At 69.1% G+C, this 56276-nt stretch carries 53 protein-coding genes and 1 pseudogene (1 of these 54 only partly in view); 25 read left to right on the forward strand and 29 right to left on the reverse strand.

The window, feature by feature from the left end; translation table 11 throughout:
- Positions 1–1426, forward strand: the 3' portion of a protein-coding gene (locus tag AVP42_RS12835; RefSeq protein ID WP_082847245.1) for a TraM recognition domain-containing protein. Its footprint begins 356 nt before the window's first position; 1426 of the gene's 1782 nt are visible here — the last part of the coding sequence; its start codon lies beyond the left edge, outside the window; its stop codon occupies positions 1424–1426.
- Between the two features lie 209 nt (positions 1427–1635).
- Here AVP42_RS12835 and AVP42_RS16990 read toward each other — a convergent pair whose 3' ends face one another.
- Positions 1636–1764, reverse strand: coding sequence for a hypothetical protein (locus AVP42_RS16990; RefSeq protein ID WP_255361475.1), 129 nt, complete (start codon positions 1762–1764; stop codon positions 1636–1638).
- Between the two features lie 113 nt (positions 1765–1877).
- Between AVP42_RS16990 and AVP42_RS16745 the strand changes: the two genes are divergently transcribed.
- The 3 genes from AVP42_RS16745 (at position 1878) to AVP42_RS12855 (ending at position 4535) form a co-directional block, all read left to right on the forward strand.
- Positions 1878–2327, forward strand: a complete 450-nt coding sequence (locus AVP42_RS16745) for a single-stranded DNA-binding protein (RefSeq protein WP_067949622.1) — start codon at positions 1878–1880, stop codon at positions 2325–2327.
- A 715-nt stretch (positions 2328–3042) separates the two neighbouring features.
- On the forward strand, positions 3043–3312 hold the full coding sequence (locus AVP42_RS12850) for a hypothetical protein (protein ID WP_067949625.1): 270 nt from the start codon (positions 3043–3045) through the stop codon (positions 3310–3312).
- Positions 3309–4535 (forward strand): hypothetical protein, encoded by a 1227-nt coding sequence (locus tag AVP42_RS12855; protein ID WP_067949627.1) that lies wholly within the window; start codon positions 3309–3311, stop codon positions 4533–4535. The genes AVP42_RS12850 and AVP42_RS12855 overlap by 4 nt, the downstream gene beginning before the upstream one ends.
- A gap of 29 nt (positions 4536–4564) precedes the next feature.
- Here the strand turns inward: AVP42_RS12855 and AVP42_RS12860 are convergent, their stop codons facing one another.
- Genes AVP42_RS12860 through AVP42_RS16750 form a run of 3 tightly spaced genes read right to left on the reverse strand, consistent with a single transcriptional unit; the run spans position 4565 to position 9515 of the window.
- Complete coding sequence (locus AVP42_RS12860) at positions 4565–5425, reverse strand: DnaJ domain-containing protein (RefSeq protein ID WP_082847247.1); 861 nt, start codon at positions 5423–5425, stop codon at positions 4565–4567.
- Positions 5422–9051, reverse strand: a complete 3630-nt coding sequence (gene mobF / locus AVP42_RS12865; RefSeq protein WP_231878631.1) for a MobF family relaxase — start codon at positions 9049–9051, stop codon at positions 5422–5424. Before mobF ends, AVP42_RS12860 begins: the two co-directional genes overlap by 4 nt.
- A 5-nt stretch (positions 9052–9056) precedes the next feature.
- Positions 9057–9515 (reverse strand): hypothetical protein, encoded by a 459-nt coding sequence (locus tag AVP42_RS16750; protein WP_197467021.1) that lies wholly within the window; start codon positions 9513–9515, stop codon positions 9057–9059.
- A gap of 738 nt (positions 9516–10253) precedes the next feature.
- Here AVP42_RS16750 and AVP42_RS12870 point away from each other — a divergent pair.
- Positions 10254–11639, forward strand: coding sequence for an MFS transporter (locus AVP42_RS12870; protein WP_082847249.1), 1386 nt, complete (start codon positions 10254–10256; stop codon positions 11637–11639).
- A gap of 497 nt (positions 11640–12136) precedes the next feature.
- Here the strand turns inward: AVP42_RS12870 and AVP42_RS16930 are convergent, their stop codons facing one another.
- Positions 12137–12469: a hypothetical protein gene (locus tag AVP42_RS16930; protein ID WP_231878622.1), complete on the reverse strand. Its 333-nt coding sequence runs from the start codon at positions 12467–12469 to the stop codon at positions 12137–12139.
- A 90-nt stretch (positions 12470–12559) separates the two neighbouring features.
- Positions 12560–13099 (reverse strand): annotated as a pseudogene (locus tag AVP42_RS17065) (FAD-dependent oxidoreductase); the annotation flags it as partial.
- Positions 13100–13320: 221 nt separating this feature from the next.
- Here AVP42_RS17065 and AVP42_RS12880 point away from each other — a divergent pair.
- From AVP42_RS12880 to AVP42_RS12910, 7 genes are all read left to right on the forward strand, one after another.
- Entirely contained in the window at positions 13321–13530 is a 210-nt protein-coding gene (locus AVP42_RS12880; RefSeq protein WP_067949635.1) for a heavy-metal-associated domain-containing protein, read from the forward strand.
- Positions 13511–14500: a heavy-metal-associated domain-containing protein gene (locus AVP42_RS12885; protein ID WP_157356839.1), complete on the forward strand. Its 990-nt coding sequence runs from the start codon at positions 13511–13513 to the stop codon at positions 14498–14500. The genes AVP42_RS12880 and AVP42_RS12885 overlap by 20 nt, the downstream gene beginning before the upstream one ends.
- A 28-nt stretch (positions 14501–14528) precedes the next feature.
- Positions 14529–16850 (forward strand): cation-translocating P-type ATPase, encoded by a 2322-nt coding sequence (locus AVP42_RS12890; protein ID WP_067949639.1) that lies wholly within the window; start codon positions 14529–14531, stop codon positions 16848–16850.
- Between the two features lie 27 nt (positions 16851–16877).
- A complete protein-coding gene (locus AVP42_RS12895; protein WP_067949641.1) occupies positions 16878–17138 on the forward strand; it encodes a YHS domain-containing protein in 261 nt (86 codons plus the stop codon).
- Positions 17139–17318: 180 nt separating this feature from the next.
- A complete protein-coding gene (locus AVP42_RS12900; protein ID WP_067949642.1) occupies positions 17319–18755 on the forward strand; it encodes an MFS transporter in 1437 nt (478 codons plus the stop codon).
- A gap of 190 nt (positions 18756–18945) precedes the next feature.
- On the forward strand, positions 18946–19227 hold the full coding sequence (locus AVP42_RS12905) for a metal-sensitive transcriptional regulator (protein ID WP_067949643.1): 282 nt from the start codon (positions 18946–18948) through the stop codon (positions 19225–19227).
- Between the two features lie 46 nt (positions 19228–19273).
- A complete protein-coding gene (locus AVP42_RS12910) occupies positions 19274–19615 on the forward strand; it encodes a heavy-metal-associated domain-containing protein (protein WP_067949645.1) in 342 nt (113 codons plus the stop codon).
- Positions 19616–19762: 147 nt separating this feature from the next.
- Here the strand turns inward: AVP42_RS12910 and AVP42_RS12915 are convergent, their stop codons facing one another.
- The 9 genes from AVP42_RS12915 to AVP42_RS12955 form a co-directional block, all read right to left on the reverse strand.
- Positions 19763–20140, reverse strand: a complete 378-nt coding sequence (locus AVP42_RS12915; protein ID WP_067949646.1) for a hypothetical protein — start codon at positions 20138–20140, stop codon at positions 19763–19765.
- A gap of 409 nt (positions 20141–20549) precedes the next feature.
- Positions 20550–21227, reverse strand: coding sequence for a M23 family metallopeptidase (locus tag AVP42_RS12920; RefSeq protein WP_067949647.1), 678 nt, complete (start codon positions 21225–21227; stop codon positions 20550–20552).
- A gap of 373 nt (positions 21228–21600) precedes the next feature.
- Positions 21601–22092, reverse strand: coding sequence for a universal stress protein (locus tag AVP42_RS12925; RefSeq protein ID WP_231878624.1), 492 nt, complete (start codon positions 22090–22092; stop codon positions 21601–21603).
- A gap of 423 nt (positions 22093–22515) precedes the next feature.
- Complete coding sequence (locus AVP42_RS12930; protein ID WP_067949649.1) at positions 22516–25470, reverse strand: glycosyl hydrolase family 65 protein; 2955 nt, start codon at positions 25468–25470, stop codon at positions 22516–22518.
- A gap of 1 nt (position 25471) precedes the next feature.
- Positions 25472–27877, reverse strand: a complete 2406-nt coding sequence (locus tag AVP42_RS12935) for a phosphoketolase (RefSeq protein WP_067949653.1) — start codon at positions 27875–27877, stop codon at positions 25472–25474.
- 170 nt (positions 27878–28047) lie between these two features.
- A complete protein-coding gene (locus tag AVP42_RS12940; protein WP_157356840.1) occupies positions 28048–28986 on the reverse strand; it encodes a F510_1955 family glycosylhydrolase in 939 nt (312 codons plus the stop codon).
- Positions 28983–29708, reverse strand: coding sequence for a M23 family metallopeptidase (locus tag AVP42_RS12945; RefSeq protein WP_231878625.1), 726 nt, complete (start codon positions 29706–29708; stop codon positions 28983–28985). The genes AVP42_RS12940 and AVP42_RS12945 overlap by 4 nt, the downstream gene beginning before the upstream one ends.
- Before the next feature lie 248 nt (positions 29709–29956).
- Positions 29957–30559: a DUF305 domain-containing protein gene (locus AVP42_RS12950; protein WP_067949659.1), complete on the reverse strand. Its 603-nt coding sequence runs from the start codon at positions 30557–30559 to the stop codon at positions 29957–29959.
- A 79-nt stretch (positions 30560–30638) separates the two neighbouring features.
- Entirely contained in the window at positions 30639–31115 is a 477-nt protein-coding gene (locus tag AVP42_RS12955) for a hypothetical protein (RefSeq protein WP_157356841.1), read from the reverse strand.
- A gap of 201 nt (positions 31116–31316) precedes the next feature.
- Here AVP42_RS12955 and AVP42_RS12960 point away from each other — a divergent pair, with 201 nt between their 5' ends.
- On the forward strand, positions 31317–31598 hold the full coding sequence (locus AVP42_RS12960) for a metal-sensitive transcriptional regulator (RefSeq protein WP_067949830.1): 282 nt from the start codon (positions 31317–31319) through the stop codon (positions 31596–31598).
- 62 nt (positions 31599–31660) lie between these two features.
- Entirely contained in the window at positions 31661–34129 is a 2469-nt protein-coding gene (locus tag AVP42_RS12965) for a cation-translocating P-type ATPase (protein WP_067949673.1), read from the forward strand.
- A 19-nt stretch (positions 34130–34148) separates the two neighbouring features.
- Here the strand turns inward: AVP42_RS12965 and AVP42_RS12970 are convergent, their stop codons facing one another.
- The 6 genes from AVP42_RS12970 to AVP42_RS12995 all read right to left on the reverse strand — a co-directional run bounded on the left by AVP42_RS12970 (position 34149) and on the right by AVP42_RS12995 (position 38600).
- Entirely contained in the window at positions 34149–34415 is a 267-nt protein-coding gene (locus AVP42_RS12970) for an SHOCT domain-containing protein (RefSeq protein WP_197467022.1), read from the reverse strand.
- Between the two features lie 96 nt (positions 34416–34511).
- Complete coding sequence (locus tag AVP42_RS12975; protein WP_231878626.1) at positions 34512–35033, reverse strand: AAA family ATPase; 522 nt, start codon at positions 35031–35033, stop codon at positions 34512–34514.
- Positions 35034–35091: 58 nt separating this feature from the next.
- The gene (locus tag AVP42_RS12980) at positions 35092–36636 is read right to left on the reverse strand and encodes an ABC transporter permease (protein WP_067949675.1); all 1545 of its coding nucleotides are present in this window, start codon (positions 36634–36636) and stop codon (positions 35092–35094) included.
- A complete protein-coding gene (locus AVP42_RS12985; RefSeq protein WP_067949677.1) occupies positions 36633–37304 on the reverse strand; it encodes an ATP-binding cassette domain-containing protein in 672 nt (223 codons plus the stop codon). Before AVP42_RS12985 ends, AVP42_RS12980 begins: the two co-directional genes overlap by 4 nt.
- Positions 37305–37411: 107 nt before the next feature.
- Positions 37412–38065 (reverse strand): DUF305 domain-containing protein, encoded by a 654-nt coding sequence (locus AVP42_RS12990; protein ID WP_231878627.1) that lies wholly within the window; start codon positions 38063–38065, stop codon positions 37412–37414.
- 232 nt (positions 38066–38297) lie between these two features.
- Positions 38298–38600: an alkylmercury lyase gene (locus tag AVP42_RS12995; RefSeq protein ID WP_067949679.1), complete on the reverse strand. Its 303-nt coding sequence runs from the start codon at positions 38598–38600 to the stop codon at positions 38298–38300.
- Between the two features lie 56 nt (positions 38601–38656).
- Between AVP42_RS12995 and AVP42_RS13000 the strand changes: the two genes are divergently transcribed.
- Both AVP42_RS13000 and AVP42_RS16305 read left to right on the forward strand, forming a co-directional pair.
- Positions 38657–39076: a heavy metal-responsive transcriptional regulator gene (locus tag AVP42_RS13000; protein ID WP_067949681.1), complete on the forward strand. Its 420-nt coding sequence runs from the start codon at positions 38657–38659 to the stop codon at positions 39074–39076.
- 109 nt (positions 39077–39185) lie between these two features.
- Positions 39186–39650: a YdeI/OmpD-associated family protein gene (locus AVP42_RS16305; protein WP_082847252.1), complete on the forward strand. Its 465-nt coding sequence runs from the start codon at positions 39186–39188 to the stop codon at positions 39648–39650.
- 192 nt (positions 39651–39842) lie between these two features.
- Here the strand turns inward: AVP42_RS16305 and AVP42_RS13010 are convergent, their stop codons facing one another.
- From AVP42_RS13010 to AVP42_RS13020, 3 genes are all read right to left on the reverse strand, one after another.
- Positions 39843–40496 carry a metal-dependent transcriptional regulator gene (locus AVP42_RS13010; RefSeq protein WP_067949683.1) on the reverse strand — a complete coding sequence of 218 codons (654 nt, stop codon included), beginning with the start codon at positions 40494–40496 and terminating at the stop codon, positions 39843–39845.
- 73 nt (positions 40497–40569) lie between these two features.
- On the reverse strand, positions 40570–42024 hold the full coding sequence (locus tag AVP42_RS13015; protein WP_082847253.1) for an Nramp family divalent metal transporter: 1455 nt from the start codon (positions 42022–42024) through the stop codon (positions 40570–40572).
- 77 nt (positions 42025–42101) lie between these two features.
- Positions 42102–43382 carry a multicopper oxidase family protein gene (locus AVP42_RS13020; RefSeq protein WP_067949685.1) on the reverse strand — a complete coding sequence of 427 codons (1281 nt, stop codon included), beginning with the start codon at positions 43380–43382 and terminating at the stop codon, positions 42102–42104.
- A gap of 106 nt (positions 43383–43488) precedes the next feature.
- Here AVP42_RS13020 and AVP42_RS13025 point away from each other — a divergent pair, with 106 nt between their 5' ends.
- The 6 genes from AVP42_RS13025 to AVP42_RS13050 all read left to right on the forward strand — a co-directional run bounded on the left by AVP42_RS13025 (position 43489) and on the right by AVP42_RS13050 (position 48656).
- Complete coding sequence (locus tag AVP42_RS13025; RefSeq protein ID WP_067949686.1) at positions 43489–44037, forward strand: hypothetical protein; 549 nt, start codon at positions 43489–43491, stop codon at positions 44035–44037.
- A gap of 75 nt (positions 44038–44112) precedes the next feature.
- On the forward strand, positions 44113–44802 hold the full coding sequence (locus AVP42_RS13030; RefSeq protein WP_067949689.1) for a YcnI family protein: 690 nt from the start codon (positions 44113–44115) through the stop codon (positions 44800–44802).
- Positions 44802–45425, forward strand: a complete 624-nt coding sequence (locus AVP42_RS13035) for a copper resistance CopC family protein (protein ID WP_067949691.1) — start codon at positions 44802–44804, stop codon at positions 45423–45425. Before AVP42_RS13030 ends, AVP42_RS13035 begins: the two co-directional genes overlap by 1 nt.
- 136 nt (positions 45426–45561) lie before the next feature.
- Positions 45562–47559, forward strand: coding sequence for a cytochrome c oxidase assembly protein (locus AVP42_RS13040; protein ID WP_231878628.1), 1998 nt, complete (start codon positions 45562–45564; stop codon positions 47557–47559).
- Between the two features lie 84 nt (positions 47560–47643).
- Complete coding sequence (locus AVP42_RS13045) at positions 47644–48000, forward strand: helix-turn-helix transcriptional regulator (protein WP_067949693.1); 357 nt, start codon at positions 47644–47646, stop codon at positions 47998–48000.
- Positions 47997–48656, forward strand: a complete 660-nt coding sequence (locus tag AVP42_RS13050; RefSeq protein ID WP_067949694.1) for a cation transporter — start codon at positions 47997–47999, stop codon at positions 48654–48656. Before AVP42_RS13045 ends, AVP42_RS13050 begins: the two co-directional genes overlap by 4 nt.
- A gap of 144 nt (positions 48657–48800) precedes the next feature.
- Here AVP42_RS13050 and AVP42_RS13055 read toward each other — a convergent pair whose 3' ends face one another.
- The 5 genes from AVP42_RS13055 to AVP42_RS13075 form a co-directional block, all read right to left on the reverse strand.
- Positions 48801–49778 (reverse strand): cytochrome c oxidase assembly protein, encoded by a 978-nt coding sequence (locus AVP42_RS13055; RefSeq protein WP_067949843.1) that lies wholly within the window; start codon positions 49776–49778, stop codon positions 48801–48803.
- Positions 49779–49783: 5 nt separating this feature from the next.
- Entirely contained in the window at positions 49784–51286 is a 1503-nt protein-coding gene (gene lnt / locus AVP42_RS13060) for an apolipoprotein N-acyltransferase (RefSeq protein ID WP_067949696.1), read from the reverse strand.
- Between the two features lie 108 nt (positions 51287–51394).
- Entirely contained in the window at positions 51395–52096 is a 702-nt protein-coding gene (locus AVP42_RS13065) for a thioredoxin domain-containing protein (protein ID WP_067949698.1), read from the reverse strand.
- A 4-nt stretch (positions 52097–52100) separates the two neighbouring features.
- Entirely contained in the window at positions 52101–52787 is a 687-nt protein-coding gene (locus AVP42_RS13070) for a M23 family metallopeptidase (protein WP_231878629.1), read from the reverse strand.
- A gap of 309 nt (positions 52788–53096) precedes the next feature.
- Entirely contained in the window at positions 53097–53474 is a 378-nt protein-coding gene (locus tag AVP42_RS13075) for a hypothetical protein (RefSeq protein WP_067949703.1), read from the reverse strand.
- Between the two features lie 134 nt (positions 53475–53608).
- Between AVP42_RS13075 and AVP42_RS13080 the strand changes: the two genes are divergently transcribed.
- The 3 genes from AVP42_RS13080 (at position 53609) to AVP42_RS13090 (ending at position 56179) form a co-directional block, all read left to right on the forward strand.
- Complete coding sequence (locus tag AVP42_RS13080) at positions 53609–53995, forward strand: helix-turn-helix transcriptional regulator (RefSeq protein ID WP_067949705.1); 387 nt, start codon at positions 53609–53611, stop codon at positions 53993–53995.
- Positions 53992–54906, forward strand: a complete 915-nt coding sequence (locus tag AVP42_RS13085; RefSeq protein WP_067949708.1) for a cation diffusion facilitator family transporter — start codon at positions 53992–53994, stop codon at positions 54904–54906. The genes AVP42_RS13080 and AVP42_RS13085 overlap by 4 nt, the downstream gene beginning before the upstream one ends.
- A 136-nt stretch (positions 54907–55042) precedes the next feature.
- Complete coding sequence (locus AVP42_RS13090; protein WP_197467023.1) at positions 55043–56179, forward strand: NAD(P)/FAD-dependent oxidoreductase; 1137 nt, start codon at positions 55043–55045, stop codon at positions 56177–56179.
- The last annotated feature ends 97 nt before the right edge of the window (positions 56180–56276 follow it).

Below are 56276 nucleotides of genomic sequence, written 5' to 3' on the forward strand. Positions count from 1 at the left end.
TCAACTCATCGCCCGTGCGGGCACCCTCCGCCCATCCCTCGATGTGAAGGCAGCGCGCCCCGAGGACGTCGGCTACTGCATCGGCCGTTCGCATCGTCTGCCGATCTGGATGAGCGTCGAGGACTCGGCGATCCTCGTCGGCCCGTCCCGGTCGGGCAAGGGATTCAACTTCATCGTGCCCATGCTCACCAAGGCGATGGGCGCAGTCGTGACGACATCCACGCGGGCCGACAACCTCCTCCTGACGATCGAGCATCGCAAGCGGACCGGCGGGCCGGTGTTCGTCTTCGACCCGAGCGGTGTCGCAGCCGGCGCCGGGAACCAGCTGCGCTGGTCGCCGCTTGACGGAGCGGTGGACCTCGACGTCGCGATGCGACGCCTGGCATCCCTCATTCCCGGTGATGGGTTCGAGGGAGTTCAGAACGCCGGCTATTGGGAAGCGACGTCGAAGAAGATCATCCTCGCGCTGTTCCACGCGGCCGCGCTCGACGGCCGCACGATCGAGGACTTCTGGCGGTGGATGAGCGACCCGAACCTCGCCAAGACGGAAGCACTCGAGATCCTCAACAGCTCCCCCGACGCCGACCGAGCCACCGCGCGGTCGCTCAATGCCGTGCTCACCGGCAGCCCAGAGCAGCGTGGCAACGATTGGGCGGCGGCATATGCGGATGTCACATATATGGCGTCGCCGAAGGTGCGATCGTCGATGATCCCTGAGGAGGATGACGCGGCGTTCGACCCGTTCGCCTTCATCATGTCGCGCGGCACGCTCTACCTGATCGGGGACGCCGCATCGGCCGCGGCCTTCGAGCCGCTCATCGTCGCTCTGGTCGAGGAGATCTCCGCGGTCGCTCAGGGCGTCGCTGGCGCGTCGCCGGGGGCCCGGTTGGATCCTCCGGTGCAGTTCATCCTCGACGAAGCGGCAAACTTCAAGGTCCCGACGTTGCCGAAGCTCATCAGCTACAGCGGCGGGTCGGGGCTGACAGTCATCGTGGTGCTGCAGTCCATCTCGCAGGCTGAGATGGCGTGGGGACGAGAGGGTGCCCGAGCAATGTGGGGCGCGGCGAGCCTCAAGATCGTGCTTCCCGGAGGATCCGACCCATCTGATCTCAAAGATCTCGAGACGCTTGTCGGCGAGGTTGAACTCGAGCGCCGCTCGTACTCCACATCTGAGAGCGGGGTCTCACACCAATACGCGCGCGAGGAGAAGCGAGTGCTGCGGGCAAGCGAGATTCGTACCCTGCCGTTCGGCACGGCGCTCGTGTTCTTCCGGCAGCTCAAGCCCGCGATCGTGAAGCTCTCACCCTGGATCAAGCTGCCGATCGCCGAACAGCTCGAGCGAGACCGCGAGCTCGTTGCCGCACGCCTGAAGGCCGCAAGCCCGTACGCCGCGCGACTCCACGCCTGGGACAAGTCGCGAGCCTGATGTCGATGGCACCCGCGAGCCGCCCGCGGGCCGGTCTCGGGCTTGCGCGGAAGCAGCGGTATGACGCGTACATCGACTCGCCTCAGTGGTGGCAGCGCCGCGAGGAGTGGCACGCGGAGCAGCGCCGGCGATCGCCGGCCGGGACGGTATGCGCCGTGTGCGGGAACCGGTGGGATCTTCGCCGCGACGATCTCCATCACGTCGAGTACTCAAGGCTCGGCGCGGAGCGACACGAAGACCTCGTTCCGCTCCATCGCCGCGCGCACGACGAGGTTCACCATCTGCTCGATCGCCTCGGGCGGCGACGTCGGATGCCGCTTCGCCTCGCGAATTTCCATGTACTTGCGCTCCTCCGTCGAACACCGCCCTGCGCCGCGGCCGTCGCTGCGCGGCGGGTGGCATCGGAAGAGTGAGGTCCGCATCCGGTGGCCCTGGAGGGAGTCGAGGAGTCATGGCAACCACGAAGGAGAACATCCCGCTCAAGGGGCGGCTGGTCACCAATCCAGAGCGATTGGAGCACGCCAACGGTCCGAAGATCCGCTTCCGGTTCGTGGAGGAGGACTACAAGCGTGAGAACGGGCAGCTCGTCCGGGACGAGAACGGCTACCCCGTCGTGTCGAACATCGCCTTCCACGACGCCGTGGTCTGGCATGAGCCGCTCGCCGAGCGGATCGCGAGCACCCTTCGGTCCGGCGACGCCTTCGTCGCGACGGGTGACCTGAGGTTTTCGACCTACGAGGACAAGGACGGCAACACCCGTCCGTCGCATGAGTTCGCGCTCCGAGCGATCGGTGCCGACCTCGCCAGCGGGCGGGTGGTGATCGATCGTGCCCCGAAGGCTGCGACGGCGGCGGCGGAACAGCAACTCGCTCCGGAACAGACGCGTCACCTCGCACGGTGACCCATGGGCGGCCTTCGCGACACCCGGGGGCCGCCGTCGACTTCAGCCGAGAGGACAACGCGATGCAGGCTCGCGAGTTCGCGGAGCAGTCCGCGGCATCCGCCCCCGACTCGCCATCAAGCTCGCAAGTACGCCGCGGCGTCCTCCTTTCGCCGGCAAGGGCAGGGATCGTCGAGACCCACGGGAACGGATACGACTTCATAGCCGCGAACGAGCGGGCGGGATGGCGCGCCATCCCCGACTGGGGGAGGAACGGTTGGGACCTCGGCCGATGGCCTACAGCGATCGTCATGGCCTCGGACGAGCATGGGCGGCCGCGGGCACTCGTCTACCTCGAGGGCGAAGTGGAGGCACGAGAGTTCGACACCGTCGACGAGCGCACGCGGTTTCTCGATGACGTCGCCGAGGAGCTCTGGCGCACCGGGGAAGCTGACGGGCCTCGCGATGTCGCCGCGTATCCGGCCGGCGAGCTGCCGGCCGACTACCGCGGGCCAGTCCCGCGAGCGCAGGGGTCACCGGCCACGGGACCTGTCGGCCGGTCGGCGAGATCGGTGCCCTCCATGCGCGAGGCACCATCCACCGCACGTTCCTTCGGGCGGCGCTGACGCCTCCGACGTTCCGCAGCTGGGGCACCCATCCACAGATCGACCCCTCTCCGGCCGCGCACGCGACCCCGTCCATACCTTCAACCACACGACCGAAAGGACCTACCACTATGACCGCACAGGACCAGATCGATGTCGCCCTGCAGCGCACCGCGATCGCAGCATTCATCTACTACCCGCAGATCCACGTCGACCAGCCGGACTACCGGCTCGACGAGGATCTTGCCTGGTGTGTCGAACCGCTCGGCGAACTCGACCCAGCCGCTCTCGCAGCGGTCAGAGAGATCGTCGGACGGGCGATCGTCGAGCCCACCGAGTACCGCGAGGAACTCTTCTCGATCCTCTCGGGTCTGGCCGACGCAGACACCCCGGCCGAATGACTCGCCCCCTCCCGGAAGAGGAGCGCATCGCCCGGGACCGGGCGCGCAAGCAGGCATGGTGGGACGCCAACCCGAACTACCGGGCGGAACACCGTGAGAAGAACCTCGAGCGTCTCCGCGAGCAGAACCGCGAGTACATGCGCGCTCAAGCCGCCGAGAAGAAGCGGCGGGCGCGCGAAGTCGAGCGCGTCCGCGAGTGGAGCAAGCAGAATCCCGAGAAGCGCCGTGCTGCGCGCGAGCGCTACAAGGCGGCGAACCCCGAGAAGTATCGCGAGGCCCAGCGGGAGTACTACCACCGCAACAAGGAGGCGATCCGAGCTCGGCGCGATGCGGCGCGCACAGCTGAGCAAGTGCGCGCAGGCGCGCGGCGCGACTACGAGAAGCGGGATCGGTCCAAGCCTGCGAAGCCGCCGTCGCCGGAGCAACGCGAGCGGCACAAGGCTCAGGAGCGCGAAAAGAAGCGCGTCGAACGAGCCCTCGCCAGGGCCGGGCTCCCACCGCGCAGACTGCAGCGCGTCCTCGCGTTCGAGAAGCGGAACAATGCGGCTGCGGCGGACGAGTTCTTCGACCGGCGGCGAACCGTCAAGGAGGTCGCGCAGATCCGGAGGCAGGACGGGCCGACCCCCCGAGCGCTGCTCGAGGGCTTCACCGACACGAACGCTCGACTTCGGGAGCGGCTCCTGTTCCGGCGCGCCGTCGATACCCACCAGCTTGCCCACGCCGACCGGCTTCACCGAGACGTCCTCCTCGACTCACGGGCACGCGAGATTGACGGCAAGCCGCCGTACGACACGTTGCTCGAGGTCCGTCGGCGCGCCGCCAGCGAGGTCCGCGAGGCGCAGGCCCGCCAGAGCGGCGATGGCCGCCTCGTCGAGGCGCACCGGAGCGGAGCGGATCTGAGGGCCGGGAGCGTTCGTGAACTGGTGCAGGCGAACGTGAGGGCCGGATGGCGCGTCGTCCCCTCGCGCGCCGGGGTCGCGCCGCAGCAGCTCTTCTTGGTGAGCAACGAGTTCGACTCGCCACGGTTGCTCACCATCAGCCGTCACGGACCCGAGGTCCGTGAGTTCGACACCGTGGAGGCACGATCCGTTCACCTCAGGAAGTTGAATGGCGGAAGCGAGGCGTTGTCGGTCGGTCCGTCAGCGGCCGCTACTCGGAGAGGATCGACGTCACAGCCGCCGTCCGTGACGTCGCCACGCACGTCGGCAGTCCCGGGTCGGTAGGCACAGCCTGGTCACCGTACGATGTCGCCTTACCCGACTCGAACCGTCTGGGTCAGCAGGACGCCCCGATTGCGATCGACGAGCTGCCAGCATCCTGGAGCGGCCCGGCCCCAGAGGTCTTCCTCGACCCACTCTCCGGTCGCGTGATCGAGCGCGAGTACACGGGAGCGTTCGCTAGCGTGCACCGCTCGCTCGATGTAGAGGATCCCGTGGCCACCGTCCTCGGCCATGCGCACGAGTCGCGCCCACCGCCAGCGCGCGTACGTGTCCGCGACTTGCCGTGTCGTGGCGCCGCCCACGATTGTCGCGGCGCCGACAAGAAGCGCGCCGGTGATTACGAACGCGGTGGTCGCGGCATCCGTCATTTCAGTGGTCGCCGCGGACATCAGGATGGGCGTCGATGCGACTCCCGCGATGATCACCCCGAGAAGGTCTCGGCGCACCATACGCCGGCTCGGGACGAATGCCACGATGGCGCCGAGCACGAACGCCGCAAACATGAGCTGGGCGCTGGCCAGCCGAACGATGGCCGCGGCGGGCTCCGCCCCAATCGTCGCGAGTCGATTGCTCGACACGCTCATCGCGGCGGCCGACGCAACGATGAGCACACCGGGGATCAAAACAGCCAGAACGACACGGACCCAGCCTCGGGCTCGCGGGCGCCCGTCACGGCCCGCCCGTCGGTCGCACCGTTCGTCGTACGCGCGCCGCCGATCGGGATCCATGAGCACGCGACCCGCAGCAAGGACCCGGCGATGTTCGCGCCGCGTACGGCGGGAGCCGGCCAAGTCAGGATGGGTCGCGAAGGCCCGCTCGGTTGAGGCGCGCGCGACGGTTTCGGCGGATGCATGACGGTCGACGCCGAGCGACCGGTAGAGATCGCCTCTCATGGCGCCGACCGTAGCCGCGGCCCACGATGCTCATGGGATTCAGTCGGAACCTGTGGATGGGTGCCCGCCATCTCTCGACGGGCCGTTCTCGGCGAGTCATCCGTTGTCGTCTGCTCGATCCCGTTGAGCACCGCTTTCGCGAGGGCGTGGTCGGCGCGGCGCTGGTGGTTGAGGTCGTCGATGGGCCCGAGTGGGTCGGCGGCGGTCACGCCCCATTTGTCGCGGTAGGCGGCGACCGTGATGGCCGCGGACCGCCATCCTTCTCCGGATGCGTCGCCGAGTCGCTCCGTCCATGGCTCGCGATCTGAGAGCGCACGATCGAGGACGGTGTTGGCTCGCGTGACGATCGCGGCCGCGCGCTCCTCGAGCGCGCGGCGCATGTCTGCGTTGTCCGTGGTGATGCTCAGAAGCAGGCCGGCGATGTGGTCGCGGTAGCGGGCAGGCCGGGATGCCGCGGCGACCGCGAGGCGGTCAGTCAGGCGCTGATGCACCACGGCCGCGGCATCCGTCGCACCATGAAGTTGGCGCGAGCGGACGGCGACCCTCATCAGTTCACGCACGGAGAGTCCCTGCTCGTCGGCGCGGCGGATGAGGGCGACGAGGGCGTCATACCCGCCGTGGTGCTGGAGCTGGTCGTGCAGTTGTTCGCCGAGCGTGCCGGCGAGAAGTGGGCCGTAGCGTTCGCGCGCCACGTGCGCGGCGAGTGTCTCGTACTCGGCCGCGAGCTGGCGGATGCTTGACGCACGCTCGTGCTCGCGCGTGATCGTCGCCGTCGCCGAGGTCTCGGCGCCGGTCGATCGCAACACGGACTCGAGCACGTCCCGCCAGCCGCGCTCGAGCTGCCGGGTGGCGTCGGTGTCGGCGAGACCGGCGGTGACGTACGCCCGGTTCGAGTGCATGCCGCGGGTCATGCCGACGTAGAAGACCTCCCGCGAGGTGCTCTCATCGACCAGGACGTGTGCCGTGTCAACGGTGCGGCCCTGGGACCGGTGCGCGGTCGTCGCGTACGCGAGTTGGACGTGGTCGCGCAGATAGTCGACGGGCAGCGTCACGCGCGCCCGGTCGGCGTTCTCGACGACGGCTTCTCCATTGCGCCGTATCCGCACGACGACCCATTCCTGTCCGTTCCGAACCCACTCCCCCGAGCTGTCGCGCAGGGTGCGGTTGTTGTTCCGGGACACGACGCGGTCGCCGGTGTGGGCGCGCATGCGCTCCGAGATCCCGACGGATGCCTCGCCTAGCCGGCCAGCGTCACGGAGCCATTGCTGGGCGTGCTCGTTCAGCGTCCGGACCTGCGCGTTGTCGGACGCGATCAGGAGCGCATCGCGACCCTCAGCGACATCCTGCTTCCACGCCGAGAGCGCGTCGGCGAGCATCTGCTCGCTCGTGCCCGACTCGACCCTGTTATGCGCCGCGTAGGCGTCGATCGCGGTGGGGTCGCCAAGGCGGAGCAGCACGGACGCGTCACGCTCCCACGCGGCGGTGAATCGCCACACCTGGTCGATTTCGGCGGCGTCCTTTCCGCGGGAGGCGGCAATCGTTGCGAACATGCCGCCGGCATCGACGGCGCCGAGCTGCGCCCAGTCGCCGACGAGCAGCAGCTTCGCGCCCGCCCGCTCGGCCTGCGCGCAAAGCTCGTCGAGTGCGAGAGTGCCGCTCATGCCCGCCTCGTCGACGACGATCAGCTGCCCCGAGCGCATCGCGAATCGCGGGGCGGGACCGGTTGAACCGCTGATCCACATCGCGGTGTTCTCGGTCTCGATCTCGAGCGCCTCGCCGAGCACTCTCGCGGCTGATGCTGATGGGGCGAGACCGATGACGGAGTTCTGCCCGTGCTGTTGCTCCCAGAGCTCGCTGAGCTTCGCGAGGGTGGTCGTCTTCCCGGCGCCGGCCGGCCCGACGAGCACGTCGATCGCGAGCCCGGACGCGGCGATCATCGCAACGGCATCGCGCTGGTCCGATCCGAGCATCCGCCCCTGCCGGTCCGGCTCATCGAGCCGAGCCTCGAGCGCCGCGGCGTCGACTCGAAGTCCGGTCTGGCGCGATGCGGCATCAAGGAGCCGGCGTTCGGCGTCCAGCAGTCGCTGTGTCGTGAAGAGCTCGCGGGATGTGGGCGCGAACGCGGACGCGCCATCCGACTGCCGGAATTCGCGCGGCGCATGCAGCGGGTTTCGTGGGGTGACTGCGACCGCTTGGTCGATGACGCGCTGTAGGACTCGCCGGGTTGCGTCGTCGCGGTCGAGGATGCTGCGGAAGGTGATCGGCTTCAGCGCCCGGTGGATCTCGGCCATCGCGTTCGCGCGTGTCCACGTCGCGCGCGCCTCGGCGAGCGTCGCGAGCACCCGGCCGGCGACTTCCGCTACATCGAGCGCATCGGCGAGGTCATCGCCACGCGCCGACCAGCGGCCCTGTTCCGCGAGTCGGGCGGATCCCGCACGGACGACCTCGGCGACGAGCTCGTCGGGGTCAGTGATGCGAGCGGCGCGTTCCCTCCAGTCCTCGCTCAGTTGTTCGAGCGAGCGCACGGTCTTCGCAACGCGCGTGCGACGGGTCGCTTGGTTGCGCATCCGCCACACCTGGAACCGGGACGGCTCTTTTCCGGTTGCCGCCCGGTACTCCTCGATCAGGTCGTCCTTCGCCTTCGCGATCGCCGTCGATCGTTGCGAGAACTCATCGAGCAGCCGTGGCGGGATGCCGGCGATCTCCCACTTCCGGTTCCGCGCCGCGACCCCGTTCGCGTCAGCGAACAGCGCCCGCGCCTCCTGCGAATCGGACAGGCCATGGTCCTGCAGGAAGCGGGCGTAGCCGCGCTCGTCGACGGCGGCGGTCCGCTCGGTCCAGGCCACGCCGAGGCGGTTCGAGAGCGCATCCATCAGTGCCGCGTCGTATGTCTCCGAGAGGGTGACGACGTGCGGCGAGAGCGCGTGACGGGAATCGATGGTGCGCCACCGGCCGTCCGGCGTCTGCACCCGGTTCGCGATGAGCAAGTGCGTGTGCAGCTGCGGGTCGCCATCCCGCGAGTCCCAGTGATCGAACCCGGTAGCAACCGCACCGAGCACCTCGAGCTGCGCGACCCCGCCGGCGCCGACACGGGTCCGCAACGCGTCACGCTCGAGGATCGCAAGAGTCTCCTGCAGCGCCTGCTCGTGCGCGGCCTTGATCTGCTCCTGCACGGACGTCGGCGCGAGCGCCCAGAGCACGCTCACCGACTTCGGCGGGTTGAACACCAACTCGAACCCGGCGACGGATGATGGCGGCGTGTGCGCCGTCTCCTCGGCGATGATCTTGGCGACGGCGTCCTCGCGCGTCGCGTCACCGAGGGAGGTGTCGAGCTGCTTGACGCGGGCGTCCACCCGTTCCTCGAGTGTCGCGACCACGACGTACCTCCGCGCCAACGGCTCACCAGTCAGCGGATGTGCGCCAGCGCCGTACAGGTGCGACAGCTCCGCTGGCGTCACGGTTCGACCTTCGGCGACACCGAGGCTCGCGACACCGGCGCCGTACCATCGCCCGGCCGGTGTTCCCTCTGCGGCGTAGTAGTCGACGGCGTCACCACGCCCAGCCTCGACCGCGACAGATTCGTGGAAGTAGCGCCACGCATCCTCGCCTGACGCGATCTTCACCATCGAGATCACGACGCCGCCCCCTGTCGCGCCCGGTGCGCCGCGACACGGCACCGCGTCGAGCAGTACTGCTGGCCTGCGCGACCGCGCTGCATGTCGCCGCGGCAGGCGGCGTTCGCGCACGTCGTCCGGCGCGGTGACGCGACGCGCGACGCGTCATGCCAGGCACGCTTGCGACACGTCGCCGAGCAGAAGCGCTGACGCGGAATCGCCGACACGTACCGCGACAGGCAGGCCTCGCAGCGACGCACCAGCACGGATGTCGCGGCGTCACGGCGATGACGCGACTGTCGACGCCGCGCCGCGTCACGGCACGACTGCGAGCAGAACGCCGCGTGCTGCGTGCCGGCGACAAGGCGGCCGCGACACTCCCGACACCAGGACGCAAAGCGTCGATGCCCGATCCGCTGCGGCGCGTGCGCCGCGTCGCCGAGCATCGACATCGCGCGCGACAGGTGGCGCGTCACCGTCGCTGCGCCACGCCGGCCGTGGTCGCCGGCTTCGTCTCGGCCGCCTTCACCCGCTCGCTGCCATGCTCGAGTTCAAGGTCTGCGTCCGGTGCCTGTTCCATGCTCTCCCGATGGACCACGGCGCGCATTCGATGTAACGCGGTTGCGACGCAGCTGCCCTCAAGTGCCAGACGTGTACTGCTTCGACAAGCGGCAGAGTCAGCGCCTGGGGTCGGTCGAGGTCTAGGTCGGCGCCGACCTGCGGATGATCTATGTCGGCCGCGCCCGCGCTGCGTGACAGGCCGCCCGGCACGGTCAGGCTCGCTCGTGGCAACTTTCCATCTGCGAGAGTTCCAGGCACTCGCTGCTCTCAGCGTCGTGTCCGCGCGTCGTAGACGCCGAGCACGCCCGCCCAACCGTCACGCACACGTGCCAGACGACGTCCTCCTCGACTTGATCACTCATGTGGCGGTGCGGACGACGACGGGCCACAGCTCCCTCTCCCATCGGCGTCGTCGCTGCCGCGAATGAGGTGTCCGGCTTGACCGGAGCCCCGGGACCGAGACTGGCCACAATCGGCCGCGAAGCGCCGACACGCCACCCACGGCACGAGATGCGACATCCGGCTGGCGATGACCGGCCCACACCCTCGGCGACGAGAACGGCAGACTCGCTGCGAAGATTGAGTCCCCGGGAATACCCCCCAGGGGTATTGGGTTGTGTTGTGCATCGCACACCACTCAGGGAGTCGTCATCATGCGCCTGTTCCAGATCCGTGACTACCGCCACTTGTTCGGCGCCCAGGTCATCGCGCTGTTCGGCACGGGCCTGGCCACCGTGGCGCTCGGCCTGCTCGCCTACGATCTCGCTGGCCCGAGCGCCGGCGCGGTGCTCGCCACCGCCCTGACCATCAAGATGGTGCTGTACGTGGCCATCGCTCCTCTGGCGGCCGCGTACGCGGACCGCCTGCCGCGCCGGCTGTTCCTGACCTTGCTCGACGTCGTGCGAGCCGCGGTGGTGCTCGCGCTGCCCTTCGTCACGGAGGTATGGCACGTCTACGTGCTGATCGGCGTGCTGCAGTCCGCTTCGGCCGCGTTCACCCCCACGTTCCAGGCCGTCATCCCAGACATCGTCACCGACAAGGCCGCATACACGCGGGCGCTGTCGGCGTCGCAGGTGGCGTACACAATGGAGAGCCTGCTCAGTCCAGTGCTCGCGGCCATCGCCCTCGCCTTCATGAGCTTCAACGTGCTGTTCGTCGGCACCTCGGTCGGCTTCGTCATCTCGGCGATCCTCGTGCTCTCGGCACGGGTACCGAATGCCCGCCCGACCGGCCAGCCCCGGGCCTGGGACCGGGTGACCTCGGGCATCCGCACCTTCGCCGCCACTCCCCGGCTGCGCGGGGTCCTCGCGCTGAACCTCGTCGTCGCGTCGGCCGGGTCGATCGTCATTGTCAGCACGGTCAACGTCGTGCGCGACGAACTCGGCGGCGGCCAGTCCGACGTCGCATGGATGCTCGCGGCCTCCGGCAGCGGCACGCTCGTCGTCGCGTTGCTGGTCCCCCGCCTCCTCGACCGGATCGCCGAACGCACCGTCATGACCGCAGGCGCCGGCGTGCTCGTCGCAGGCGTCATCGCGGCCGTCGTCATGAGCGCAACCGGCACGGTCTCGTGGGCGTTGATGGCGTCGATCTGGACGGCGATCGGCGCAGGAACGGCCATGGTCGTCACCCCGACCGGCCGCGTGATCCGTTCCGCCACGACCCCGGCGGGGCTGCCTGCGACGTTCGCCGCCCAGTTCTCACTGTCGCACCTCGCATGGCTCCTCACCTACCCCCTCGCGGGGTGGGTCGGCACGGCCGTTGGCGTCACCACGGCTTGGTCGATCCTCGGAGTCCTGGCCGCAGCCGGCGCGGTCGCGGCACTGGCGCTCTGGCCCCGGCGCACCATGGCCCGCGGCACCGGCGCCGTCCCCGTCCCGGCACATGAAGGCCGCGGCGGCGCTCGGCGTGCACTCGACGTGGCGCTCCCGGTCGGTGTGAAATCCGGCTCGGGCGGCGCCGCTCAGTCCGTACACCGCCGCAGCACGCGTCGGGCGAGCTCGTCGCCGGCGTACTCCACTCCTGGACGAACGCGACGATGAGCAGCACCACCGCCCACCTGACGATGGGCCCGAAAGCCCGCTGCGGAGAGCTTCGCGAAGTAGCCGAGACCGCCGCCTACCGGGTCTGCTCCACGAGTAGGTGACGGTTGAGGTCACTCAGTCACTGCGGCTGGCGTGTTCATGGCGGCCCTGAAGGCGATCGAGGCGAACCGACCGAGACGGCTCTGCCGACGGCAACCTGGCGGTCGGCCGAGTCCCACGAGATGAGCCGCCACCGGTGTGCAAGAAGTATCGGACGATGGGCAAGCTGCTGCGCTGGAGGATGCCCATCGTCCCGGAAGGGTGCCCAGATCGGAAGCGAAGCCGCCGGCCCTACGGCCGACGGTGCCCTCGGCTGACTCCTGTTGGACAATGCACCGATGAGCGAGCTCGTGTCGTTCCTGGACTTCCCGTGCGACATCCGAGGTTGAGTCGCAAGAGGAGATGCGGCCTCTGCCTTCCTGATGGTGTCGTAGCTCCCGATTACGGCTTGTTCCTCATGCTGGCGTCCCGTCGGCAACGCCGTGGCGGTCGTGGCAGATCTCCGCGGCGATACTGAGCACGGTGCTGGCGGCGTCGAGTCCGGCGACCGCCGTCGTGCGGCTCCGGTGGATGCCGACGGCGACGGCCGCTCCGTCGATCGGATGGGTCCAGCGACCCGTGGGGAAGGCGACACCCGACGCCGTGAGCATCGAGCCGTGGATGCGGCTGGAGTAGCTCGAAGTGAAGCGGTACTCGCCGGGATCCGGGCCGCCGAGCACGTCATGGATGATCGAGCGGGCAGCGTGCGCGCCCTGCGCGGCCGCATCCTCCCAGTGATCGACCCGCATCGAGGCGATGCTTCCCTCGCGAGATCCGGAGAGAAGCGGCCGCCGAGCAACGGTGCCGTGGGCGACGACCGCCACGTGTGCTTCGAGGCGCTCTCCGTCCTCGAGTCCGATGACCACGGACTCGGATCCCGCGGTGACATGGCTCACCGGATGTCCGAAGCGGGTTCGGATGTGAGCGTCGTGTCGGTGGAGCAAGGCGGATGCCACGACCGGGCCGAGTTCGCGACGCAGGGGCACCGGCGAGCGGGACACGAGGGTCACGTCGGCTCCGGCTTCCGCGAGCAGCGACGCTGTCTCGGATCCGATCAGGCCGGCGCCGAGGATGACGGCGCGCCCACCGTTCGGCGGCAGCAGGGTGCGGACCCGCTCGGCGTCCTCAATCGAATGAAGGTGCGTCAGGCGCTCGATGGTGCCGGCGCGATCCCCGCCGGCCTGGGCCGAGTACCGCCGGGGAGCGCTCCCCGAGGCGAGAAGCACGGCCGCCGGCCGCATCCGATCCCCCGACCGGAATCGCACCGTTCCGTCAGCCTCGATCGCGGACACCTCCTCGCGCACCAGTTCGGTGCCCGCCGGCGCGTCGCGGGCGACCTGCTCGGGCGTCAACAGTCCGGTCAGTACGCCCTTGTTCACGAGCGTGCGGTTGGGTCGGCCCCTGTGGGTCGGTGATTGTCACCGGCCCCGGCCAACCGGAACGCACCAGCGTGTCTGCTGCGGACCATCCCGCAGCGCCGGCCCCGACGACGAGGACGTGATGCGACTTCATGAGAGCCTCCTGATCTGGAATACCCCATGGGGGTATATGGTTGGCATCATAACCCAATACCCCACCCCCGTATCGAAAGGATGAGGCGATGAGCGTGTTCGAGTACCAGGTGACCGGAATGACATGCGGGCACTGCGAACTGTCCGTGCGCGAGGAGGTCTCTGGGCTTCCCGGTGTGAAGACGGTGGACGTGTCGGCGGTGACCGGCCGCCTGGCCATCAGCTCCGATGCGGAGCTCGACGACCGAGCAGTCCTCGCGGCTGTGGAGGAGGCCGGCTATGTCGCGCAGCGCCGCTGAGATGAGCACGCCGCTCCGACTCGGGCTCTACGGAGCAGGTCTTGCCGCAGCGTTCGGCGTGGCCCTGGCGGTCGGTCCGATATTGGTACCGCCGAGCACCGTCACCGCGTGGGCCGAGCAGAGCGAACACGAAGGAGAGGAGCACGAAGTGCAGAACGAGAAGTCGGTCCCGGCCGAGGTGCCGGGGCTGTCGATCGAGGCGGACGGGTACCGGTTCGCCGACCTCGCCGCGCCGGCCGGGACAGATGAACTGGGTGAGCTGCGGTTCCGGATCCTCGGCCCCGCCGGGGAGCCGGTGACCGAGTTCGACGTCACGCACGAGAAGCAGCTGCACCTGATCGCGGTGCGCACCGATGGCAGCTCCTTCCGGCATGTGCACCCGGAACTGGACACGGACGGCACCTGGAGCATCCCCTGGACGTGGGAGGCTGCGGGCGCCCACCGGCTCTTCGCGGACTTCCGTCCCACCGGACACGACCGCACCCTGACGCTCACCAACACCGCGCAGGTGAACGGGCACGTCCACGCCGCGGAGGTCGCGGCATCCGGCGACCGCGTCGCGGAGGCCGGACCGTTCACGGTCGAGCTTGCGGGAGACCTCGAGGCGGGTATGCAGACGGAAGTCGTGTTCACGGTGCGCCGTGACGGGCGGCCGGTCATGGATATCGAGCCCTACCTCGGTGCGGCGGGCCACCTCGTCATGCTGCGAGCCGGCGACCTCGGCTACCTGCACGTGCACCCGCTCGACGAGGCCGAGACATCGGGTGCAACTCGCCTCGGACCCGACATCCGCTTCGGCGCGACGCCGCCGACCGCCGGCGGGTACTTCCTCTCCCTCGACTTCCAGGTCGACGGACGGGTGCACACGGCGTCGTTCGCCATCGACGCCGCCACCGCCGACGCCACCGCGTCTGCTGAGCCCCCGACCGGAACACACTCCGATACCGGCGCGCACGGCGCCGGGCACTGACATCCGACAACGAAGGAAGGAACGCCCGATGAACGCGAGACCCCCGCAGAATCCACCGCCATCCGGTGTCATCGAACTCGAGATCGGCGGGATGACCTGTGCCTCCTGCGCGATGCGGATCGAGCGCAAGCTCAACAAGCTGGACGGTGTCAGCGCGACGGTCAACTACGCCACTGAGAAGGCCCGCGTCGAGCTGCCGGCCGGCGTGAGCACGGCCGAGGTGATCGCCGAGGTCGAGAAAACCGGCTACACGGCGGAACTGCCCGCACCCGCGAACACGTTGCCCTCCCCCGCCGCCGGCCGTGCGGAGGACGGCGAGCTGCGGTCCCTCCGGCAGCGGCTCACCGGCTCGGTCGTGCTGTCGATCCCGGTCATCCTGATGGCGATGATCCCGGCCCTGCAGTTCCCGTACTGGCAGTGGCTGTCACTCGTTCTCGCCGCCCCGGTGATCGTCTGGGCGGCCTGGCCGTTCCACCGTGCCGCCTGGGTGAACCTGCGCCACGGGGCCGCAACCATGGACACCCTCGTCTCGGTGGGCACCTCTGCGGCCCTGCTGTGGTCGGTCTACGCGCTGTTCCTCGGAACCGCCGGGCAACCGGGCACGACCCACCCGTTCGAGCTGACCGTCGCGCCCTCCGACGGCGCCGCCAACATCTACCTGGAGGTCGCCGCCGGGGTGACCATGTTCGTCCTCGCCGGCCGGTACTTCGAGAAGCGATCCAAGCGCGCGGCCGGAGCGGCACTTCGGGCGCTGCTCGAGCTCGGCGCGAAGGACGTGGCCGTGCTCATCGACGGGCGCGAGGAGCGGATTCCCATCGATCGGCTCACCGCCGGCGACGAGTTCGTCGTGCGCCCGGGCGAGAAGATCGCCACCGACGGCGTGATCGTCGAGGGCCGCAGCGCCGTCGACCAGTCCATGCTTACCGGCGAGTCCGTGCCGGTCGAGGTGGCGGTCGGCGACGCGGTCGTCGGCGCCACCGTCAACGCGGGCGGCCGGCTCGTGGTGCGTGCCACCCGGGTCGGCTCCGACACGCAGCTCGCGCAGATGGCCAGGCTCGTCGAAGACGCCCAGTCGGGCAAGGCCCAGGTGCAACGGCTCGCCGACCGGATCTCAGGCGTGTTCGTGCCGGTCGTGCTCGCGCTCACCGTCGCCACGCTCGGCGTCTGGATCGGCGCCGGGTTCCCGGTCGAAGCCGCATTCACGGCCGCCGTCGCAGTGCTGATCATCGCCTGCCCGTGCGCACTGGGCCTTGCCACGCCGACCGCGCTCCTGGTCGGAACCGGTCGCGGCGCGCAGCTCGGCATCCTGATCAAGGGCCCCGAGGTGCTGGAGTCCACCCGGAAGGTGGACACCGTGGTGCTCGACAAGACCGGCACCGTGACCACCGGTCGGATGACGCTGCTCGCCGTGCACACGGCCGCGGGGGAGTCCGAGACCGACGTGCTCCGCATCGCCGGCGCGCTCGAGGACGCCTCGGAGCACCCGATCGCCCGCGCGATCGCCGCCGGCGTCACCGCTCGCGTCGGCGATCTCGCCGCGGTCGAGTCGTTCGAGAACGACGAGGGGCGAGGCGTGCACGGCATCGTCGAGGGACACCTCGCGGTCGTCGGCAGGGAATCGCTGCTCGACGACTGGGTCATGCCAGTGCCCGAAGACCTGCGCGCCGCCAAGCTCGCTGCGGAAGCAGCAGGCCAGACCGCGGTGCTCGTCGCGTGGGACGGCGCCGCCCGCGGCGTGCTCGTCGTCGCCGACCAGGTCAAGGACACCAGCCGTGAGGCGATCGCGGAGCTTCGCCGGCTCGGCCTCACCCCCGTGCTGCTGACCGGAGACAACGCCACCGTCGCCCGGCACGTCGCCGACGAGGTCGGCATCGACGAGGTCATCGCCGACGTGCTTCCCGCCGAGAAGGTCCGCATCGTGCGCGACCTGCAGGTGTCGGGCAAGGTCGTCGCGATGGTCGGCGACGGCGTGAACGATGCCGCCGCCCTGGCCCAGGCCGACCTCGGCCTGGCTATGGGCACCGGCACGGATGTCGCGATCGAAGCCGCTGACATCACCCTCGTCCGTGGCGACCTCCGAGCCGTGGCGGACGCCATCCGTCTGTCACGCCGGACCCTCGGGACCATCAAGGCCAACCTGTTCTGGGCGTTCGCCTACAACGTGGCCGCGATCCCACTGGCCGCCCTCGGCCTGCTGAACCCCATGCTCGCCGGCGCCGCGATGGTCTTCTCCAGCGTCTTCGTCGTCAGCAACAGCCTCCGCCTGCGCACCTTCCGCTCGCGGACCACCGGCGCCACCGGCGCCACCCCCACCGCGACCGCCCCGGCGCGGGAACTCGAACACGCGTGACGCACGCGAACTGAAAGGACACCCCACATGAGTGCACACTGCTGCAGCCCCGGCAACGTAACCGGCAACGCCCACGGCCACGCCGCGAAGCCCGCCGACGCGACCGACCTGCTCCGCGGACCCGACGCCCTCGCCGAGTGCCGGGTCATGCCCGGCAGCGTCGTGGTCAAGGCCGACGCCGAGGCGGCCGGTCTCTACCGCGACCACGACGGAGAGCGCTACTGGTTCTGCTGCGCCGCCTGCGGCCCGCTCTTCGACGCTGCCCCGGAGAAGTACGCGATGGCCTGATCGCTCGCCGCGAAGGGGTCGACGACCATTCCGTCGGCCCCTTCGACGTGCCTGCCTGCGCCGTTGATTACGGCTGAACCGACGTCGCGCGCACCAGCCCTTTGGAGGACTTGGACGGAATACCCTAGGGGGGTATATGTTATACCCCAGTGGGGTATTGCCCCGGAAGGAGATCGGATCATGTCGCAATCAACCAACGCGCCGGCGAAACGCCGCTGGCTCGGGCTCGCGCTCATCGCCGCCGCCCAATTCGTCGTCATCATGGACACGTCGATCATCGGCGTGGCCCTCCCGGACATGCAGGCAGAACTCGGCTTCACACCCGAGTCGCTGTCCTGGGTGTTCAACGCCTACGTCATCGCCTTCGGCGGCCTGCTGCTGCTCGGCGGCCGGCTCTCAGACCTCCTCGGGGCACGGAAGGTGTTCATCGCGGGATGGATCGTCCTCGCGCTCGGCTCAGTACTTGCGGGCGCCGCCTCGACCGTCGGCGTCGAGATCGCCGGCCGCGCCGTCCAAGGTGCCGGCGCGGCATTGATCGCCCCGGCTGCGCTCAGCCTGCTGATGGCACTGTTCGGCGGAACCGCCGACCTCCCCAAGGCGTTCGCCGTCTACGGCGCCGCAGCCCCCATCGGCGGAACGGCCGGAGTCTTCCTCGGCGGGGTGCTCACCGAGTACGCCAGCTGGCCGTGGGTGTTCTACATCACCGTCCCGATCGCAGTGGCGGTCATCGCCCTCGCTCCGGGAGCGCTGCCGCGCATCGCGGGCCAGCGCGGCACGGTCGACATCCTCGGTGCCGTGACCGGCACTGCAGGACTTGCGGCGCTCGTCTACGGCATCGTCCGGGCGCCGGAGGTCGGCTGGGCATCCGCCGAGACGCTCATCGCCCTCGGCGCCGGCATTGTGCTGCTCGCCCTGTTCTTCGTCGTCCAGGCGAAGTCGCGCCAGCCACTGCTGCGGCTCGGGATCTTCCGCACGCCCCAGCTCGGCGCGGCGAACCTGGCGCAGCTGTTGCTCGGGGCCGCGTGGGTGCCGATGTGGTTCTTCCTGAACCTCTACCTCCAGCAGGTCCTCGGCGCAGGCTCGTTCGCCGCGGGTGCCGCGCTCCTGCCGATGACTGCGCTCATCGTGCTCGCCATGACCACGGTCGCACCGCGCCTGCTGGCCCGGTTCGGCGCGAAGTCCCTCATCGTCGCAGGGTTCGCGTTCCTTGCAGCGGGACTCGTCTGGCTCGGCTTCGTCCGGCCCGACGGGAACTACGTCGTCGACGTGCTGCCCGCCTCACTGGTCGCCGCGTTCGGCATGGCCCTCGCGTTCGTTCCCTCGCTCGGTACCGCGATCGGTGTCGCCCGTGCCGAGGAGACCGGTGTGGCATCCGGACTCGTGAACACCAGCTACCAGATCGGCTCGGCCGTCGGGCTGGCCGCGGTGACGGCGCTCAGCTCCGTGGTCATCGGAAGCGGCACGGGGGCAGAGTCGCTGACCAGCGGGTACTCGGCGGCGTTCATCGGTGCCGCCGTGGTGGCAGCCGTCGGCGGACTCATCGCCGTTGTCACGCTCCGCGGTGCACGACCCAGCGCTTCCGTTTCGGAAGCCGAACTGGCGACGGTCGACGCCTGAGGCTCAGGATGCGAGGGGAGCGCGGGTCGTACGACCCGCGCTCCTTCCGCCCACAGTGGGAACCGCACTCGACGCTGCTCAACCTCCGCCTGTCCATCGTCGGGGGCACGGCCGTCAACCTGCTCCGAGCGCCCCAGATCACCCTTGTAGCTTGCTATACTGGTACCCCTATGGGGTATGGAGGCTTTGCATGAACGGTTACGTCGCGAATAAGGAAGACCTGCTGAACCGGCTTCGCCGCGCGGAAGGGCAGGTGCGTGGCATCCAGCGGATGGTCGACGAGGACGTCTACTGCATCGATATCCTGACCCAGGTCTCCGCTGCCACGAAAGCGCTCGAGACCGTCGCCCTCTCCTTGCTCGACGATCACCTCAGCCACTGCGTCGCCGAGGCGAGCGCGGAAGGCGGGCCGGTCGCCGAGGAGAGGCTGCGCGAGGCGAGCGCGGCGATCGCCCGCCTCGTTCGATCCTGACCGATTCCGACCGGCCACCCCGGACAACCAGCCAATAGGAGCAACTATGTGCGGTACCAGCACGACGAACGACCTCGGCCTCACCGACAAGAACAGTGGATGCGCGTGTGGCGGTCACTCCCATGAGCAGTCCGACGTCCAGGTCCACGACCAGACCGCAGGGCCGGTGATCCGCGAGCACTACCAGGTGAACGGGATGACCTGCGGCCACTGCGTTTCCAGCGTGACCGAAGTACTCTCCGGCCTCGAGGGAGTTCAGAGCGTCAGCGTTGACCTCAACGCCGGCGGCACCTCGCGGGTCATGGTGGTCAGCTCCAAGCCGATTCCCGCTGAAACGGTCCGGGCGGCGATTTCCGAAGCCGGGTACGACCTGCTGACCGCAGACTGACGATTCCGGCTTCATCCGGTCAGCCCGCCTAGGCAACCCTTGGCGTCTCGCCGCAGCTCGATGAACGCGAGCAGCGCGGGGTCGGCTCCCCCTGGACGCGGAAGAGGGCGGGAAACCCGCCCTCTTCTGCTCAATTGGACTTCTCGATCACGGGTCCACGAAGATCCAGAGGCCGCTGTCGCGATCGCTGGCGAGAACGTAGGTCATCCCATCCTCACCGACGAACGTCTCGACGCCCCAGAAGTCGTTGCCGGCCTCATCGAGGTAGCCGCCGACTTCCACGAGCTCGCATCCGCTGGTGTCGGTCACGGTCTCAGGGTCGTACGGTTCGCCGTCGCACATGATCTGGATCGCCCGGAGGCCGCCCGAGTAGTAGGCGAGATAGGCGAGCGACGGATCCTGCGGGTCGACCGCCACCTCGTGCACCGAGAGGTCGCCGTAGCCGAACGCGTAGTCCGGGTCGTGCGCCTCGTCGATGGCGAAGGTGTCGAGTTCGGTAATGGTCGCGGTGTCGTAGAGGTGCACGTAGCCCCATCCGTCGAAGATCGAACCGACCTCGATGCGCTCGCCGACCGTGCCGATCGCGATGTCCTCGGGGTAGCTCCACGGACCTTCGACGGGGTCGAGGCCGAACAGCTTGTGGAACGCCTCGTGGCGTGTCTCGTGGACGCCTGACGGTCGTCAGACGGGCACAGGATAGACCCGAGGATTGGTCGTGTCCACGGGGCGGACAGCGGCAGCAAGCGCGATGCATAAGTAGTGGCGAACACCACTTCTAGCGGGTGTCGCACCGGCCCATCATTGGCCCCGCAGGCGTCAGAAGCGCGTTAGCGTGAGTCACGAAGACCTCCGGTGGCTGATGCGAGTGCGGTGACCCACATCGTCCCGGAGGTCTTCGCTACATCACACGTTCACAACGTGCCGGGAACTACAGCTAGCCGACTCGGGCCGCCAACCAGTCGTACCCGTCGAACCGGACCCCGTCGGTGCCGTACATCTCGAGATGCAAGTGGGCGCCGGTGGACTGTCCGGTGGAACCGATCGATCCGATCTGCTCGCCCGCCGAGACGGTGTCTCCCACTTCGACCAGTCGGGATCCGTAGCTCATGTGCGCGTACAGGCTCGTGACGGTTGAGCCGTCGACCTGGTGTTCGATCTCGATCATCACGCCGTAGCCGCCGCCGGCATCCGTGGAACTGATGACGGTGCCGGCCGCGACGGCCATCACCGGCGTGCCGTCACCCGAGTTGAAGTCGACGCCGTCGTGGTCCGTCGAGCATCCGGCGCATGGTGCCGTCCGAGGGCCGAACGGGCTGCTGATGCGGTCGGGATACAGCACCGGCCACGCCACGACTGGACCGTTGAACACGGGCGCCGCCTCGAGCTCGGCTACGGCGATGGGAGCCGGGGGCGGGGGCGGGGGCGGAGCGGATTCAACGACGTACGTACCCGGGGTGATCGTCGACACCGCCGCGTCTGCGGCCACTTCGAGCGACTGAGGGTCGCCCACGATCGCTGCCGTCTGGGATGTCGCACTGGTGTCGGTGTGGCTGGTGGTGATCGCAACGGCGGGCACGCTGGTGGCGACCGCCATGCCTCCGGCGAACAGCATCGCGGAGAGCGAAAGGACGGATCGTTTCGGCCGCCGACGCCGCGGTCTCGCTGGCGGCTCCGCCATCGAGGGTCGCTGGGAGTGTGTTTCGCTCGACGGAGCGGAGGGGCCTCGAGGGCGGAGTCGGAAGGGCGTGCTGGGGGGGCCGGCCGCACGGCGGCCGCGCTGGGAGGTGCTCATTCAGTGGGGCTAACTGGGTTGGGGGCTGGGGGATCCCGGCAACCCTAGGCGGCCTCTCTGGGAGTCTCGTGTTATCGATTTGTTACCTGGGATCGAGATGGTCTGCTTCCCACGAATCGGGGTCGGGGCTGGCTGCGCGCCTCACGGCGGGACTCGTGATGGTCCCGTGCAGAAGCCGGGGCGGCTGACGGACCTACCGATCAGGCAGGTCTTCGCGTGGGCGCACAACGAGCACCGAACACGCAGCGTGCCGGGCGACCTGGGCCGAGACCGAGCCGAGCAGCAGACCGCCGAATCCGCCGAGGCCGCGTGAACCGATGACGATGAGCTCGGCGAGTACCGAGGCCTCGACCAGGACGGATGCCGGGGATCCCCTGAGCACCTCTGCAGAAACCGGGACGTCGTCGTGCGCGACCTTGCTCAGTGCGACGGACTGGGTCCGCCGGGTCGCGTCCTCGATGTGCGAGACGTCGAGCACGCCATCCATTCCGGCGATGACGGCGGGATAGTCCCACGCGGTGAGGACTCGGAGCGTTCCCCGACGCAGGCGCGCTTCCCTGACCGCCCATGCCAAGGCGTGGATCGATGGCCTGGAGCCGTCCACGCCCACGACCACCCGGAACGCTTCTGCTTCCCTCATCAGGACCTCCCGCTTGCCTGGATGCCACGCTTCCACTCCGGTCACCGAGAGGACGCGCCCTTGGTCCCGTGGCACTCCGGCGGCGACGGGCTCACGGCGCCGACTGTGGCGGGTGCTCGATGCATCCGCCCCCGCAAGGCCGGACTTCATGCCGCGTACGCGAGCACCCCGACCATCTGCGTCTCGCCGTGGTAGAGGTTGTGGCAACCTGAGCCAGCGCCCCGGGCTGTCGGCATCGAATCGGCCGCCAGCTTGCGGCGAGGCCGTACGATGGAGGCATCCTTCCGCGGCCCCCGCCCTCGTGCTGAATGGTGTGCCCGTGGAGGTGTCACATGTCTGTGTCGTTGACGATCGTGGCAGATGCGGTCTCCGCTTAGCTGCGGGGGGCTTCGATTGGCCTTGCGGTGCCTCGAGCGTCCGCCACGCGCTTGCCGATGACGCCTTAGCCGTTCACGACGTTGATGGTGTTCATGGTGTCCTCCTCTGTCTCGATTCTGGGACGGATCCCGCGGACGCGATGAGGAACTCATGACGCTCCCCGCCCTTCAGGGCGGCGGTGGCCTCGCCGACTCGGACGCGAAGCGCAGCGGCGCGACTCGGCTGAAGCGAGAGTTCGACGCATCCCGGGGTGACCTGGACGTCGACGCGATGGCCTCGATAGGCGAACTGGAAACCGGCCCGCCGCAGACGTGCGGGCAGACGTGGCGAGAAGTGCAATTCCCCCTCCGTGACCCGGAGCCCGGCGAACGAGCGCATGACGATGTCGATGGTGCCCGCCATGGCACCGAGGTGGATCCCCTCGCGGGTGGTGCCCCATTGCGTGTCGTCGAGGTCGGCGATCAGCGCCTCGCGGAACAGCTCCCAGCCCCTGTCGGCATCCAATCCCGCAAGCACCGAGGCGTGGACCACCCGACTCAGCGTGGAACCGTGACTGGTTCGCGACGAGTAGTACTCCACAGTCCGGACCACGTCTTCGTCGGTGAATCGGAATCCGAGGTGCTCGAGCTGTCCTCGCAGCCCGTCCATGCCGAGGAGGTAGACGAGCATCACGACGTCGGGCTGCTTGGCGGCTTTGTAGCGGTTGGTCGAATCGGCTTCGGCTTCGAGGATGAGATCCAGACGTCCGATGTTCCCGTAGCGGGCGCGGTAGCGGGCCCAGTCGAGCTCCGCGAGGTTCTCGTATCCGTCGAACTGGCTCAGGATGCCGTCGGCGTGTCTGGAGACGGCGAGGCGTGCACCGACATCCGCCCATTTCGCGATCTCGTCGTCGCGGACCCCGAGCCTCTCCTCGAGCTCCCCGCGGAAGTGACCCTCCAGGACGTCCAGTGCCTCGCACGTTCGAGCGCAGAGCCAGGAGACCATCACGTTGGTGTAGGTGTTGTCGCGCAGCCCGCTTCCCGGGGCGTCCGGGTAGCCGTCGTGGTACTCATCTGGTCCCATCACCCCGGAGATGTGGTACCGGCCGTCGTCGGCGTCGAACTCGGCGAGCGAGACGAAGTACCGGGTCACCTCGACCATGAGCTCCGCCCCACGCCGCGTCAGCCATTCGACGTCGCCCGTGACCTGGAAGTGCTGCCAGGCGTTCCAGGCGATCGCGAGGCCGACGTGTCGCTGGCGCCGCGAATTGTCCGGCATCCAGCGCGTCGAACGGGAGTTGTAGAGCAGCGCGGGCGTCTCCTCGCGTCCGTCGCTGCCGCTCTGCCAGGGAAACAGAGCGCCATCCCGCCCGGTTCGGCGTGCCGCCCGTCGGGCAGCGGGGAGCCGTCGCCAGCGGTAATCGAGGAGCGCTTCGGCCACCTCCGGCAGCCGCAGTCCGATCACGGGCAGGACGAACACCTCATCCCAGAAGATGTGTCCTCGGTAGCCCTCGCCGTGGAGGCCTCGGGCCGGAACGCCCGCGTCGGCTTCGGCGGTGTGCGGCGAGATGGCCTGGAGGAGGTGGAAGATGTGCAGGTTCAGGACAAGCTGGCTCAGAAGGTCGGCCTCGAGCGTCACGGCGAACCGGGCCCACAACAGCCGCCACGCAGCGCCATGCCGATCACGGAGCTCGTCGATGCGGGATGCCGCGTCGCGGACCCGGTCGACGGCCTCGTCTCCGGGCGAGGAGATCGCCGTGTCTCGCGATGTGAAGGTCGCTGCGACCTTCATGAGGGTCACGGGCTTGCCATCGCCCACCGACAGGTCGAACTCGAACTCGTGGCGCCGACCTGACGCGATGACCTTGCGTGTCGGGATAACGTCGGTCCCGCGGACGGTCATGTGCGCGGCGGTGGCGATTCGGATGCCGCTCTGCCGGGTCTCCACCTCGCACAGGAGCACGGGGCCCTCGACGCGAAACGTGGGCTCGGCGAGATGCGTCGAATCGCTGCCGACGTAGGAGGAAACGTTCGTATTCCGAACTCCCGCGTCGATGCCCGCGCGGAACGTCACCCGGCCGCTCCAGCCGATCGGCGTGACGGTCGTCTCCTGCATCGCCAAGTGCGGATCGCCCATCGAGACGACGGCGCGCTGGATCACGGAGAGCCGGCCGGCATCAGGGCCGTGGAGGATGACCCGCCTGATCGAGACGGCATCATGCAGGTGAAGATGGTGGCGCTCCTCGGATGCGGCCACGGCGCCGCTCGACCACCATGCGCCGTCCTCCATGCGCAGGTCGAGGGGCAGCCAGTTGGGTGCGTTGACGAGATGCTCCTCGGCCAGCGCACGGCCGTGGATGGTGCTCTCGAGCCGGTTGTAGATGCCCGCGAGGTAGGTGCCGGGGTAGTGGGTGCCGTCGTCCGAATGCTCCGGACGCGCACCACGCGTGCCCATCCAACCGTTGCCGAGCGTCGTCAGGGCTTCCCGATGGCCTTCGTGCGCTGGATCGAAGCCACGATAGCCGAGCACCCATGGATCGGTTCTCGAGGCACCGAGGTCGAGCTCACTTACGTCATGGACGACAAGGTCCGCGCCTGCAGCCTCGAGCTCGGCCCTCGGCTCGAACCGGTCGATGCCGACGACCAATCCGAAGCCCTCGCGCTTCGCGTCCTCGACACCGGCGACCGTGGTGTCGATGACCACGGTGCGCTCGGACGTCACACCCATCCGCCGCACCGCCTGCCGCAACGGTGAGGCGTGCGGGCCGCCGGTGGCGCGGACGTCCTCGATCGTGGTGGCATCGACGATGACGTCGACGAGGTCGGACAGGCTCGCTCGGACGAGGAGCTGATGCGCATCTCGATCCGGGGCGATCACGCCGGCAGGCAGGCCGGCGTTGCGAATCCGTTGCAGCAGCGCGACGGTTCCCGGCAGGGGCTGCAGCGAGCCATCCGGATAGATCGGAGCGACGACTGCATCGATGCCCATCAGCACCCCGTGGGTGTCTCCGAACGCCTCGTCGGCTGGGAGGAGGCGAGCCCCGGAAGCGGGTGCTGACTCGGTCATCTCAGCCTCGTGCTTCTGCCGGCTCCGTCGACGTGGAATCGCGCCAGACCCAATCCCGGATCTCGGGCAGGTCGTCCCCGTGCTCTCGGATGTACACGGTGTGCCTGATGAGGCGGTCGCGCAGCTCCTCTCGGACGTGACTGGAGACGTCCCGCAGGCTCGGAACGCGGTCGATCACGTCGAGGGCGAGGTGGAAGCGGTCGATCTCGTTGAGCACGCACATGTCGAACGGCGTCGTGGTCGTGCCCTCCTCCCGGTAGCCGTGGACGTGGAAGTTCGCGTGGTTCGCCCGGCGATAGGTGAGGCGGTGGATCAGCGACGGGTACCCGTGGTACGCGAAGACGACAGGGACGTCGGTCGTGAACAGCGCGTCGAAGTCCTCATCCGCCAGTCCATGCGGATGAGCCTGACGATCCTGCAGCCGCAGGAGGTCGACGACGTTCACCACGCGGATCCGAAGGTTCGGGAAGGCGTCACGAAGGATGGACACCGCGGCGAGCGTCTCGAGCGTGGGCACGTCACCGGCGCACGCCATGACGACATCCGGCCGCTCCCCTTCGTCATTGCTCGCCCAGTCCCAGATGCCGATCCCCTTGGTGCAGTGCTCGATCGCGGCTTCCATCGACAGGAATTGCGGCTGGGGCTGTTTGCCGGCGACGATGACGTTGACGTACTGGCGGCTGCGGAGGCAGTGGTCGGCGACCGAGAGGAGGGTGTTCGCGTCCGGGGGCAGGTAGACGCGGATGACGTCGGACTTCTTGTTGACGACGTGGTCGATGAACCCGGGGTCCTGGTGGGAGAACCCGTTGTGGTCCTGCCGCCAGACGTGGGAGGTCAGCAGGTAGTTCAGTGAAGCGATCGGGCGCCGCCAGGCGATGTCGTTGGTGGTGGTCAGCCACTTGGCGTGCTGGTTGAACATGGAGTCCACGATGTGGATGAATGCCTCGTAGCAGGAGAAGAAGCCGTGGCGTCCGGTCAGCAGGTATCCCTCGAGCCATCCCTGGCAGGTGTGCTCGGAGAGGATCTCCATGACCCGTCCGTCGGGCGCGAGGTGATCATCGCCGGGGATGATCTCGGCGTTCCACGTGCGCTCGGTGACGTCGAGGACGGCATTGAGCCGGTTGGAGTTGTTCTCGTCGGGAGCGAAGACCCGGAAGTTGTCGGCGTTGTCCGACAGCATATCCCGTAGGAACCCGCCGAGCGCACGAGTCGACTCCGCGTCAGATCCGCCGGGCGCCGATACCGGTATCGCGTATTGCCGGAAGTCCGGCATGCGGAGCTCTCGCAGCAACTGCCCGCCGTTGGCATGCGGGCTCGAGCTCATCCGGCGGGTCCCCGCAGGATGCAGGTCGGCGATCTCGGCGGCCGGCGCACCGCGCTCGTCGAAGAGTTCGTCCGGACGGTAGCTGCGAAGCCACCGCTCGAGGATCTCGCGATGCGCGTCGTTCTCGCGTGCCTCGGCGAACGGCACCTGATGGGACCGCCACGTCCCCTCGACGGGCTTGCCGTCCACTTCGGCCGGTCCGGTCCAGCCCTTCGGGGAGCGGAGCACGATCATCGGCCAACGGGGCCGTTCGGAGTGGTCCTCCTCGCGGGCGCGGCGTTTGATCTCCTCGATCTCGTCCAGGCACTCGTCGAGCGCTCGGGCGAAGTCCTGGTGCATCCGCGCCGGGTCGGAGCCCTCGACGTAGCGCGGGCTGTGCCCGTATCCGCGCAGGAGGTGGTCGAGTTCTTCCGGGGTGATCCGGGCGAGGACGGTTGGACTGGCGATCTTGTAGCCGTTGAGGTGCAGGATGGGCAGGACGGTGCCGTCGCGTCGCGGGTCGACGAACTTGTTCGAATGCCAGCTCGCTGCGAGCGGGCCGGTCTCGGCTTCGCCGTCACCCACCACCGCGGCGACGATGAGGTCGGGGTTGTCGAAGGCCGCACCATACGCGTGGGAGAGTGCGTAGCCCAGTTCGCCGCCCTCGTGGATCGAGCCGGGTGTCTCCGGGGCGACGTGGCTGGGCACGCCGCCGGGGAACGAGAACTGCCGGAACAGCTTCCGCATGCCCTCGGCGTCTTGCGTCACGTTGGGGTAGGTCTCGGTGTACGACCCTTCCAGCCAGGACGCTGCGAGTGGTCCGGGCCCGCCGTGGCCGGGACCCATCACATACATCATGTCGAGGTCGCGTTGGGTGATCGCCCGGTTCAGGTGGGCGTAGATGAAGTTGAGCCCCGGTGTGGTGCCCCAGTGGCCGAGCAGTCTCGGCTTGATGTGCTCGGGACGAAGCGGCTCCCGCAGGAGTGGGTTGTCGAGCAGGTAGATCTGTCCGGCCGACAGGTAGTTGGCGGCCCGCCACCACCGGTCGATCAGCTCGAGCCCGAGCTCATCCCGGGTGGTCGCCGTGTGATTCGAAGGCGACATGTGGTGCTCCTCTCCATGAATCCGTGCGGTCATGTCCGGGTGCTTTGCTCTACCTCGCCGCGTCACGCGGACCTCGCCTTCCCCAGAGCAGTTTCGCCGTTCATCTGCTTGCCTGCAGGGCCTGAGGTCCCGCGCGTACGTCGCCCTGGTCGGCTCAGCGTCGACACCGGTCAGCCCGCCATCGGGAGGAGCGTCGTGACGGTGTCGCCGAAGTCGTCGGTGGCGATGAGCCCGCGCTGGTCCGCGATCAGCAGCCACGGGGCGGCTCCGCCGACATAGGAGAAGGCCTCGGGAACGCCGTCGGTTCGGCCGTGTGGGGTCCAGGTCGTTCCGTCGTAGCGGTGGATGACGCCATCCGTGTCGATGCCGAGGATCTCGCCATCGTCCGTGACGGTGACCAGGTACAGCGGGGGCGCATCGGGCACCGCCGTGAAGGTGGCACCCGCGTCGTCGCTGCGGACGAGTCCTTGGGCGGTGGTGGCATACAACCGGTCGGGACGTTGAGGGTCGGCGGCGAGGTCGCGGGCTTGGATGGATGCCACGGCGCGCCATGACCCTCCAGTGTCGTCGCTGACTCGGACGGTCGCGTCGGAGGCATCGTGACCGTAGATCCTCAGCTCACCGTCGGGGAGTTCCGCCGTCTCGAGGTCATGGAAGTCGATCTGACCTCGGAGCGAGACCGGCACCCAGGTCTCGGCTCCGTCGGTGCTGGCGATCAAACCGAGGTTCGGCGGGGTGAGGTCTGGTTGATCTTCGGGATCGGGGTGTCCGGAGCCGAGCAAGAGGCCCGGGCGGGCCACGGTGAATCCCATCGTGTCCTGCGCCCTGCCGGCGACCTGGGTCGCGACTGACGGACCCAGCCCGCCGCCTGGGTAGGTTTCGGGGAGCTCGTCGGTGGGCACCACCCAGACGCCGTTGTGCGCGGACGCGTAGGTGCGTCGGCTCTCCGGGTCGTAGTCCAGCGCATGGATGTGACCGAGAACGGGGTCCTCGGTCGGGTCAGGGACCGCGGGTGGCGCACTGGTGCAGGCGCTGAGTGCGGCCACGGATGACGCCATGGCGGCCATCGTCAGCAGAGCTCGAGCGCGGGGCAGGATTCGGCGGGTCATGGGATCACCCGTTCACTCAGCCACGCGTACGGGTCGGTGGGGGTAGTGCCGTCGAGGAGGATCTCGAAGTGCAGGTGCGGGCCGGTGCTCTGGCCGGTGTTGCCGACCATGCCGAGGATGTCGCCGACATCCACGGACTGGCCCTCGCTGACGGTGACCGAGCCCGGCTGCATGTGGGCGTACACACTGGTGACGCGTTGGCCGTCGATATTGTGATCGATCGTCACGTACACGCCGAGGCCCCCGTTGTCGACGCGGGAGAGCTCACCGACGACGCCGGTCGAGATGGCCTGGATGGGCGAACCGTTCCCCGGGTTCATGTCGATGCCCTTGTGGAAGCTCGAGCAGCCGAAGCAGGGTGGGATGCGCGGGCCGAAGTCGGTGCTGATCGGAACTCCGGCTCGGAAGGGCCACTGGATGGGGCCGGAGTAGTTGGTGAATGTCGCCGCCATCTGCGCGTAGCTTCCGGAGGTCCGGGCTCTCGCTGAGACGTAGTCCTCATGCGCGAGCGGGCTGATCGTCACCTCGGCGGGCACGGACACGGTCTGCCCGTCCAGCGCGGGCGCCGCCGCGGCGGCGTGCCACGGTTGTCCTGCTGGGGCGATTGCGAGAGCCGGGACGGACAGGCTGAAGGCCATAAGGGAGACCGCGGCGATGGCGGTCGCGGTCGACAGCGATCGGCGCCGACTGCGTCGAGCTGGGCGGGCGACCGGTGCCGGCACGGGGGACGTCTTCCGCGAGCGGGGCCGGTGCCTGCGCGCGGTCGATTCGGCGAGGCGGAGTTCGCGTCGAGTGGTCGGGGCGGGCCGGCTCATGCGTCGCGGCCGATTCGCGCGGGTACGGGCGTGGGACAGGGGGGCATGGTGTCTCCAGGGAAGGCGGGTGGGGGCCCTGATCGGGACATGATCGGACCCCCACCCTGGTGAGATGCGGCCGGCGGGGGAGCAAGCCGCATCCGTCTCGGGGAGGGTCAGAGCGCGGCGAGGAGGTCCTGCATCTCGGCGATCTCGTTGGTCTGATCCTCGATGATCCGCTCGGCCAGGGCGACGGCGTCGGGGTTCTCGCCGTTCTCGACCTGGACCTCGGCCATCTCGATGGCGCCTTCGTGGTGCATGATCATCTGCTCGAGGAACAGGGCGGATGCCTCGGCGCCGGTGGCATCGTTAAGGCGGCCCATGTCCTCCTCGGACATCATTCCGTCACCCATGGCGCCCATGTCGTGACCCATCTCGCCCATGCTCTCGTCCGCCCCCCACTGATCGAGCCAGTCCTTCATCTGGTCGATCTCGGGCTGCTGGGCATCCTTGATCTGTCCGGCGAGCTCGCGGACCTGCTCGTCGACACCGTCCTTCTCCAGGAGGCTGTCGCTCATCTCGATCGCCTGCTCGTGATGCGGGATCATCATCTGCGCGAACGTCACGTCCGCGTCGTTGAAGACCGCTTCCGCCGTCGGCGACGCCGACGCGGCCGGAGCGTTCTCGGTCTCGTTCTGCTGAGTGGCCGTGCATCCGGCCAGGGTGAGGGCGGCCACAAGTGCGGTCGCCGCGGTCAGGGTGGTGCGTGCGGTGAACATGCCGTTCCGTTCTGTCGATCTCGAAATCTGGTATCAGGAGCGCAGCAGTCCGAAGGGTCGGACGAGCCGCCTGCCTGAATCAGGTTCGACTGATCGAGAGAACGTGCAGGTCGGGTCGGCGATGACCCGCGAAGATCTCGCGCGCGCCGAGTCGGACGGCGCCGCCAGCGTCGAGGAGGAGTCGGAACATCGCCGGGCGCGATGCGAGGGCGAGCATGATCCCGAAGGCGATCATCATGGCGCAGGCCAGAGCCGCTGCCGCGCAGCCGAGCAGGTCGGCCGCGCAGTCGCTGCCGCACTCGGCGACGACCGCGGTCGCCCCCGCCACCACGGTCGCCATCGTTGCCGCCAGCGGCGTTGCGTCAGTTCCGCCGTGCTCGTCGGCGTGCGTACCGGTGCCGGTCGACACCGCCGCATGCGCGACGTGCTCGGACCCGCTGTCGTGCATGGCGACCAGTCCCAGCGCGACTGCCGCCATCAGCATCGCGCTGAGCAGTGCGCTGCGAGCAGTCCGCACACCGGGGAGGACGACACGGCGAATGGCAGTCAGACCCATGTCACCTCCGATTCGTCGCGTGCGGGCAGCAGCCGGATACCCGCACAGAGTACTCCACCAGCCGGACCGTCTTGCTGAGATCGCCGCGCCGAGCTCGCCGGACCGGGTTCTGCGCGATCCTCCCGGCGGCCGACCCGATGGGACCTCCGTCCCATCGGGTGGTACCCCGGATGGGTATTTTTGGTGCTGGAGGTGGGCGTGATGCAGGGGTACACGGGGAATAGGGCCGCGCTGCTGGCCAGACTCGGTCGCGCCGAAGGGCAGGTGCGTGGCGTGGCTCGAATGGTGGAACAGGACGCGGACTGCATCGACGTGCTGACGCAGATCTCCGCGGCGACGAGTGCGCTGAACTCGGTCGCGCTCGCTCTGCTCGAGGATCACCTCAACCATTGCGTGACCGAGGCCGCCGAGCACGGCGGTCAGATCGGCGCCGAGAAGCTCACCGAAGCCAGCGCCGCAATCGCCCGCCTCGTGCGATCCTGACTCCTGGATGGAAAGGACTCCCCCGATGACCGACCTGCGCACCCGCGATCTGGGGCTCGGATATGAGTGAGCAGACGGCAACGGTCGTGCTGGAGGTCTCCGGCGTCCAGTGGGCTTCTTCGAAAGCAGTCGCCGAAGCGTATCTTTCACGGCGGCCGGGAGTACTCGCGGTCGAAGCGAACCCTGTGGCCCAGACCGCGAATGTCAGCTTCGACCCGGGCGTCACGTCCGTCGCCGAGCTGCGTGGATGGGTTCGAGAGTGCGGATACCACTGTGCCGGGCAATCCGTCCCCGATCACATTTGCGACCCCACTATGGAGCCTCACGCCGACCACGTTCCGGCGGGAGATCACCACCCGTCGCAGCCGCCTGACGCTGTGGACGTCACTTCAGAGGCATCCGCTATCGAGGGTCACGGCGGCCACGGCGCGCACGCGCCCGAATCCGCTCAGGCCGCTCGCACCCCCCAGGATGTGATGGGGCACGGCGGTCACCACGCCGGCATGACGATGGACGCGATGATCCGGGACATGCGCAACCGGTTCCTGGTCGCACTGATCCTCTCGATCCCGATCACCCTGTGGTCGCCGATCGGGCGGGAAGTCATCGGCTTCACCGTGCCGGCGCCGTTCGGGCTGCGCGATGACGTGTTCGCGCTGCTGCTGTCGCTGCCCGTGATCTTCTACTCGGCCTGGATCTTCTTCGACGGCGCATGGCGGGCGCTTCGCGCTCGGACCCTGGACATGATGGTGCTGGTGGCGGTGGGCGTCGGCGCAGGCTGGCTATACAGCCTGGTGGTCACGCTCACCGGCGGCGGTGAGGTGTTCTACGAGGCTGCGACAGTGCTGGCAACATTCGTGCTGCTCGGGCACTGGGTCGAGATGCGCGCCCGCGGCGGCGCGAACGACGCGATCCGCACCCTGCTCGAACTCGCTCCACCCCGCGCGGTGGTGATCCGCGACGGCGAAGAACTCGAGATACCGACCTCGGAGGTGCAGCCGGGCGACCTGATGCTGGTCCGCCCCGGCGCGAAGGTGCCCACTGATGGGCAGGTCGAGGACGGCGAATCCGAGATCGACGAGTCCATGGTCACCGGGGAGAGCCTTCCCGTGGCCAAGCAGCCCGGGTCGGAGGTGATCGGCGCAACGGTCAACACCACCGGAACCCTGCGCGTGCGGGCGACCAAGGTCGGCGCGGACACCGCGCTGGCGCAGATCGTCGCACTGGTGCAGGAAGCCCAGAACTCGAAGGCCCCCGGTCAGCGGCTGGCCGACAAGGCGGCGTTCTGGTTGGTCCTCGTCGCCCTGATCGGCGGCACCGCGACGTTCCTGGCCTGGTTGCTGGCCGGGGCCGAGGTATCAACCGCGATCCTGTTCGCGATCACTGTCGTCGTCATCACTTGCCCCGACGCGCTGGGCCTGGCCACGCCGACGGCGATCATGGTCGGCACGGGCCTCGGCGCGAGACGCGGCGTGCTGTTCAAGAACGCCACCGGCATCGAGACCGCCGCGCGGATCGACACCGTCGTGCTGGACAAGACCGGCACCCTCACCAAGGGCGAGCCCGAAGTCACCGACTTCCAGCCGTTCAACATGGACGCCGCGGAGCTCATCTCCTTGGCCGCCGCAGCGGAGCGCGAGTCCGAACATCCGCTCGCCAAAGCCATCGTCGCGTACGGCGAGGCCCTCGGCGTGCCCCGCCGCCAGGCGAGCTCGTTCAAGAACGTCACCGGCCAGGGGGCGATGGCCACTGTCGACGGCCGCCGCATCCTCCTCGGCAACGCTCGCCTGCTCGCCCAGGAGGGAGTCGACACCACTCTGGTGGAGGCGACCCAGCAGACATGGGCTCGCGCGGGCCGCACCGCAATCCTGATCGCCGTCGACGGCGAGGCCGCCGGCGTCATCGCCCTCGCGGACGCGCCGCGCGAGACCGCGAAAGCCAGCATCGCCGCCCTGCACGACGCCGGCATCGAAGTCGTCATGCTCACCGGCGACAACCAGCCCACCGCCGAGCGCATCGCCGCGCTCCTCGGCATCGACACCGTCATCGCCGAAGTCCTCCCCGAGGACAAGAGCGCCAAGGTCGCCGAGCTCCAACAGGCCGGCAAGAAGGTCGCGATGGTCGGCGACGGCGTCAACGACGCACCGGCGCTGGCACAAGCCGACCTCGGGATCGCGATCGGCGCCGGAACCGACGTCGCCATCGAGACCGCCGACGTCGTGCTCATGCGATCGGACCCCATGGACGTGGCCGTCGCCCTCACGATCGGGAAGGGCACCCTGCGGAAGATGCGGCAGAACCTCGGCTGGGCCATCGGCTACAACGCGATCGCCCTGCCCATCGCCGCCGGCGTGTTCTACCCCGCCTTCGGGATCATGCTCAGCCCTGAGATCGCGGCGATCAGCATGTCCGGCTCCAGCGTCATCGTCGCCGCCAACGCGCTCCTGCTGAAGCGGCTCCGGCTGCCGGAGCAAGCGCCGACCGCCCCCGAGGCGCATCTTGTAAAGGCGCCGGTCCCTTCCCCGCGCTGATCCGGCAGCAGCCCGACAGCTACCGGGCGCGACCCTCTTCCAAGGTGTTCAGCAGCTCCCGGAACTGCTCGGGGGTGATCTCGCCGCGCGCGAGGCGCTCCTCGAGCAGTCGACGAGCCGGGTCTGTGTATGTGGTGTCGCTCGGCCCGGTCGATCCACGACCTGCCGATCCCCCCGAGCGCACCAGCAGCACGATCATGACGATGATTCCGGCGACGATCAGCAGGGGAATCAGCACCGCCGGGATCCACATCCACCATCCGCCGAATCCGTAGTCCCACATCATCTCGGGCCTCCCATCGCTCCCAGATGCAAGTCAACTCCGCGTCGACGTCGAATGTCGGGCCCTTCGACCCGGGGCTATCGGCGATCGATGTCGACTTCACAGCCGGGCGAGGACGAACTCGACCCGCTCGTCCGGTGGGAGCACCGGCACTCGTGCGAGCGGGACCTGCAAGCCCTCGTACACGTCGAGCAGCAGTTCCTGGATGCGGTGCTGGGCTTCGGCGTCCTCGGTTCGGGCGTAGTCCTCGGCGAGCGGCAGCAGGTCGAGGAGGAAGACCTTCCGGTACTCGACCCGCGTCAGTGCGTCCAACAGGGACGGGTCCGGCGGCAGGTCGAGGAAGCGGTAGTACGCCAGGGAATCGGGGAGTCCACGATCGAGGAAGACGATTTCGTCAGGATCCAGGGCGGCCTCCTGCTCGAGCTGCATGGCAAGCACGTTGCGCTGGAACTCGAGCTGACGGGAACGGACGTCCGCGACGGTGCGACCACCCAGACGCTGCAGGTCGATGTAGTGGCGGGCGTGCTCGATCGTGGTGTGGTAGCCCCGCTGCCGGAGCAAGTCCACCATGGTGGTCTTCCCGGAACTGGGACCACCGGTGATCACGTACCAGTTCGACACGTCGCCCCCTCGCCTAGCCTTCGTGTGGTCGGCGCACGCGCATGCGGCGGCGTCGAGGTCATCCGGATGCGGCCTCGCGCAGCCGAAGGTGCTTGGCAGCCCGCGCCTGACGGCGAGCGGTGCTGGTGCGACGGACGAACATGATCGTGACCACCAGGGTGAGTGCTGCGACCCACCCGAGGCCGATGAGCAGTCCGCCGGTTTCGTCGAACTCCTCGGTGAGCCCGGTGTCGATCAGCAGCCGATAGGGGCCGTAACCGGGAAGCAGCACGGCCGGTTCGGGAGGCTCGAGCCGAAGCATGGGGCTCTGCGTGATCCCGAGATCGAGGAACGGGACGACGAAGGCGATCAGCACGCCGGCAACCCGCCCGAGGAGGAACCCCAGGCACATCCCGAGCAATGCGTAGACCGCTGCGAGCAGAAGCATGCCGCCCACGAATCCCGGCCACTGCTTCGCCGGGAACACCATCGCGGTGACCGCCAAGGACGCTGCGGAGGTGATCAGGACCGCCACGGCGACCTCGCCGAATCGGCCGAGCAGCAGCGCGGACCGATGCATCCCGGACTGGACGAGCCGACGATCACCCTCCCGGTTACCGAGCGCGATGAACAGGCCCGCGACGGTCGCGAGCGAGGCCACCGCGATCGGAGCCATGGTCCCCGCGTGCGTGTCGGGCAGCCAGAGCCGCACGTCGATCTCCCGGCCGTCGTCGAGCACGCGCATCACCGAGTACTGCTCTTCGGTGATGAGCTTCGAAACCCAGATGAAGATGAACGGCACCGCGACAAGGAGCGCCCACAGCGCCGGGTTCCGTCCATACTGCCGCACACCCTTGCCGAAGCTCTCCCCCACTTGGCCGGCCCAACCCGGCCGGCGGGAACCGTGCGGGCGGTAGCCGGCTCGGGTCGCGCGGGCAAGCAGCAGGCCGCTGCCGAGGAGTGCCGCCCCTACCCAGACCAGCGCGATGCCGAGGTCGCCCAGGTTCCCGCCGTGCCCGGAGGGCAGGTCGACCATCCACAACGTCACGAAGTGCGTCGGCATCCCGCGGGTGAGCACCACACGGTCGGGCGAGGTGAGCGCGGGGCCGAAGAAGACGTCGACGATCCAGATCAGCAGGATCACCACCGTGCCATTGACCTGGTCCTTCACCAGGGCGCCGACGGCAGCACCGATCCCGACGTAGATGAGGGCGAACATCAGCGTGCCCGCTGCCACCCGGAACGGGTCCTCCACCTCGCTCCGGAGGAACAGGGTCGCGAGCGCTGCCGCCGACACGAGGACCGCGATGAGCACTCCGGTCATCATGCGGGAGACCACCAGCGCCAAGGTTGGGAGACCCGCAAGCACGAGTCGCCGGTCCGCGGAGTGCGCTTGGCGGGTCTGGAAGTACATCGCCAGTGCGGCGAGGAACGCGGCGGCCCAGCCGGTCGTCGCCGTCTCGACGGCATTCCCGGTGCCGCCGAGGAGCTCCGCGGCGTCCGCCATCGGTTCCGCTGCCACGAACACGAAGACCACCGGGATCAGCACCAGGACGAGCAGGTTGACCGGGTTCCGGATGTATTCGACCAGGAACCGGCGAGTGAGAACGGCGATCGCCCTCATCTCGGCGCCGTCTTCCCCTCCCGGAGCTCGATGATCCGGTCGAAGCGCTCCTCGTCGGCGATGAAGTGGCTGATCACCAACACGGCCCGCCCAGATTCGCGGCTCCGCCCCACCATGCCCCAGAACCTGAGGTAGGTATCCCAGTCGAATCCCGCGTACGGCTCGTCGAGCAGCACCATCGGATCGGGCAGCAGGGCCAGGGCCAGGTTGAGCTTCGCGAGCGTTCCACCGGAAAGCCTGTCGGCGCGCTCATCCGCGTACCGGGCGAAGTCGAGATCCTCGTAGAGCCGCGCCTGCGCAGCGCGGCGCTCCTCCCGGGTCAACCCGTAGGCCACCCCGAACAACTCGAAGTGCTCATCGCACGTGAGCCGCTCGAACACCACAGGTCGCTGGGGACAGTAACCCATCGAGCCGTGCAGTTCGACCGACCCTGCGTCGGCCGAGAGTGCGCCGACGAGGATCTGCATGAGCGTGGACTTACCCGACCCGTTCTCGCCGACCAGCCCGACGATCTCGCCGCGATTCAACGACAGGCCGGCTCCGTCGAGCACATGGTGTCGGCGGCGGAACGGCCAGACGCCCTGGCGGTACGTCTTTGAGATGCCGCTCGCCGTGAGCACGAGGTCGGCGGGAGAACTTCCAGCGGGCAGGTTGCCGATCGTATCCATGGTGCCGGTTCCTTTGGAGCGTTAAGGGAAGCGTCCCACTCGAGGTCCTTGCGCTCCATGACCTTCGTCCATGCGACATCGGCCAATCGTCCCCGCGGAGCCCGGCCTCATTCGGCGGGGCAGGTTCGATCGGCCGGCTCGCTGAAGTCGGGCACGGCGCGCGACTCCGCTTCGGCGGCCGTGGTGGCCGGGCCGTTCTCCTCGATGTCGCGGATCAGCCAGTCCATCTCGGTGATCTCGCGCCGCTGCGCCTCGCTGATCGCGACGGCGAGCTCGCAGACGCGGATATCCTCGTTCTGGAACCGCTCGGATCGGGTGATCGCGAGCGAGTGGTGGGGGATCATCGCGCGCATGAACGACGTGTCGTTCACCGTGGCCTGCGTGCGGTCGAGGGCGATGCCGCCGCCGATCAACAGCACGCTCGCGGCGACCACGGCGATGTTGCCCTTCGTGCTCTTGTACATGCCGAGCATCCAGGCGAGCATGACCAGGCCCATGGTGCCGCCCATGGTGATCGCCATGAAGATGCGGCTCTGGCTGAATCGGATGTGGGTCCACTCCCAGGAGCCCGCGAACATGACGAAGTACATGACCACCATCGAGGTGAGGATCATCGCCCCGAACTGCAGGTACATCTTCATCGTGTGCTTCGACTGCTGACCGTCCTGATGGTCGGACTCCGACGAGTGCTCCGCGTGCTCGTCGTGGGTGGCCCGTTGGGCCAGCTGCTGCTCGTCGGCTGCGTTCCGATTCTCGGACATGCTGCTCGAACCTCCTCGGTTGTCTCGCCTCTAGGCGATCAGGTGAGCCACGGCGCGGCAAGGGCGTTGCGCTCTCACCGTGCGGTCTGTTACCCCGGAGGTATTCCAGGGCGCGCTGCAGCGCAGGCCGCCCGCCGGTCGGCCCAATCTCGACGATCCATGAAGTCCCGACCCGCCCAACGCGACGGTCGCCGCCACACCGGCCCCGACGACGATCAGGTCGTGCCTGTGTTCAGGCATCGCCGAGCACCACCTCGCGCAGCTGCGGCGTCGTCGGCGCACCGGCCGGGCCAGCCGGAGTGGCGTAGACCCGGCACGCGAGACCCACCGGGACGTTCGGGTCGGCGAATGGGTCAACCCCGTCGACCAGGATGCTCGGCGAACCACGGAACCCGATCCGCTCGGCCTGCTCCGCCGTCGCGACGAGCTCCCTCTTCGATGTCAGGTCGGGTCTGCCGGAGATGAGCTCGGTCAGCCGGCGCTCGACGGTCTGCCAGTTCGGGCAGCCGTCGAAGTACTGCAGCGTGATCTCCATGCCCGTGACGCTAGACCTTCTACCCGACTTCAAGGTCAAGGGCGTAGCATGACGGCATGCGGATCGGAGAACTCGCCGACGCCGTGGGTGTCAGCACCCAGGCCGTCCGGTACTACGAACGCGAACAGCTGATGCCGGCGCCGACGCGGGGCGGGAATGGCTACCGCGCGTACGACGACCAGGACGTCGCGCGGGTCGGCTTCATCCGGACGGCGCAATCGGCCGGGCTCACCCTCGTCCAGATCCGCAGCATCCTCGACCTGCGCGACCGGGGTGTGATCCCCTGCGACCACGTCTCGGACCTCATCGACGACCGACTCGCCGAGGTCCGCCACCGCATGGCCGAGCTGGCCGCCCTCGAGCAGGAACTCGTCCAGCTCCGCGATCGCAGCGAACGCCTGAACCCAGCCGACTGCAGCGACGGCGACATCTGCCACATCATCGCTTCCCAGCCCCAGCCCGCAATATCCGAGTAGGACCTCGCTCTGAGCGGCCAGCCTGGTGACCGGCCACGGCCCGCTCGCAGCGACTCGAGTCGCCAGGGCGGCCATTCTCGTTCGACACCCCACGTGACAGGCTTCGTCCATGGACACTCAGCGGCGCTTCCGAGCCACGGTCGCAGTCGACCAGCGCGGGCGCACCATCGTGCCGATCCCGTTCGACCCGGACGAGGCCTGGGGCGCGAAACCGCGCCACCCGGTGCGGGGGTCGGTCGCCGGCTGTTCGATGCGCGGCACCGTTCAGAAGCAGGAAGATGGACCCTTCATCGCGCTCGGTCCAGCATGGACACAAGTCCCTCTGCGCGACGGGGCCGAGATCGAGGTCGTACTCGAGCCTGAAGGACCACAGCGCGCCGACCTCGCGCCCGACATCGCGGGAGCACTCGACGCCGAACCGGACGCCGCAGCATTCTTCGACTCCCTCGCGCAGTTCTACCGCAAGGCGTGGCTGCGATGGATCGAGTCGACGAAGCGGAACCCGGAACAGCGTCCCGTGCGCATCGCAGAGATGGTCCGCAACCTGAAAGAAGGGCGCAAGGAGCGGCCGTAGGCTCAGGGCTGCCCGATGCGATGCACCGAGAACGTCTCGTAGTTACTCGCCTCACAGCGGTACACCCGAGTTCGCATTCCCCCGTGGTTCCGGCTCGGTCACTCCCCGCCATTGCCTCCCGCGCCGCGGAGCACCCCAGCCAATCAACCTCTGAAGGTGCGTTCGTACGGTCCTCGTTCTATGGTCGGACCCTCAGGCGGTGATCCAGATCACGGCGGCCGCCTTCCGGGGAATGGATCGGACGGAGCCGGCGACGGCGACGTCGACAGCTTCTGCGTCGGCGGCTTCCACTCGCACCTCGCTGCCCGGGCCGATGCCGGCTTCGTCGAGCTGGCGAAGCACGGCGGGATCCCGGTCGCTGATGCGGATCACCCGGCCCGCATCGCCGACCGCGGTGGCGTCGAGCCGCACGGCCGGCTCGGTGACCAGGGTGCCGTCGGTGGTGGGGATGGCGTCGCCGTGCGGGTCGCGGACTGGGCGGCCGAGCCGCGCGTCGATGATCTCGAGCAGCCGGTCGGAGATCGCGTGCTCCAGGATCTCGGCCTCGTCGTGCACCTCGTCCCAGCCGTAGCCCATGTCCTGCACGAGCCAAGTCTCGATGAGCCGGTGACGCCGCACGACCGCGAGCGCGCGGGCCAGGCCGGCGTCGGTGAGCTGCACGGCGCCGTAGGGCACGTGCGAGACGAGGCCCGCGGCGGCCATCTTCTTCACCATCTCGGTGACCGATGAGGGTGCCACGCCGAGTCGGTCGGCGAGCACCTTGGGCGTGATGGGGTCGGACTGCCACTCGGTGTGGGCGTACACCGTCTTGAGGTAGTCCTCGATCGCGGGGCTCGTGGCTGGCATCGGCCTCAGGATAGCGGCGGACCCCGATCGCCACGGTGCCCGAACGGGTGGCGTCAGAGTCCCCGAGCGCTCGTCAGGCGCCGGTGAAGACGAGCCAGAGGAGCACGCCGTTCAGCGTGATCAGAAACACGGATGCCGCGATGCCCGCCCCAGTCGTCGCCCAGTGGTTGCGCCACTGGCCGAGCACGCCCGCCTTGGCGGTGAGGGCGACGAGCGGCACGAGGGCGAACGGGATGCCGAACGAGAGCACCACTTGGCTGAGCACGAGCGAGAGCGTGGGGTCGAAGCCGAGCCAGAGGATCGCGAGCGCCGGGACCAGCGTAACGAGCCGGCGCAGGATGAGCGGAACGCGCACGTGCAGCAGGCCGTACATGATCTCGGCGCCGGCGTAGGCGCCGACCGAGGTCGAGGCGAGCCCCGAGGCGAGGAGGCCGACCGCGAACAGGGTCGCGATGGCCGGCCCGAGCGCTGCGCCGAGTGCGGCGTACGCGCCCTCGAGGCTGTCGGTGCCCTCGACCCCTGCGAGGTTCACGGCCGCGAGCAGGAGGATGCAGAGGTTGACCGTTCCGGCGATCGCCATGGCGACGGAGACGTCCCACCGGGTGGCCCGGAGGAGCAGGTTCGTCGGCACTGCCGTCGCCGTGCCGGGGAGGAGCTCGGGCTCGGCATCCGTCCCTCGCCTGATGCCGAATCCGTGCCACGCGCCCCGATCGCCCCCTCCGGCTTGCTCGCCCCGGTGCGTCGCGAACCGGTCGCGGCTGAGCGCCGAGTGCGCGTAGATCGCGTGCGGCATGATCGTCGCGCCGAGGATCGAGGCGGCGAGGAGCACCGAGTTGGCGTCGGCGAATCGCGGCACGAGACCCGAGAGGAGTCCTGCGGGATCGGGTGGTGCGACGAAGACGCCGACTGTGAACCCGACCGCGATGATCACGAGCAGTCCCATGATCACGAACTCGAACGTGCGCGGCCCGCGACGGGACTGCAGGATGAGCAGCACGATCGAGACCGTGCCGGTGATGAGCCCGCCCCAGATGAGCGGGATGCCGAACAGCAGGTACAGCGCGACCGCTCCGCCGATGACCTCGGCCAGGTCGGTCGCCATCGCGACGAGTTCGGCCTGCAGCCAGTACGCGCGCCGTCCCCACTTGTTGCGGATGCGTCCGCCGAGCACCTCGGGAAGGCTCCGCCCGGTCACGATGCCGAGCTTCGCCGACAGGTACTGGATGAGCCAGGCCATCACGTTGCCGAGCACGACGACCCAGACGAGCAGGTAGCCGTACTGCGCGCCCGCGGTCATGTTGCTGGCGACGTTGCCCGGATCGAGGTAGGCCACACCTGCGACGAGTGCCGGGCCGATCAACAGGGCGAGGCGCGGCACCGAGGGCGTACGCGCCGTGCCGGGCGCCGTTGCGCCGACCGATGCCCCGGATTCCACCGCGTCGGCATGTGCGCCGTCATCGGCGTTGGCGGGCAGCGTGACGATCCGAGGCTCGTGGGTCGTGCCGTCGGTCGTGACCTTACGTCGCATTCGGGACCGCGTCGCTGCGGCATCCGCTGGTTTAGGCATACCGAAAGATTACATCGTTTTCGGCGCACCGAAAACGGTCATTCGGGGTGGTTGCCTGTGTCGCCGTTGATGGTGAACGGTGTTGAGACTCCGTCGTACATGACGTGGGCGATGAGTCCATCGACCGCGTGCGGGAGGTTGTGGCAGTGGTCGCTCCAGATGCCCGGATTGTCGGCGACGAAGGCGACCTCGTACGTCTCGCCGGGGAACACGTCGAGTGTGTCGGTCCACCACGGGCTTCCGGATGCCGCGACCCCGTCACGCGAGAGTACGACGGCGTGGTGGCCGTGCAGGTGCATGGGATGCGTCTCGCTCGTGTCGTTCACGATGCGGATCACGACGATGTCGCCTTCGCGTACATGGAACATCGGGATGTCAGGAAACATTCGTCCGTTGATGGTCCAGAAGTTGCCGGGTCGGCCGTCGATGATTCCGAATCGCCGACCGATCACGTAGTCGAAGGTGCGGTCCGGTGATGACGGGTCGAATCCGAGCGGGGCGGGGTCGCCGTATGCGAGCAGGTCGAGGGTGTCCGAAGGTTGCGGTGCGGGGGGCTCTGATGCCTCGGGGTCACCGACCAGGATGCTGCGGGCGCCACCCAGGTGCAGGCGAGTGGCGCCGTCAGGTGGCGCCTGCACCGCGATATCCACTCGTCCTCCGGCAGCGAGGAGCACTCTTCGGTTCTTGACATCGGACGGGGCATTGACTTCGGTGCCGTCGATCGCGAGGACGCGGAAGGGTGCCGCTGACCAGAGCGTGGCCGTGCCGTTGTCGGTGTTGACGACCCGGACGCGCACCGTCGCGCCGGGACGTGCCGCCACGCGCTGGTCTTCCGCACGGCCGTTGAGCGTGTGCTGGCCGTCGTAGATATGCAGCAGCGCGACGACGTCGCTGTCGCTTCCAATGGATGCTTCGGCGGGTTCGATGACGATCGCGCCGAGCATTCCGCGTCGGACCTGCTCGTGCGACACCTGATGCGAGTGGTACCAGTACGTGCCGGCGTCCGTCGCTTCGAATCGGTAGACGAACCGACCACCCACGGGCACCGCGTCCTGGGTGATGCCCGCGACACCGTCGGCTGCGTTCGGGACATCGATGCCGTGCCAGTGCAACGTAGCGCCTGCCGCGACCCACTCGTTGACGAACTCCACCTCGACGAGTTCACCCTGCCGAGCTCGGATCTCGGGTCCCGGCGATTGACCGTTGAGGGTGTATCCCTCCACCGCTCGACCGCCCGGCACGGCGATCTTCTGCTGGCGGGCTGTGAGCTCCACGCGCACGTCGGCCGGCCGCTCCGGATCCGCCGTCAGCCAGGTCACACTGACCGACCCCGCCTGCTGGCAACCACACCGCTGCAGCTCCAGGAGCGGAGGTTAGGCTCATCGGGTGATTTCACGGGGTGCGCGCGCTGCACGTGGAGCGGCGGTGGCCGTGTTCGCGACCTTGGTCGCCTCGGTCGCGCACACGATCGGCGGCGGTGCCCCGCCCGGGCTGGTCGCGCTGCTGGTGGCTCTCGCGTTCTCGATCCCGCTGGCCGTGGCGCTCACCGGCGCCCGGGCGCAGCTTGCCCGCACCGCGGTGTCGGCGCTCGTCGCGCAGGCCGCCCTGCATGTCACCTACGGGATGGGCGGAGCCGCACCGCTCGGGCACGCGACGCACCTGGGCCACAGAGACGGGGTGGCTCTCGCCGCTTCGCCCACTTCTGCTGTCGACCACGGCACCGCTTGGATGCCGATCGCCCACGTCGTGGCCGCAGGACTCACGCTCGCCGCGCTGCTGCTCACGGACCGCGTCGTCCACGCGATCGGCGGGACAATGGGCATGCTCGTGCGGCGGCTCGCGATGATCCCGGTATCGGTGATCGCGCCGTCGCTGCGCGTCCCGGTCGACGCCGCGCGCCCGCGCTTCGCCGCGGTACTCCTCGCCACAGGCCTCGGGTCCAGAGGTCCCCCGGTCGAGTCGGCGGCGGCCTGATCCGCCGACGACTCCGAATCACTCATCGACGCCGCCCACGCGCGTCCGACCTCGACCACGAAAGACCCTTTCATCATGCGTCTCGCCCGCCTCTCCGCCACCGGCTTCGCCGGCGGCGTCATCCTCGCGCTCGCCGCCGTCCCGGTCGCCGCGAGCGCCCACATCGGCCTCACTCCGACGAGTACCGCCGCCGGCAGCTCATCCGTGCTCGCCTTCTCGTTCAACCACGGATGCGACGGCTCATCCACCACTTCGCTCACGTTCCAGATTCCCGAGTCGATCACGACGGTGTATCCGGCCATCGACTCGGGCTGGACCGTCGAGAAGATCGCCGACGGCGACCGCACCGCGGAGGTCGTCTACACGGCGGTCACGCCGGTTCCTGATGGCTACCGCGCGGCCGTCGAATTGGCTGTGCAACTCCCCGAGGACGCCGCCGGCGAGACCATCGCGTTCCCGGTGCTCCAGGCCTGCGAGGTCGGCGAGAACAACTGGAACGAGGTCGCCGAGGAAGGCGGTGAGGAGCCGGAGAACGCAGCTCCTGTCATGGTCGTCACCGAGGCCACCGGCACCGACGACCATGGCGCCGCGACCGGCTCGGGTTCCGCCGACAGTCATGGCGAGAACGAGGAAGCGACCGCAGAGAGCAGCGCCGCCGACTCGTCCGACACGGTCGCCCGTGTCCTCGGCATCGGCGGCCTCGTCGTGGGCACGATCGGCATCGTGGTCGCGCTCGCCACGCGCCGTTCCCGCACGGACTCCTGATGTCGGGCCTGCGACAGACGACGTCGCGGCGGGCGGCGCGGCTCGGCCGCCTGGCCGCGCTCGTCGCGGCATCCGCCGCGTTGGCCGCCCTACCTGCAATGCCGGCGTCCGCGCACAACTACCTCGTGTCGTCGACACCGGCCGAGGATGCGGTGGTGACCCAGCAGCCGGGTACGGTCTCGCTCGAGACGAACGAGGCCCTGCTCGACGTCGAGAACGGATCGATCATCCAAGTGGTCGGCCCCGACGGGCGCTACTACGGCGACGGATGCGCCGTCGTCGACGGTCCTACGGCGACGACGCAGACGCAGCTCGGTGAACCCGGCATGTACACCGTGAACTGGCGGGTCGTCTCGGTCGACGGCCACCCGATCTCGGGAACGTGGACCTTCGAATGGCAGCCCGTCGACGGCACCGCCCTCGCCGAAGGCTCGGACGAGCCGGGAGCCTGCGGCGGAACTCCCGCCGACTCGCCGGGTGGGACTGACGAGTCGGGGCAGCCGGCGGACTCCACCGACGCGACGACCGCTTCTCCACTCGACGCGGTTTGGATCGTGGGCGGCGTCCTCCTCGCCGCCGTCGCCGCGATCGTCACCTGGCTCATCCTCCGCCGCCGCGCATGAGCTGACGGCGCGACCCGGCGGTCGAAAAGACGACCGCCGGGTCACCCGACGTGCACGGGAGTCCATGGAGAACGGGGAGTGCCGGATGCCGCTGCCCCCGAGGGCCACGCACGGCGACGGCGTCTAGGCTGGTTCGGTGCACCGCTTCGTCCGCGTGCTCGGCCCTGCCGTGCTCGTCGCCGTCGCGCTCCTCGCGACCTTCGCGGGCCTCGCGTACGGCGGCGGCGCTGCGCCGCTCCCCATCCAGGACCCGGGCCCTGCTGCCCGCTTCGGTCTTCCCGTCGCGAAGCTGGTGGTGAACCTCAGCGCGGCCGGCATGATCGGCGCGCTCGTCCTCGCCGTGTGGGCGCTCACCCCGAAGCAGCGCGAGTTCGACGTCGCGCTCGACGTGGCCACGGCATCCGCCGCCGTGTTCACCGTCGCGAGTGCGGCGACCGGCATCTTCACGTTCCTCGCGGTCACGGGTGAGGCCGTCGACTTCGGTGAGGCATTCGGCCAGAAGCTGGGGCAGTTCGTCACCTCGATCGAGCTCGGCCAGGCCTGGCTCACCACCGCGCTCGTGGGGGCCGCCGTCACCGTGCTGTACTTCGCGGTGCGCAACCACACCGCCCTGGTGTTCGTCATGGTGCTGGCCGTCGCGTCGCTCGTGCCGATGGCGCAGCAGGGCCACGCGGCGGCCGCCGCCGGGCGTAACTCCGCGATCGCGTCGCTCGGCCTGCACCTGGTGTTCGCGGCCGTGTGGCTCGGCGGACTCGTCACCATCGTGCTGCTGCGCCGCGTGCTCGAAGGCGAGCGGCTGCCCGTAGTGCTCGCCCGGTACTCGACTGTCGCGCTGATCTGCTTCATCGTGGTGGCGGTCTCGGGGTATGCGAACGCCGCACTGCGGATCGGCACCTGGGACGAGCTCGGCACCCGGTACGGGGTGCTCGTGCTCGCGAAGGTCGCCGTCCTCGTCGCGCTCGGCCTGTTCGGTGCGGCGCAGCGCCGTTTCCTGATCGGGCGGATGCGGCGGCCGACGTTCACGCAGGGCGCACCCGCCGGCGGATCCATCACCCGCGACTTCTGGATGCTCGTCGTGGTCGAGCTCGCGTTCATGGGCCTCGCGTCCGGGCTCGCCGCCGCGCTTGCCCGCACGGCGACGCCGGTGTCGGAGGAGTCGGCGAGCTCCCTCGCGCGCACGCCGGCCGAGATCCTCACGGGCCGGCCGCTGCCGCCGTGGCCCGACTGGGCCCGCTACTTCACCGAGTGGAGCCCCGACCTCATCTGGCTGTTCGCCTGCGGCTTCGGCATCTTCTTCTACCTCGCCGGGGTGTTCCGGCTGCGGCGGCGCGGCGACCACTGGCCGGTGTACCGCACGGTGCTCTGGGTTGCGGGCCTGCTACTGCTCGCGTACGTGACGAGCGGCGGGGTGAACGTCTACGAGCAGTACCTGTTCTCGGCGCACATGGGCGCGCACATGATGCTGACGATGGCGGTGCCGGTGCTGCTCGTGCCGGGCGCGCCCGTGACGCTCGCGGCGCGCGCCATCCGCCCCCGCGAGGACGGCAGTCGCGGCGGACGGGAGTGGATCCTCCTCGCCGTGCACTCCCGCTTCGCCTCGATCATCGCCAACCCGGTCGTCGCGGCCGTGCTGTTGGTCGCGTCGCTCTGGGTGTTGTACTACACCCCGCTGTTCCGCTGGACGATGACCGATTACATCGGGCACACCTGGATGGTCGCGCACTTCGTCATCGTGGGGTACCTCTTCGTGCAGTCGCTGATCGGCATCGACCCGGTGCCGTACCGCCCGCCGTATCCGTTCCGGCTCCTGCTGCTGCTCGGCACCATGGCGTTCCACGCGTTCTTCGGGCTGTCGATCATGTTGGGCGCCGGGCTGCTGATCGCCGACTGGTACGACGCGTTGGGCTGGGGCATCGACACGGTCGCGGATCAGCGGCTCGGCGGCAGCATCGCCTGGTCGATCGGTCAGATCCCGACGGTGGCGCTCGTCATCACGGTGATGGTGCAGTGGTCGCGCAGCGACGAGAAGGAGTCGCGCCGGCTCGACCGGCAGGCCGACGCGGTCGGCGACGCCGGACTGGCGGCCCACGACGCGCGGCTCGAGGCGATCGCCGAGCACGATGCCCGGCGGTAGCTCGTCGACCGGTTCACCTTGTCGGCACGGGTAGGCTGCATCAGCACCATCGCGATATGTCAGTGACTGCTGTATAGTCATCGGGTGCTGACTATTGCGACCGGTATGGACGTGATGAACCGGCTGGGCCGCGCGATGGCCGACCCGACGCGTTCACGAATCCTGATGACCTTGATCGATGGACCGAGCTACCCGGCGGTGCTGTCGCGCGAACTGGGCTTGACGCGCTCGAACGTGTCGAACCATCTGGCGTGCCTGCGCGACTGCGGCATCGTGGTCGCCGAGCCCGAGGGGCGACAGACCCGGTATGAGATGGCCGACCCGCACCTTGCCCGTGCGCTGACCTCGCTTCTCGAGGTCACCCTGGCCGTGGACGAGAACGCGCCCTGCATCGATCCGTCGTGTTCCGTGCCCGGGTGCTGCGGGGAGGCTGCCGGATGAGCCAGACGATCACGCCCGAGCGCCGCGCCGTCTTGCACCGACGCGTCCGACTGATTGTCGGGTTCACGATCACCTACAACGTGCTCGAGGGAATCATCGCCATCTCGGCCGGAGTCGCCGCCTCCTCGGCGGCCCTGATCGGGTTCGGCCTGGACTCGTTCATCGAGGTCCTCTCAGCCGTGGCCGTGGCCTGGCAGTTCACCAGGAAGAACCCCGAACGCTGGGAGAAGCCGACCGTCCGGGCCATCGGGATAGCGTTCTTCGCCCTCGCGGCCTATGTGACCGTCGACGCGATCCTCTCCCTGACCGGCGTCGAACCAGTCGAGCACAGCCCACTCGGCATCGGCATCGCCGTCGCGAGCCTGGTCATCATGCCCACTCTGGCGTGGTTCCAGTTCCGCACCGGTCGCGAGCTGGGCTCCAAGAGCGTGCAGGCCGACGCGAAGCAGCTGCTGCTCTGCATCTACCTCTCCGGCACCGTGCTGATCGGCCTGCTGCTGAACTCCCTGTTCGGCTGGACCTGGGCCGACTCGGTCGCCGCTCTCGTCGTCGCGGCTCTCGCCGTGCGGGAGGGAATCGAAGCCTGGCGCGGCGACGTCGAATCCCCCTTCGAGCTCTTCGAGGAGATGGACGAGGAGCACGAGGAGGTGAAGTGATGGACTGCTGCGACCCCACAAGTTGCCCGCCCGAGCTGTGCGACCAGGACTGCTGCTGAGACAGCTGGTCGAGAAGGTGTGGAGCCGCTGCTACGTGCCTGCGCCGATCACCCACCGATCCCAACCCCGAGAGACGCGGATGCCTCACGTGGTGCGGTCTTCGCGCCGCTCGGCGTCGGATCGCCCGAGTCGGTGCAGGTAGGCGTTGTACGCCTCGAGTTCGGCGTCGCCGACCGCGTCGACCTGTCGATCGCGGGCGGTTGCGCGTCGGGTGTCGTCGGCGAACCAGCGTGTCAGCAGCACAAGTGCGATGATCAGCGCCGGGCCTTCGCCGTACGACCAGGCGAGCGCTCCGGCGAGTTGCTGGTCCTGGATGGGGTCGATCCCCCAGTCTGCGGGCGGATCGGCGAAGAATGGGACGAGCGGGGTGGCCGCCATCATCACGATCACGCCGAAGAAGGCGTGCAGCGGCATCTCGGCGAACAGGTCGGTGAACCGCCCGAGGTGCGTCTGGCGGATCGGGAGCGGGTCGGCCGAGATCAGGGGGACGGTGAAGAGGATCCCGGCGGCGAGGAAGGCGAGTTCGAGGCCGAGGTGCCCGGCCCAACTCGCCAGCAGGTCGGTGGCGAGGTCGCTGAAGTAGAGGCCGTAGAAGGCCAGCAGGAATAGCGGGATCATGAAGCCGGGATGCAGGAGGATTCGTGCGATCCGCGACCGCAGCGCGCCGAGCGCCGCCCGGAGGATGAGGCGGCCGGGGCCACGGTGCGGGGTCGCCCGGAGCAGCAGGGTGCCGGGCGAGCCGAGGACGAGCAGGGCCGGTACGGCCATCATCAGGGTGAGCTGCTGGAACATGAACACCGAGAACAGCCGGTGCCCGTAGCCCTCGATCCCGGCGCCCATGACCACGACGATCAGGGCGCAGCCGAGCAGGAAGACGATGCCGCGCCAGGCCGGCCAGGGTCGCCCGGTGAGTCGCAGCCGAAGCCATCCCGTCGTGTAGGCCACCGCGAGGATGAGACCGATCAGCGGCAGCACCGGGTACGGCTGGAGGTCAGGGGCGAGGAAGCGCTCGATGCTGGGCGGCGCATCCGGCAGCCAGGCGAGCCCGTCGGGAGTCGACACGACGTTCACCGCTCCTCGCTCCCGCGGCGACGGCCGACTGCACCGAAGACGGAGAGGACGAGTCCGGCCACGCCGAGCATGGCTGCGCCGGCACCGATGCGTTCCCCGAGCGCCACCGCTGGGGTGATGCCGTCGTGCAGCCGGACGGTGTCGACCAGTGCGCCCGATGTCCAGGTGGGCAGGGAGCCGGTGACGGTGCCGTCGGCTCGGATGATGGCCGTGGTGCCGACCGTCGAGACGTTCACGACGGTACGTCCGGTCTCGATGGCGCGCATCCGCGCGATGCCCAGCTGCTGGGCGCTCTGCTCGGTGCGTCCGAAGTCGGCGTTGTTGCTCTGGTACACGATCAGTGCCGCACCGTCGGCCACCATGTCACGAACCAGGCCGTCGTCCACGACGTCGAAGCAGATGCCGACGCCGATCCGTGTTCCGGCGACGCCGAAGACGTTGTCCTCGACCCCGGGTGCGTAGTCCCGACTGATCAGGTCGATCAGGTCGGGTGCGACTTGTCGCCAGAACGCACGATCGGGGACGTACTCGCCGAAGGGCACTAGGCGCACCTTGTCGTACCAGTCGGTCGCCCCGATCCCGGGCTCCCAGAGCAGCGACGTGTTGACGAGGTCCCCGGCGCGGCCGGTGATGGTGCCGACCAGCAGCGGAGCTTCGCGTGCGACGCGATCGAGCCGGGCAGTCGCATCCGGCGAGGCGAGCGGGTCGAGGTCGCTCGCGTTCTCGGGCCAGATCATCAGGTCGACCGGTCCGGCGCCCTCGGTTGCGCGCTCATGCGCCTGCAGGATGTCGCCGGGTTCGGCTTCGCTGAACAGGCTCGCATCCACGCCGCCCTGCACGGCGGCAACGCGTAGCTCGCCCACGTCCGTCGGCTTCCAGGACGGCACCGCTGAAACCGCCAGGGCGGCACCGGCGACCAGCGCCGCTGCAGGCACGCGGCCGAGTGCCGGTGCGCAGGCGAGTTCGACGGCGAAGACGGCGAGCCACACCACGGCGAAGGTGGTGCCGCCCGGTCCGAGCCAGGCGAGGAGCTCGGCGAACGGACCGTCGACCTGGGATGCCGCGACGCGGCCCCACCCGAACCCTCCGTACGGCCATGAGCCGGCGACCATTTCGCGTCCGGTCCAGATTCCGGCAGCCGTCAACGGCACGAACGCGATGCGGCCGATCGGCGCCCATGTCCGATCGGCGGCGCGAAGCAGCGCCGCCGTCGCGGCGCCCGCGACGGCGACGTACAACGTCTGTGCGGTCGCGAGCGCCAACCAGGGCACCGGCCCCAGGTAGGTGGTCAGCCATGACAGCTGGAGCAGCCAGAATGTCGTGCCCGCCAGGGCTGCCACGCCGAAGCCTCCCCGGGCGCTCCGGCCGCGGAGCGCGAGGTGCAGTCCGGCGACCCCGAGCGGCGCGGCGAACCACCACGAGCGCTCCGGGAACGCCGCGACGAGCACGGCGCCGGAGCCCACCGCGAGGGCGGCCGCGACGAGCACCGGCGGGCGCATCCGTCGGGGGCGCCTCGCGAGGCGGTCTCGCGAGGCGCCCGCCCGCTGAGGAGCCGGTCGCGGGTGCTCCCGGAGTTCAGCGAGGACCATGAGCGTGCCCGTCGGTCACTACTCCGCGAGTGCGGCGTCGATGGCCTGCACCAGGTCGTCGGCGCTCTGCAGCTCGAGCTTCTCGCCGTTGAGGAAGAACGTCGGGGTGCCCTGGACGCCCAGCGCGGTGCCGTCGGCCTGGTCGGCGAGGACCCGCTCGCGGGTGGCCGGGTCGGCGACATCCCGGTCGAACTGCTCGAGATCGAGCCCGATCTCCTCCGCGAAGCTGCGGAACAGCGGTGCGTTGGACTGCTGCTGCTCACCCCACTCTGCCTGGGTGTCGAACAGCTTGCCGTACATCTCCTCGAACCTGCCCTGCTGGGCGGCGGCCTCGGCGGCCAGCGCCGCGTTCAGGGCGTTCTTGTGGCTCGGGATGGGGAAGTACCGGGCGACGAAGGTGACCTGCCCGGCGTAGCGCTCGCGGAGCGACTCGATGAAGGGGTAAGCGGCACCGCAGGCCTCGCATTCGAAGTCGAGGAACTCAACGAGGACGGCATTGCCGCTTCCGGGTTCGCCCAGCACGTGGCTGTCCTCGCGGACCACCTCGGGATTCTCGGACACCGGCGCTTCGGCGCTGTTGGTGCTGGACATCGCCATGATCGCGATCACCGAGATGAGGATCACCGCGGCGATGGCGACGAGGTTGAGCCACAGGGTCCGGCGGGTCCGGCGCGGCTTGGCAGTGGGCTGGGTAGCGGGTGTCTCGGTGGAGGTGCTCATGAGCTCAGTTCTCCCGGCCGACCATCGCGGTCAGCCATGCATAGGGGTCGATGGGGGTGGTGCCGTCCTGCCAGATCTCCAGGTGCAGGTGCGGGCCGGTGCTCTGGCCGGTGTTGCCGACGGCGCCGATCTTCTGCCCGACCTGTACCTGATCGCCTTCGGAGACCGACAGCGAACCGAACTGCATGTGGGCGTAGACGCTGACATAGGTGCGCCCGTCGATCACATGCCGGATTCGGGCGGAGACGCCGAGGCCGTAGTCGGAGGAGACGGCTTCGATGACCGTGCCGGCCGCGATCGCGCCGATCGGCGTGCCTTCGCCCGGGGTCATGTCCAGGCCCTTGTGCATCGTCGAGCAGCTCGAGCATGGGGCCGCTCGCGGGCCGAAGTCGTCGGTGATGGGCACACCGGTCGGGAACGGCCATTGGACGGCGGAGGTCGGGTCGTTCACGAACGTCGAGGCGGTGCGCATTCGGCTTGCGGCGATGCGAGCCTGCTCGGCCGCGACGCGTGCTTGCTCGGCGGCGCGGATCTCCTCGCCCGTGGTGACGGCGTAGCCCTCGCTGCTCGGGGCGGCGAGCATCACGTCGTCGGTGACCGTCACGGTCTGCGGAATGCCGGTGACCGAGCTTCCGGGAGCCGCCGAGATCGCCGGGGCGACCGCGACCGGGAAGACCGTCGCGCCGAACACGGCCGCGACCAGCAGTCGGGACACGGTGCTGAAGGCGACGGGACGACGTGCTTTCGGGGCTTGGCGCGAGGGCCGTTCCCGAGGACGGGGAGTGGTCGCGGAGGCGGCGGTGCGTGGGGGACGTTGCGCCTCACGCGCCTCGCGCCGGGTGCGGGGGCGTTCGGAGAGTGGGGTGGGTGGTGTCAGTGGTGGTGTGGACATACGCCTGCGTCTAGGTCTGGGCGCGCGGGGGCGCGCTGATCCGGGTACGGGGACTACGCGCTTGACGGGCGCACAGCATGCGCGCGGCGTCGAAACGCGAACCCGGGTCTAGATCAGGTAGACGCAGAGAAGACGGCGTTCGAGCGGCCGGGGCCGGAAGATGCGCTCCAAGCCGACCGGCGGACCGGTGCACGACCTGGCCAAGGCGCGCCACGCCTGCGGAAGGCGGCGCACGCCGAACAAGGCAAGCAGCAGCGCGACGAAGCACGACGCCACCGTCAGGCAGAGCGCGAGAGCATCCTCGAGCGGAGTGGACTCCGGGGAGCCGGCGGACGCGCTCTCGCCATCCCACCACGCTGCGGATAGCTCAGCGGCGTGGGCGTGCGTGACCGACGCACTGACCTCGACGGCGTGGTGGGTGTCATCGGTGTGCGCGAGCAGGAGTCCGAGCACCGTTCCGATCACGAGCAGCACCACGAGCAGCACCCGACGCAGTCGGGAGTTCTGCACAGCAGCACTGGGGTTCATGAGTGGTGCACGGGGTCCTGTCGGAATTCGGGGGCACGCCCAAGATAACAAATCGGTCAAGCCGACGGGTTCCCAACCGCTATCATCGTCGCATGGCGATGAATCTTGAGGTGGACCGCGTCGGCCTGGCGCCGGCGGCCATGCTGTTCCACGCGCTCAGCGAACCGAACCGGTTGCTGATCCTGCGACACCTGCTCGCCGGCGAGCACAGCGTCCGCGAGATGACCGAGCATCTCGGGCTGGCGCAGAGCACGGTCAGCGCGCATCTCGCGTGCCTCGCCGACTGCGGGCTCGTCGCATCCCGCCCGCAGGGACGGTCCACCCGGTGGTCCACTCGGCACGACCCGACCCTGATCGGGCTGCTCGCCGCGACGGAGCGTCTGCTCGAGGCGACCGGGTATGCGGTCGTGCTGTGCCCGACCAGCGGCGCGGCATCCGTCGACACCGCCGGATCGCAGGTACGGGAGGTGTCGGTGTGAGTCAGGGCCACGACCACGGCACCGCCACCACCAACCGCGCTCGGCTGGCGATCGCGTTCGGGATCACCGCCACCATCCTGATCGCGGAGGTCGTCGGCGCCATCGCCACCGGCAGCCTCGCCCTGCTCGTCGACGCCGGGCACATGCTCACCGACGCGGGCGGGCTGCTCGTCGCGCTCATCGCCGCGAACCTGGTGCTGCGTCCCGCGAGCGACCGGTTCACTTGGGGCTTCCGCCGGGCCGAGGTCCTCGCCGCACTCGGCCAGGCCGCCATCCTCCTCGCCGTGGGCATCTACGCCTTCGTCGAGGGCGTGTCGCGCCTCTTCGAACCGCCCGAGATCTCCTCGACCGGGCTGCTCGTGTTCGGCATCGTCGGCCTGGTCGGCAACATCGCCTCGATGCTCGTGCTCAGCGCCGGACGCAACGCGAACCTGAACATGCGGGCCGCGTTCCTGGAGGTCCTCAACGACGCCCTCGGCTCGGTCGCGGTCATCATCAGCGCGATCGTCATCGCCACCACCGGCTGGACCCAGATCGACGCGCTCGCGGCGATGCTGATCAGCCTGCTCATCGTGCCCCGCACCCTGATCCTGCTGAAGGAGACCGGCCTGATCCTGCTCGAAAGCACTCCGCGCGGGTTGGACCTCGCCGAGGTCCGCAGCCGGCTCCTCGCGGTGCGGCACGTGGTCGACGTGCACGACCTGCACGCGTCGATGATCGCGAGCGGCCTGCCGGTCCTGACCGCGCACGTCATCGTCGAACCGGAATGCTTCCGCGACGGCCACGCATCGGAGATCCTGACCGACCTGCAGCGGTGCGTCGCCGAATCCTTCGCCGTCAGCGTCGAGCACTCGACGTTCCAGATCGAACCCGTCACCCACCGCGCCACCGAACCGGAGACCCACTCATGACCCGACCTCGCACCCTCCACCGTGCCGGCGGCGTGAGCCGATGATCTTCGCAATCGTGGTCATGGTGATCGTGATCGGCGTCGGCGTCGCCTTCGTCTGGATGGACGGCCGAGGGCCGAAGTGGTAGCCGCACCGGGTGAGCCGCGTCGACAAGCGGTCGGCAGCCGTGGTGGTTGAGGTCGCGGTGGTAGGCGGCGGCCAGGCCGGCCTCGCCATGAGCCACCAGCTCTCCCGCGCCGGGGTCGACCATGTCGTGCTCGAGGCGGAATCCGTGACGGGGGCGAGCTGGGCTCGACGCTGGGACTCGCTGCGACTGTTCACGCCCGCCGGGTACTCGGCCCTGCCCGGCATGCCGTTCCCCGGCGGTGTCGGATCCCACCCCGGCAAGGACGAGGTTGCCCGTTACCTGGGCAGCTACGCCGACGCGTTCCGGTTGCCGATCGAGCGGAACGCGCGAGTCGTCTTGCTCCGCCGGAAGGACGGACTGTTCCGCCTAGAGACTCCATCCCGGGCGTACGACGCGCGACGCGTGGTCGTCGCGACGGGTGCGTTCGGCTCGCCGTGGACGCCGCCGGTCGCCACGCGGGTCGCTTCGAACGTCGCGCAACTCCACGCCGACCGATACCGAGGCCCGCGTGACGTCCCGCCCGGTCGGGTGGTGGTCGTCGGCGCCGGAAACACCGGGTGCCAGCTCGCCTTGGAACTCGCGCGCGCCAGCCGGGAGGTTATCCTCGCGGGCCGCTCCATCCGTGCCCTCCCACAGCGGCTGCTCGGCCGCGACCTCTTCTGGTGGCTCGATCAGACCGGACTCGTCCGAGTCCCGGCCGACTCCGCCCTCGGCAGGTTGCTGCGCGCGAACGATCCAGTCATCGGCACCACCTCGCGGATGCTCCGCCGGGCCGGCGTCGCGCGCGCCGGCCGCGTCATCGCCGCCGACGACGACGGGCTCGTCTTCGACGACGGCGCACGCGTTGCCGCTGACGCCGTCATCTGGGCCACCGGCTACCGCCATGACGACCGCTGGATCCACGTTCCGGGCGCCCTCGACGAGACCGGTGCGCTCCTCCTCGACGGGCTCGACACCCCGGTGCCTGGCCTGCACGCGGTCGGCCGACCTTGGCAGCGGACGCGCGGGTCCGCGCTGATCGGATTCGTCGGGGTCGACGCCAGTGAGCTCACGGCACGGATCGTTCGGACCCACCCGGTTGGGGCGAGCAGCGAGTCAACTTCCGGTACTCAGGTGGTCGGCGATGAAGTCGCCCGCGAGCGCTGAACTGCGGGGATGAGCCTCTCAAGGGCGTCGCACGGGCGGTCGTCGGTAGAGCGTGTCGCTCGTGTCGCCGAAAGAATGGTTCGCTGCAGAGCCCTCG

This window comes from Agromyces sp. NDB4Y10 (assembly GCF_001620055.1).
Lineage (GTDB): Bacteria > Actinomycetota > Actinomycetes > Actinomycetales > Microbacteriaceae > Agromyces > Agromyces indicus.

Excerpts from the sequence above, each read along its gene's own strand:
- AVP42_RS16990 (WP_255361475.1), bottom strand. The coding sequence starts at position 1,764 with ATGGAAATTCGCGAGGCGAAGCGGCATCCGACGTCGCCGCCCGAGGCG.
- AVP42_RS16745 (WP_067949622.1), top strand. The coding sequence starts at position 1,878 with ATGGCAACCACGAAGGAGAACATCCCGCTCAAGGGGCGGCTGGTCACC.
- AVP42_RS12850 (WP_067949625.1), top strand. The coding sequence starts at position 3,043 with ATGACCGCACAGGACCAGATCGATGTCGCCCTGCAGCGCACCGCGATC.
- AVP42_RS12855 (WP_067949627.1), top strand. The coding sequence starts at position 3,309 with ATGACTCGCCCCCTCCCGGAAGAGGAGCGCATCGCCCGGGACCGGGCG.
- AVP42_RS12860 (WP_082847247.1), bottom strand. The coding sequence starts at position 5,425 with ATGAGAGGCGATCTCTACCGGTCGCTCGGCGTCGACCGTCATGCATCC.
- mobF (WP_231878631.1), bottom strand. The coding sequence starts at position 9,051 with ATGGTGAAGATCGCGTCAGGCGAGGATGCGTGGCGCTACTTCCACGAA.
- AVP42_RS12870 (WP_082847249.1), top strand. The coding sequence starts at position 10,254 with ATGCGCCTGTTCCAGATCCGTGACTACCGCCACTTGTTCGGCGCCCAG.
- AVP42_RS16930 (WP_231878622.1), bottom strand. The coding sequence starts at position 12,469 with ATGCGGGTCGATCACTGGGAGGATGCGGCCGCGCAGGGCGCGCACGCT.
- AVP42_RS12880 (WP_067949635.1), top strand. The coding sequence starts at position 13,321 with ATGAGCGTGTTCGAGTACCAGGTGACCGGAATGACATGCGGGCACTGC.
- AVP42_RS12885 (WP_157356839.1), top strand. The coding sequence starts at position 13,511 with ATGTCGCGCAGCGCCGCTGAGATGAGCACGCCGCTCCGACTCGGGCTC.
- AVP42_RS12890 (WP_067949639.1), top strand. The coding sequence starts at position 14,529 with ATGAACGCGAGACCCCCGCAGAATCCACCGCCATCCGGTGTCATCGAA.
- AVP42_RS12895 (WP_067949641.1), top strand. The coding sequence starts at position 16,878 with ATGAGTGCACACTGCTGCAGCCCCGGCAACGTAACCGGCAACGCCCAC.
- AVP42_RS12900 (WP_067949642.1), top strand. The coding sequence starts at position 17,319 with ATGTCGCAATCAACCAACGCGCCGGCGAAACGCCGCTGGCTCGGGCTC.
- AVP42_RS12905 (WP_067949643.1), top strand. The coding sequence starts at position 18,946 with ATGAACGGTTACGTCGCGAATAAGGAAGACCTGCTGAACCGGCTTCGC.
- AVP42_RS12910 (WP_067949645.1), top strand. The coding sequence starts at position 19,274 with ATGTGCGGTACCAGCACGACGAACGACCTCGGCCTCACCGACAAGAAC.
- AVP42_RS12920 (WP_067949647.1), bottom strand. The coding sequence starts at position 21,227 with ATGCTGTTCGCCGGAGGCATGGCGGTCGCCACCAGCGTGCCCGCCGTT.
- AVP42_RS12930 (WP_067949649.1), bottom strand. The coding sequence starts at position 25,470 with ATGACCGAGTCAGCACCCGCTTCCGGGGCTCGCCTCCTCCCAGCCGAC.
- AVP42_RS12935 (WP_067949653.1), bottom strand. The coding sequence starts at position 27,877 with ATGTCGCCTTCGAATCACACGGCGACCACCCGGGATGAGCTCGGGCTC.
- AVP42_RS12940 (WP_157356840.1), bottom strand. The coding sequence starts at position 28,986 with ATGACCCGCCGAATCCTGCCCCGCGCTCGAGCTCTGCTGACGATGGCC.
- AVP42_RS12950 (WP_067949659.1), bottom strand. The coding sequence starts at position 30,559 with ATGTTCACCGCACGCACCACCCTGACCGCGGCGACCGCACTTGTGGCC.
- AVP42_RS12955 (WP_157356841.1), bottom strand. The coding sequence starts at position 31,115 with ATGGGTCTGACTGCCATTCGCCGTGTCGTCCTCCCCGGTGTGCGGACT.
- AVP42_RS12960 (WP_067949830.1), top strand. The coding sequence starts at position 31,317 with ATGCAGGGGTACACGGGGAATAGGGCCGCGCTGCTGGCCAGACTCGGT.
- AVP42_RS12965 (WP_067949673.1), top strand. The coding sequence starts at position 31,661 with ATGAGTGAGCAGACGGCAACGGTCGTGCTGGAGGTCTCCGGCGTCCAG.
- AVP42_RS12970 (WP_197467022.1), bottom strand. The coding sequence starts at position 34,415 with ATGATGTGGGACTACGGATTCGGCGGATGGTGGATGTGGATCCCGGCG.
- AVP42_RS12980 (WP_067949675.1), bottom strand. The coding sequence starts at position 36,636 with ATGAGGGCGATCGCCGTTCTCACTCGCCGGTTCCTGGTCGAATACATC.
- AVP42_RS12985 (WP_067949677.1), bottom strand. The coding sequence starts at position 37,304 with ATGGATACGATCGGCAACCTGCCCGCTGGAAGTTCTCCCGCCGACCTC.
- AVP42_RS12990 (WP_231878627.1), bottom strand. The coding sequence starts at position 38,065 with ATGTCCGAGAATCGGAACGCAGCCGACGAGCAGCAGCTGGCCCAACGG.
- AVP42_RS12995 (WP_067949679.1), bottom strand. The coding sequence starts at position 38,600 with ATGGAGATCACGCTGCAGTACTTCGACGGCTGCCCGAACTGGCAGACC.
- AVP42_RS13000 (WP_067949681.1), top strand. The coding sequence starts at position 38,657 with ATGCGGATCGGAGAACTCGCCGACGCCGTGGGTGTCAGCACCCAGGCC.
- AVP42_RS16305 (WP_082847252.1), top strand. The coding sequence starts at position 39,186 with ATGGACACTCAGCGGCGCTTCCGAGCCACGGTCGCAGTCGACCAGCGC.
- AVP42_RS13010 (WP_067949683.1), bottom strand. The coding sequence starts at position 40,496 with ATGCCAGCCACGAGCCCCGCGATCGAGGACTACCTCAAGACGGTGTAC.
- AVP42_RS13015 (WP_082847253.1), bottom strand. The coding sequence starts at position 42,024 with ATGCGACGTAAGGTCACGACCGACGGCACGACCCACGAGCCTCGGATC.
- AVP42_RS13030 (WP_067949689.1), top strand. The coding sequence starts at position 44,113 with ATGCGTCTCGCCCGCCTCTCCGCCACCGGCTTCGCCGGCGGCGTCATC.
- AVP42_RS13035 (WP_067949691.1), top strand. The coding sequence starts at position 44,802 with ATGTCGGGCCTGCGACAGACGACGTCGCGGCGGGCGGCGCGGCTCGGC.
- AVP42_RS13050 (WP_067949694.1), top strand. The coding sequence starts at position 47,997 with ATGAGCCAGACGATCACGCCCGAGCGCCGCGCCGTCTTGCACCGACGC.
- lnt (WP_067949696.1), bottom strand. The coding sequence starts at position 51,286 with ATGCGCCCGCCGGTGCTCGTCGCGGCCGCCCTCGCGGTGGGCTCCGGC.
- AVP42_RS13065 (WP_067949698.1), bottom strand. The coding sequence starts at position 52,096 with ATGAGCACCTCCACCGAGACACCCGCTACCCAGCCCACTGCCAAGCCG.
- AVP42_RS13080 (WP_067949705.1), top strand. The coding sequence starts at position 53,609 with ATGGCGATGAATCTTGAGGTGGACCGCGTCGGCCTGGCGCCGGCGGCC.